This window comes from Rhizobium sp. P1_E1, from assembly GCF_056406015.1.
The window spans coordinates 1-47,500 of the sequence record NZ_JBFUAY010000038.1 but is presented as its reverse complement, the minus strand read 5'-3'; the positions used below and the strand labels follow the sequence as shown (position 1 = coordinate 47,500).

40 protein-coding genes and 2 pseudogenes are annotated in these 47,500 nt (G+C 60.7%); 13 read left to right on the top strand and 29 right to left on the bottom strand.

Annotation, left to right across the window (positions count from 1 at the left end):
- Positions 1-985: 985 nt before the first annotated feature.
- The 3 genes from AC1D1Z_RS15460 (at position 986) to AC1D1Z_RS15450 (ending at position 1,777) form a co-directional block, all read left to right on the top strand.
- Positions 986-1,141, top strand: a complete 156-nt coding sequence (locus AC1D1Z_RS15460) for a DUF3309 family protein (RefSeq protein WP_007632343.1) — start codon at positions 986-988, stop codon at positions 1,139-1,141.
- 27 nt (positions 1,142-1,168) lie between these two features.
- On the top strand, positions 1,169-1,426 hold the full coding sequence (locus AC1D1Z_RS15455; protein WP_018244057.1) for a YMGG-like glycine zipper-containing protein: 258 nt from the start codon (positions 1,169-1,171) through the stop codon (positions 1,424-1,426).
- Between the two features lie 192 nt (positions 1,427-1,618).
- The gene (locus AC1D1Z_RS15450) at positions 1,619-1,777 is read left to right on the top strand and encodes a hypothetical protein (RefSeq protein ID WP_165505467.1); all 159 of its coding nucleotides are present in this window, start codon (positions 1,619-1,621) and stop codon (positions 1,775-1,777) included.
- Between the two features lie 95 nt (positions 1,778-1,872).
- Here the strand turns inward: AC1D1Z_RS15450 and phbB are convergent, their stop codons facing one another.
- Positions 1,873-2,598: a beta-ketoacyl-ACP reductase gene (gene phbB, locus AC1D1Z_RS15445; protein ID WP_026230971.1), complete on the bottom strand. Its 726-nt coding sequence runs from the start codon at positions 2,596-2,598 to the stop codon at positions 1,873-1,875.
- 71 nt (positions 2,599-2,669) lie between these two features.
- Positions 2,670-3,851 (bottom strand): acetyl-CoA C-acetyltransferase, encoded by a 1,182-nt coding sequence (locus AC1D1Z_RS15440; protein ID WP_018244060.1) that lies wholly within the window; start codon positions 3,849-3,851, stop codon positions 2,670-2,672.
- A 239-nt stretch (positions 3,852-4,090) separates the two neighbouring features.
- Between AC1D1Z_RS15440 and phaR the strand changes: the two genes are divergently transcribed.
- Positions 4,091-4,663: a polyhydroxyalkanoate synthesis repressor PhaR gene (phaR, locus tag AC1D1Z_RS15435; RefSeq protein ID WP_003543798.1), complete on the top strand. Its 573-nt coding sequence runs from the start codon at positions 4,091-4,093 to the stop codon at positions 4,661-4,663.
- On the opposite strand, the gene AC1D1Z_RS15430 is transcribed toward phaR, so the two are convergent.
- The 5 genes from AC1D1Z_RS15430 to mtgA all read right to left on the bottom strand — a co-directional run bounded on the left by AC1D1Z_RS15430 (position 4,658) and on the right by mtgA (position 7,924).
- On the bottom strand, positions 4,658-5,065 hold the full coding sequence (locus AC1D1Z_RS15430) for a hypothetical protein (RefSeq protein WP_003543801.1): 408 nt from the start codon (positions 5,063-5,065) through the stop codon (positions 4,658-4,660). The genes phaR and AC1D1Z_RS15430 overlap by 6 nt on opposite strands.
- Positions 5,066-5,315: 250 nt before the next feature.
- The gene (gene rpmF, locus AC1D1Z_RS15425) at positions 5,316-5,501 is read right to left on the bottom strand and encodes a 50S ribosomal protein L32 (RefSeq protein WP_003543812.1); all 186 of its coding nucleotides are present in this window, start codon (positions 5,499-5,501) and stop codon (positions 5,316-5,318) included.
- A 155-nt stretch (positions 5,502-5,656) separates the two neighbouring features.
- A complete protein-coding gene (locus AC1D1Z_RS15420) occupies positions 5,657-6,304 on the bottom strand; it encodes a glutathione S-transferase family protein (RefSeq protein ID WP_018244061.1) in 648 nt (215 codons plus the stop codon).
- 13 nt (positions 6,305-6,317) lie between these two features.
- Entirely contained in the window at positions 6,318-7,040 is a 723-nt protein-coding gene (locus AC1D1Z_RS15415) for a DUF1868 domain-containing protein (protein ID WP_477851076.1), read from the bottom strand.
- Between the two features lie 146 nt (positions 7,041-7,186).
- Positions 7,187-7,924, bottom strand: coding sequence for a monofunctional biosynthetic peptidoglycan transglycosylase (gene mtgA / locus AC1D1Z_RS15410; RefSeq protein WP_018244063.1), 738 nt, complete (start codon positions 7,922-7,924; stop codon positions 7,187-7,189).
- A gap of 136 nt (positions 7,925-8,060) precedes the next feature.
- Between mtgA and AC1D1Z_RS15405 the strand changes: the two genes are divergently transcribed.
- Positions 8,061-8,975, top strand: a complete 915-nt coding sequence (locus AC1D1Z_RS15405) for a polyprenyl synthetase family protein (RefSeq protein ID WP_131605696.1) — start codon at positions 8,061-8,063, stop codon at positions 8,973-8,975.
- A 66-nt stretch (positions 8,976-9,041) separates the two neighbouring features.
- Here AC1D1Z_RS15405 and AC1D1Z_RS15400 read toward each other — a convergent pair whose 3' ends face one another.
- Positions 9,042-9,476: a DoxX family protein gene (locus AC1D1Z_RS15400; protein ID WP_018244065.1), complete on the bottom strand. Its 435-nt coding sequence runs from the start codon at positions 9,474-9,476 to the stop codon at positions 9,042-9,044.
- 68 nt (positions 9,477-9,544) lie between these two features.
- On the bottom strand, positions 9,545-10,033 hold the full coding sequence (locus AC1D1Z_RS15395; RefSeq protein ID WP_112905534.1) for a cupin domain-containing protein: 489 nt from the start codon (positions 10,031-10,033) through the stop codon (positions 9,545-9,547).
- Between the two features lie 71 nt (positions 10,034-10,104).
- Here AC1D1Z_RS15395 and AC1D1Z_RS15390 point away from each other — a divergent pair, with 71 nt between their 5' ends.
- Positions 10,105-10,704, top strand: a complete 600-nt coding sequence (locus AC1D1Z_RS15390) for a TetR/AcrR family transcriptional regulator (protein WP_131605697.1) — start codon at positions 10,105-10,107, stop codon at positions 10,702-10,704.
- Positions 10,705-10,721: 17 nt separating this feature from the next.
- Here the strand turns inward: AC1D1Z_RS15390 and AC1D1Z_RS15385 are convergent.
- From AC1D1Z_RS15385 to AC1D1Z_RS15370, 4 genes and pseudogenes are all read right to left on the bottom strand, one after another.
- Positions 10,722-11,336: pseudogene (locus AC1D1Z_RS15385) on the bottom strand (pyridoxal phosphate-dependent aminotransferase); the annotation flags it as partial.
- 28 nt (positions 11,337-11,364) lie between these two features.
- Positions 11,365-12,615: a flavodoxin-dependent (E)-4-hydroxy-3-methylbut-2-enyl-diphosphate synthase gene (gene ispG, locus AC1D1Z_RS15380; protein ID WP_018244068.1), complete on the bottom strand. Its 1,251-nt coding sequence runs from the start codon at positions 12,613-12,615 to the stop codon at positions 11,365-11,367.
- A gap of 96 nt (positions 12,616-12,711) precedes the next feature.
- Entirely contained in the window at positions 12,712-13,902 is a 1,191-nt protein-coding gene (locus AC1D1Z_RS15375) for an MFS transporter (protein WP_028733595.1), read from the bottom strand.
- 65 nt (positions 13,903-13,967) lie between these two features.
- Complete coding sequence (locus AC1D1Z_RS15370; RefSeq protein WP_028733596.1) at positions 13,968-14,744, bottom strand: DeoR/GlpR family DNA-binding transcription regulator; 777 nt, start codon at positions 14,742-14,744, stop codon at positions 13,968-13,970.
- A 211-nt stretch (positions 14,745-14,955) separates the two neighbouring features.
- Between AC1D1Z_RS15370 and AC1D1Z_RS15365 the strand changes: the two genes are divergently transcribed.
- The 4 genes from AC1D1Z_RS15365 to AC1D1Z_RS15350 all read left to right on the top strand — a co-directional run bounded on the left by AC1D1Z_RS15365 (position 14,956) and on the right by AC1D1Z_RS15350 (position 18,400).
- The gene (locus AC1D1Z_RS15365; RefSeq protein WP_477851071.1) at positions 14,956-15,825 is read left to right on the top strand and encodes a DMT family transporter; all 870 of its coding nucleotides are present in this window, start codon (positions 14,956-14,958) and stop codon (positions 15,823-15,825) included.
- 149 nt (positions 15,826-15,974) lie between these two features.
- The gene (locus AC1D1Z_RS15360; RefSeq protein ID WP_018244072.1) at positions 15,975-16,748 is read left to right on the top strand and encodes an amino acid ABC transporter substrate-binding protein; all 774 of its coding nucleotides are present in this window, start codon (positions 15,975-15,977) and stop codon (positions 16,746-16,748) included.
- A 213-nt stretch (positions 16,749-16,961) separates the two neighbouring features.
- The gene (locus tag AC1D1Z_RS15355; RefSeq protein ID WP_018244073.1) at positions 16,962-17,642 is read left to right on the top strand and encodes an amino acid ABC transporter permease; all 681 of its coding nucleotides are present in this window, start codon (positions 16,962-16,964) and stop codon (positions 17,640-17,642) included.
- Entirely contained in the window at positions 17,639-18,400 is a 762-nt protein-coding gene (locus AC1D1Z_RS15350) for an amino acid ABC transporter ATP-binding protein (RefSeq protein WP_131605698.1), read from the top strand. Before AC1D1Z_RS15355 ends, AC1D1Z_RS15350 begins: the two co-directional genes overlap by 4 nt.
- A 157-nt stretch (positions 18,401-18,557) precedes the next feature.
- Here the strand turns inward: AC1D1Z_RS15350 and AC1D1Z_RS15345 are convergent, their stop codons facing one another.
- The 3 genes from AC1D1Z_RS15345 to AC1D1Z_RS15335 all read right to left on the bottom strand — a co-directional run bounded on the left by AC1D1Z_RS15345 (position 18,558) and on the right by AC1D1Z_RS15335 (position 23,764).
- Complete coding sequence (locus AC1D1Z_RS15345) at positions 18,558-19,130, bottom strand: NADPH-dependent FMN reductase (protein ID WP_130653291.1); 573 nt, start codon at positions 19,128-19,130, stop codon at positions 18,558-18,560.
- Between the two features lie 197 nt (positions 19,131-19,327).
- Entirely contained in the window at positions 19,328-22,792 is a 3,465-nt protein-coding gene (gene pyc, locus AC1D1Z_RS15340; protein WP_113542544.1) for a pyruvate carboxylase, read from the bottom strand.
- Between the two features lie 216 nt (positions 22,793-23,008).
- On the bottom strand, positions 23,009-23,764 hold the full coding sequence (locus tag AC1D1Z_RS15335) for a helix-turn-helix transcriptional regulator (protein WP_131605699.1): 756 nt from the start codon (positions 23,762-23,764) through the stop codon (positions 23,009-23,011).
- 320 nt (positions 23,765-24,084) lie between these two features.
- Here AC1D1Z_RS15335 and AC1D1Z_RS15330 point away from each other — a divergent pair, with 320 nt between their 5' ends.
- The 3 genes from AC1D1Z_RS15330 to AC1D1Z_RS15320 all read left to right on the top strand — a co-directional run bounded on the left by AC1D1Z_RS15330 (position 24,085) and on the right by AC1D1Z_RS15320 (position 26,873).
- On the top strand, positions 24,085-25,848 hold the full coding sequence (locus tag AC1D1Z_RS15330) for a glucan ABC transporter ATP-binding protein/ permease (protein ID WP_113542554.1): 1,764 nt from the start codon (positions 24,085-24,087) through the stop codon (positions 25,846-25,848).
- A 119-nt stretch (positions 25,849-25,967) separates the two neighbouring features.
- The gene (locus tag AC1D1Z_RS15325; RefSeq protein WP_245510121.1) at positions 25,968-26,297 is read left to right on the top strand and encodes a hypothetical protein; all 330 of its coding nucleotides are present in this window, start codon (positions 25,968-25,970) and stop codon (positions 26,295-26,297) included.
- A gap of 222 nt (positions 26,298-26,519) precedes the next feature.
- The gene (locus AC1D1Z_RS15320) at positions 26,520-26,873 is read left to right on the top strand and encodes a VOC family protein (protein WP_026230974.1); all 354 of its coding nucleotides are present in this window, start codon (positions 26,520-26,522) and stop codon (positions 26,871-26,873) included.
- A gap of 37 nt (positions 26,874-26,910) precedes the next feature.
- On the opposite strand, the gene AC1D1Z_RS15315 is transcribed toward AC1D1Z_RS15320, so the two are convergent.
- The 13 genes and pseudogenes from AC1D1Z_RS15315 to AC1D1Z_RS15255 all read right to left on the bottom strand — a co-directional run.
- Entirely contained in the window at positions 26,911-28,149 is a 1,239-nt protein-coding gene (locus AC1D1Z_RS15315; RefSeq protein ID WP_131605700.1) for an OpgC family protein, read from the bottom strand.
- Between the two features lie 100 nt (positions 28,150-28,249).
- Complete coding sequence (locus AC1D1Z_RS15310; protein ID WP_477851066.1) at positions 28,250-36,769, bottom strand: glycoside hydrolase family 94 protein; 8,520 nt, start codon at positions 36,767-36,769, stop codon at positions 28,250-28,252.
- Positions 36,770-37,336: 567 nt separating this feature from the next.
- Positions 37,337-37,501, bottom strand: coding sequence for a hypothetical protein (locus AC1D1Z_RS15305; protein ID WP_018244083.1), 165 nt, complete (start codon positions 37,499-37,501; stop codon positions 37,337-37,339).
- A 127-nt stretch (positions 37,502-37,628) separates the two neighbouring features.
- A complete protein-coding gene (locus AC1D1Z_RS15300) occupies positions 37,629-37,817 on the bottom strand; it encodes a hypothetical protein (RefSeq protein ID WP_018244084.1) in 189 nt (62 codons plus the stop codon).
- A 162-nt stretch (positions 37,818-37,979) separates the two neighbouring features.
- On the bottom strand, positions 37,980-38,729 hold the full coding sequence (locus AC1D1Z_RS15295) for an ABC transporter ATP-binding protein (protein ID WP_028733603.1): 750 nt from the start codon (positions 38,727-38,729) through the stop codon (positions 37,980-37,982).
- Positions 38,726-39,559 carry an ABC transporter ATP-binding protein gene (locus AC1D1Z_RS15290; RefSeq protein WP_018244086.1) on the bottom strand — a complete coding sequence of 278 codons (834 nt, stop codon included), beginning with the start codon at positions 39,557-39,559 and terminating at the stop codon, positions 38,726-38,728. Before AC1D1Z_RS15290 ends, AC1D1Z_RS15295 begins: the two co-directional genes overlap by 4 nt.
- The gene (locus AC1D1Z_RS15285) at positions 39,556-40,491 is read right to left on the bottom strand and encodes an ABC transporter permease (RefSeq protein WP_112905542.1); all 936 of its coding nucleotides are present in this window, start codon (positions 40,489-40,491) and stop codon (positions 39,556-39,558) included. Before AC1D1Z_RS15285 ends, AC1D1Z_RS15290 begins: the two co-directional genes overlap by 4 nt.
- Positions 40,488-41,555 carry an ABC transporter permease gene (locus AC1D1Z_RS15280; RefSeq protein ID WP_131605702.1) on the bottom strand — a complete coding sequence of 356 codons (1,068 nt, stop codon included), beginning with the start codon at positions 41,553-41,555 and terminating at the stop codon, positions 40,488-40,490. Before AC1D1Z_RS15280 ends, AC1D1Z_RS15285 begins: the two co-directional genes overlap by 4 nt.
- A 19-nt stretch (positions 41,556-41,574) precedes the next feature.
- A complete protein-coding gene (locus tag AC1D1Z_RS15275; RefSeq protein ID WP_131605703.1) occupies positions 41,575-43,218 on the bottom strand; it encodes an ABC transporter substrate-binding protein in 1,644 nt (547 codons plus the stop codon).
- A gap of 38 nt (positions 43,219-43,256) precedes the next feature.
- Positions 43,257-44,315 carry a dipeptidase gene (locus AC1D1Z_RS15270; RefSeq protein WP_477851061.1) on the bottom strand — a complete coding sequence of 353 codons (1,059 nt, stop codon included), beginning with the start codon at positions 44,313-44,315 and terminating at the stop codon, positions 43,257-43,259.
- A 267-nt stretch (positions 44,316-44,582) separates the two neighbouring features.
- Positions 44,583-45,608 (bottom strand): ABC transporter permease, encoded by a 1,026-nt coding sequence (locus AC1D1Z_RS15265; protein ID WP_018244091.1) that lies wholly within the window; start codon positions 45,606-45,608, stop codon positions 44,583-44,585.
- Positions 45,609-45,642: 34 nt separating this feature from the next.
- On the bottom strand, positions 45,643-47,184 hold the full coding sequence (locus AC1D1Z_RS15260; RefSeq protein ID WP_028733608.1) for a sugar ABC transporter ATP-binding protein: 1,542 nt from the start codon (positions 47,182-47,184) through the stop codon (positions 45,643-45,645).
- A 69-nt stretch (positions 47,185-47,253) separates the two neighbouring features.
- Positions 47,254-47,500: pseudogene (locus tag AC1D1Z_RS15255) on the bottom strand (rhizopine-binding protein); the annotation flags it as partial.

The following is a 47,500-nucleotide window of genomic DNA, read 5'->3' as shown; positions in this document are numbered from 1 at the left end:
CGCCCGTCCCGTGCGCAACCATGMGCTCGATGGCATAATGGGTCTTGCCGGTATTGGTCGGCCCGAGCACCGCGGTCACACCGCGCCCACTCAGAATCATCGGCTGCGAAGTCAGAGTCATGAGTCCATGCAAATGAGGCGGGTGGCCCCAGGAAAATCTCGGCTCCTCGAGGAAGCCAGTGAACACATGGACAGCTGCCGCCGCAAACGCAAGGGCAGATTTCAAAATGCCTCGGGGATTACGACCTTTGCGAGTCCCGTGGAGCGCCCGAATTGCCGATTCGGAACAGCGTGAGAACGAATCAGCGACGAATCGGTGACTCCAGCTGATTCAGCTTTTGTTCACGGCTAAGTATTGATTTTGAATCACTTTTTCCCACTAGATGCTGAATCATGAGACTCTCTCTTGTTCGTATTTTCGCCATCGTGAGTGACCGATTCCCGCCTGATCTTGAACCGGCGAAAATCCGCCCGATATTAACCTCTCGACCAAAGCCGGAACGAATCGGAGACGAATCGCTGACTCCGCCTTTTTCGCCTTTCGTTCACGGCCACATCTGGTAGCAGCTTCAGGTCCGGGCGCTAGATGCGGATCGGCGGCAGGGGCCTTCGTTCCACCTCATCGCACCGGCATTAATCTTTCGGGAGCCGGATTCAGATCGCGTTAAACTGCGGCAGCCGATACGGGTGCCGAGTGCAGGCGTCGATCAAAGAGGGAACGAATCGCTGACGAATCGGCGACATCACGATTTTCCCGCTTTGTTCACCGCAACATATTGTATTTAAAGGAGTTTTTAACCATACGGGTGATTTCCCGGGATGGTCGAATTCGACCGACGCTGCGGACCGTTTGTGAAAGCTGTCATGCTCCTCAGAAAACCGCAAACAAGGTTTCGTCACATTTCGAGAGCTTAGCCGGGAACAAAAATCGCCAATAAGTGTTTCTTGTCCATTCGAATTGCAGATGAAATGAAGGGAACACACTATGCTCGGCACGATACTTCTTGTTATCCTTATTCTGCTTCTGATCGGAGCCCTGCCGAATTGGGGTTACAGCCGTGGCTGGGGCTATGGACCTTCTGGCGGTTTGGGGCTAGTTCTCGTCATTATCATTATCCTTGTACTCATGGGCCGCGTCTAAAGGCCTACAAACCTGGGGAGTTACGACATGATGAAGAAGATTGTTCTTATTGGTGCGCTCGTCGGCGCTCTGGCATCCTGCACGGCGACCGAGCAAGGTACGGCGATCGGCGCCGGCACCGGTGCGGTCATTGGCGGTGTCGTCACCAACAGCTGGGGCGGCGCAGCCGTCGGCGCCGTTGCAGGCGGTCTGACCGGTGCTCTGATCGGTCATTCGGTCGAACGCCGCGGCTACTGCGTCTATCGCGACCGCTACGGCCGCCGCTACGAGGCTCGTTGCCGCTAATCGGCAAAGGCATATCGGACTCCCGACGGGCGCTTCGGCGCCCGTTTTCTTTGCCGCTCACACCCGTCAACGAGTCGTTGACACTCGGTTGCGAAAGTCAAATCTACCGCCGCCCGACGGGCAGGCCCATATCTCCTTCACGAGCGCAACGGACAGGCAGAGCCGCCCGGCGCACCGGAAAGGAACGTTTCCATGAACCAGATTTTCCTGAATTCCCTCGTCGCCGCTCTCATCGCATCGGCTTTCCTGACGACCGCGATATCAGCCCTCAGCAGCGGCGACCGCTCGCTCGCCAAAGTCCCAGCCAGAGTTCGGAAACAGCGACATCCAAACACCGAYCGCCGGTCTTGATCCAGCAAATGAAATAAGCGATGGCGCGTCTCCCGGCGCGTCATCGCTTTGAATCTGCCGATAATCCGTATTACCGACTCGAGGAATGGAATTGCCTAGGCGAAGTATTGCCCACCATTGGCCGTCAGCGTCGAACCGGTGATGAAGCCGGCATCGTCGGAGACGAGGAAGGTGACGCAGCGCGCGATCTCTTCCGGTTCGCCGAGACGGCCGACGGGGATCTGCGGAATAATGCGTTCATTCAGCACCTTCTCCGGCACGGCAAGCACCATTTCCGTTCCGATGTAACCGGGGCAAATGGCGTTGACGGTGATGTTCTTGTTTGCCCCTTCCTGCGCCAGCGCCTTGGTGAAGCCGAGATCGCCCGCCTTGGCCGCCGAATAATTCACCTGGCCCATCTGGCCCTTCTGCCCGTTGATCGACGATATATTGACGATACGGCCGAAGTTGCGGTCACGCATGCCGGTCCAGACCTGATGCGTCATGTTGAACAGGCCGGTGAGGTTGGTATTGATCACCTCGTGCCACTGCTGCTGCGTCATCTTGTGGAACATCGCGTCGCGGGTGATGCCGGCATTGTTGACGAGGATTTCGACAGGCCCGATCTCGCTTTCGATCCTGGCAATTCCCTCGCCGCAGGCGAGGTAATCCGAAACATCCCATTTGAACACCGGAACGCCGGTGACATCATGGAAGGCTTTGGCCTTCTCGTCGTTGCCCGCATAGCTGGCCGCGACCCTGTATCCGGCGTTTTTCAGTGCCATGGATATTGCCGCGCCGATGCCGCGTGTACCCCCAGTGACCACAGCCACTCTGCTCATGTTCCGCTCCCCTTTTGTTTTTCGCCCCGCCGCGTGGCGGGATCTTCAATCAAACATGGATCGTATGCTATTTAAAGCGCTTCAAAGCACATGGCCACACCCATGCCGCCCCCGATGCAAAGCGTGGCAAGACCTTTCTTCGCACCGCGGCGCTTCATTTCGAACAGCAGCGTGTTGAGAACGCGCGCGCCGGAGGCGCCGATCGGGTGGCCGATCGCGATCGCCCCGCCGTTGACGTTGACGATCGACGGATCCCACCCGAGATCCTTGGTGACGGCGCAGGCTTGCGCCGCGAAGGCCTCGTTGGCTTCAACGAGATCGAGATCGTTCACCGACCAGCCGGCCTTCTCGAGCGCCTTGCGCGAAGCCGGGATCGGTCCGGTGCCCATGATCTGCGGATCAACACCTGCCGTTGCCCAGGAAACGATGCGAGCGAGCGGCTGGATGCCGCGCCGGACTGCCTCCGCTTCACTCATCAGCACCGCCACAGCGGCACCATCGTTGAGGCCGGACGCGTTCGCGGCCGTAACCGTGCCGTCCTTGTCGAAGGCCGGGCGCAATTTCCCCATCGCCTCGAGCGTGGCGCCGTGACGGATATATTCGTCAGCATCGACCGTAACGTCGCCCTTACGTGTCTTGATGACGTAAGGGATGATCTCGTCGACAAAGCGGCCGGCCTTCTGCGCTGCCTCCGCCTTGTTCTGCGAGCTGACGGCGAATTGATCCTGGTCGTCGCGCGAAAGCTGCCACTGGCGCGCAACATTCTCGGCGGTGATGCCCATGTGGTAGCCGTGGAAAGCGTCGGTCAAGCCGTCCTTGATCATCGTGTCGATCATCTTCATGTCGCCCATCTTGACGCCGCCGCGCAGATGCGCGGCATGCGGGGCCATCGACATGGATTCTTGGCCGCCGGCAACGATGATCTTGGCGTCGCCGGTGGCGATCTGCTGCATGCCGAGCGCAACCGCGCGCAGCCCCGAGCCGCAAAGCTGATTGACGCCCCAAGCGGTCGCCTCCTTCGGAATGCCGGCCTTCATCGCCGCCTGGCGGGCCGGGTTCTGGCCCTCGCCGGCGGAGAGCACCTGGCCGAGGATCACCTCGTCCACCTCGCCGGGATCGACGCCGGCGCGCTCGAGCGCGCCCTTGACGACGGCCGCCCCGAGCTCATGCGCGAGAACCGTCGCGAAAGCGCCGTTGAAAGCGCCGACTGCTGTTCGCCCTGCACTGGCGATGACGATGGATGGATTGCTCATGGGGACGCTCCTCGTTTTCGTCTCACTTACATAAGTGGAAACTGGCAAAGCTTGGAGCACAAGTCAAACGCGAAGACCGGCTGCCGTCATTTTTCGGCAGCAGCCCGCGAAAGCCCGATTCATCTGCTCTGTGAAAGGTTTGCCGCATCGCACAAAGAGATTGTCACCGGCCTTCTTTTGCGTTTACAGTCTCAACTGGAGGAATATCCATAAATCAGACGGGGGTTCAGGAGACTGATATGGCGAAGCATGAGGGTCAGATTGTTATCAAGAAATACGCCAATCGCCGCCTATACAACACGGGCACCAGCACTTACGTGACGCTGGAAGACCTGGCGGAGATGGTGAAGAAGGGCGAAGAATTTACCGTACAAGATGCAAAAAGCGGAGATGACATCACCCATTCGGTGCTGACCCAGATCATCTTCGAACAGGAATCAAAGACCGGAAACACACTGCTCCCCATCTCCTTCCTGCGCCAGCTCATCACCTATTACGGCGACCAGATGCAGATGGTCGTGCCGAGCTTTCTCGAACATTCGATGCGCTCCTTCACCGAACAACAAGCCCAGATGCGCGAGCAGGTGACCCGCGCTTTCGGCGAAACGCCGCTCGGCAAGAACCTGCAGTTGCCGATGCAGATGGTCGAGGACCATGTTCGCCGCAACACCGAGCTGTTTCAGCAGGCGATGCAGATGTTCTCGCCCTTCATGACGCCGCCTGCCAAGGAAAGCCGCAAGGCCGAGGCCAAGGATATCGACGAGCTGAAGGAACAGCTCCGCGCCCTTCAGAACAAGCTCGACAACCTATAGTCCGATCGAGACATCCCGCCCGGCGCTTCGGATCGACACGGCAAAACCGCCGATGACATCGATCAGAGCGATCGTCATCAAAATGAAGAATACCTGCGTCGCAGCATCCCGGACGAGCAAAAACTCGACCAGGAAGGCGATGAAGACCAGCATCGACAACATGTGGTTGACGAGATTGCCGGGACCGGTTCTGGTCGCTTTGAGAATTTCGAAGAACAGCACGACAAGTGCGATGACGATGAAAAGATCGCCGAGCGCCATGCTCCAGATCGCGCCCGAGATCATCGACAGCACGATGATATCATGCTGCAGTGCCGGAATGCCACCATCGCCCATCAGGCCCAGCATCGCCAGATTGTAAAGAATAAACGGGATAATCATCAGGGGCATGGCGGCTATCATCGGCAATCTCCCAGCGCATCATGCTTTCCGAAAATCGGATGCGATTTTCGGAAAGCATGATGCGTAGCTTCAAAGTGCTACAGCGTCCTTTGCGCGTCTGAAAAGACGCGCGGCACAGTAGCGCGCAAGAAGAATACTGCCGCAAACCGTTGTCTGACTGCAAGTCATTGCAAATATTATATTGTCGAAATGCAAAAGGCCGGCATGACGCCGGCCTTGAAACTTCGATCGGACAAGCCGGATCGGGAAATTATGCGCTTTCCTTCGGCGTCAGGACCTGGCGGCCGCGATACATGCCGGTCTTCAGGTCGATATGATGCGGGCGGCGCAGTTCGCCGGAATTCTTGTCTTCGACGTAGGTCGGAGCCTTCAGTGCGTCTGCCGAACGGCGCATACCGCGCTTGGACGGGCTTGTTTTTCTCTTCGGTACAGCCATTTCACTTACTCCACTTGCGGGCAAAACATTCCCACGGCCAGACTGGCGGCCGAAACGGACATGTCGCGATTTCGGAATTTGGCGCGCTTATACATGCAAGGTGTGGCCTTGACCAGTCCCCATACGTATTTTTTGCGAAGCCGATGATTCCAGGCTCAGACTTCGTCTTCCGGCACGATCCAAGGCTCGGCGCGGGCCGCCTCTTCCCATTTCCGCCAGGCCGGATGCGCCTTCATGGTCTCCATATAGGCCAGGATATCGTTTCGGCTGACGAGATCGTAGATGTCGAACCGGTTGACGACAGGCGCAAACATCGCATCCGCCCCGCTGAACGCGCCAAACAGAAATGGTCCGCCGGATTGCTGCAGCAGGTCGCGCCAGATCGTCTCGATGCGGCTGATATCGGCGTCGACACCATCCGGCAGCGCGATCTTGCCCTTCGGCCGGCGGATATTCATCGGGCAGGCGCTACGCAGCGCCCGGAAGCTCGAGAGCATTTCCATCGAAACCGAACGGGCGAGCGCCCGCTCGGCACGATCCCTCGGCAGAAGGCCGGCGTCCGGATAAAGCTCGGCGACATACTCGATGATCGCCAGCGATTCCCAGATCTTCAATGCGCCGTGCTGCAGGATCGGCACCCGCCCGGTCGGCGAAATCGCCTTGATATTGGGATTGCCACCAGGATAGTCGAAGGGGATCAGGACTTCCTCGAAATCGACGCCGGCGCCCGTCAGCGCCATCCAGGGCCGGAACGACCAGGAAGAGTAGTTCTTGTTGGCAATGTACAGCGTCGGTTTATCCATGGGCCTCTCCCGTTCAGGCTTCGAAATCGAAAATCAGCAATTCGTGGAAATGGTTCATATCCTCGAACACGCAGAATGCCGGCGGGGTCAGCTCGAGAACAGGGGCCTTGCGGCGGATATCGTCGGCCACCTCATCGAGCATCGCCTGCCAGCGCGGCAAGGCTTCATCCTCCAGCCGTTCGATCGCATAGGCAAAGCTCATGTGGAACTTGTATTCCTCATGGCTCGGCTGGCGATAGCCCAGAAGATCAGCCAGCGCATTGCGCCAGGCGCGCATGACCCTGCGGTCGTTCTCCGTCGCCCCGTCGACGAGCAGGCCCGATGGGCGAGCGTCGACGATGGCGACCTTGAAGGGATCGAACATCGAGAAACCTTCGAGCCTGGCCGCCATCAGCGCGGTCATGTCTTCGATCGGCGTATCGAGTGGGAGGTCGCCCGGCCAGGAATCCTGCCGGCGCCTGGTCTCGATGACACCTTCGAAAAGCGTCATGTGAATGCTTGATATCGGCGTGAAGAGGAACTGCGGGGCCTCGGGCATCGCCAGATATTTCTCACGCGCCTCGATCAGCGCCGTCYGCGTCTGCGAGCCCTTCTCGAGATGGCAGACGATGGTGTTGCCGGCTTCCGGCAGAAAGCCGCCGACCTTGCGATAGCGGCCGCCGAGATGGACGGGCGGGGTCGGATTATGCCTCTTCGAATAAAGGAGGAGTTCGGGCGAAAACGTCGTGGTGGTCATGGGCGACTCGGGGGCTCTGGTTGGACTGCATTCGCCCATATGGCAGAACCAAGAATGTCAGATGACACTTGCCGCTTCTAGAGCATGATGCCGAAAAGTGTGAGCGGTTTTCGGACGACATCCTGCTCTAACGACAAGTTCTGATGTCAATCATAGATGCACCTGATGTAGTCGCCTGAACCTTGTGCGCGTCTCTCGATGACGCCGGCCAGCCGGCGAAGGCCTCGTCCAGGCTTGCCGGCATTGCGGTCGATCGGGTTCGGCAGCGAGACGGCAAGCAGCGATGCCTGGCGCCGCGTCAGCTTCGAGGCCGGCACCTTGAAATGATGCTGGGCCGCGGCCTCGATGCCGTAGATGCCGGGACCCCATTCAGCAATGTTGAGATAGATTTCCATCAACCGCCGTTTCGACAGGACGAAATCCGTGGTCACCGCGAGCGGAAGTTCCAGCGCTTTGCGCACGAAGGAGCGGCTGTTCCAGAGGAAGAGGTTCTTCGCCGTCTGCATCGGAATGGTACTGCCGCCGCGTGTCGCCTGACCTTTCAGCGTATCCTCGACCAGCATGCGCATTTCCGCCCAGTCGACGCCACCGTGAAAGCAATATTGCCCGTCCTCCGACATCATCACCGACTGCACCACAACCGGGGCGATGTCATCAAGCGACACCCATTGCCTGTCGTAACCACGCAGCAGCACGAGATCGCGCAGCATCAGCGTCGAGACGGGGTGAATGAAGGGCAGCAGATAGAAAAAGATCAGTGCATAGGGAAGGATCAGCAAGATCAGCACGGCAAGAACAATGCGTTTCAACACACGCCGGTCTTCGAACCATCGCCGACGAGCCGGCATGTCGACGCTGTCCTCTCTCTCTGGCGCTATATCCAATGTCCCCAAGTCCGATTTCGCTCCTGTCGTTCTCATAACGCCTGTGCAGAGCTTATGCCAGAGTGCGTGGCGAATCTTGCTGCCGCCATCGACAATTCCGTTGCAAGCCCGTGGGCGCTCATGCCAAACAGCGCCCATGGACGCGAACCGGGACACTTTCGAGACGAGGCTGAAGAACAACGCCCACGAGATCGAGGCGCTGCTCGACCTATTGCTCTCGCCGAGCAGCCTTTCCGATGAAATCGCCAGGCCCGAGACGCTGCGCGATGCCATGCATTATGCCGTGCTGAACGGCGGCAAGCGGCTGCGCCCGTTTCTCGTCGTCGAAAGTGCAGCCCTTCTCGGCGGCGACGCAGAGGCGGCACTTCGCGTCGGCGCCGCCCTTGAATGCGTTCACTGCTATTCCCTCGTGCATGACGACCTGCCGGCCATGGACGATGACGACCTGCGCCGCGGCAAACCGACGGTACACATCAAGTTCGACGAAGCGACGGCAATCCTCGCAGGCGACAGCCTGCTGACCTACGCCTTCGACATCATCGCTGCGCCGGAAACGACCCTTCCCGATACCAGCAAGGCATCGCTGGTGCTGGCCCTTGCCCGCGCAGCCGGTCTCGGCGGCATGGCCGGCGGCCAGGCGCTCGATCTCGCGGCGGAAAAGCAGGCCCCCGACGAGGCCGCCATCATCCGCCTGCAGGCGATGAAAACCGGCGCGCTGATCCGCTTCGCCTGTGAAGCCGGCGCCGTCATCTCGGCAAGCCCGCCGGAAGATCGCCGCCGCCTGCGCGCCTTCGGCGAAAAGATCGGTCTTGCCTTCCAGCTTGCAGACGACATTCTCGACCTGACCTCGGACACCGCGACCATGGGCAAGGCAACCGGCAAGGATGCGGCCCGCGGCAAGGGAACACTTGTAGCTCTTCGCGGCATGGAATGGGCCGAAGCCCAGCTCCGTCAGCATGTCCGCGATGCTGAGGCGCTGCTTGCCCCCTACGGCCCCCGCGCCTCGATCCTCACCGCCGCGGCACATTTCATCGCCGACCGGAAGAACTGACATCCCCAGACCCGCCTCCGGCGTTGGGGAGCTTTGACTGTTCCCCGACGCCGATGATCCGATCGTTCAGGCGCCGGCTAAAACAGGCGCCTGAACCGCAGCGGTTCGCCGCCCCAGGATCGCAACGATCATCAGACCGCCGACGACGCTCAGATGCTCGATCGCAAACAGCATCTCGAGAAAGGCGGCTTGGCCGCTCATCGACCAGAAGGCGTGCGCGATCGGGATCGTCAGCACGGTAAAGACGCCGAGAGCGCCCGCCCCGAGCCAGATATGCCGACCGGAGATGACAAGGGCGGAGCCGGCTAGCTGCACGAATATGACGGCAATCGCCGTCGGCGCAGCAGGCGCAAGACCGTAGTGCTCCATCTCTGCGATCGCGGTCGGGAAGTCGAAGAGCTTCGCAAGCCCGCTCGACCAGAAGACCAGCGTCAGCAGAATGCGGGCAAAGATCCGAAAGCTGCTCGATGCCAGCAGGCGATCGACATGATGCATTCTCATTGTTGATTCCTCGATAGTCGAAAGGATTGGGATCGGCGTCCTAGCGCTTGCTCCCCGGGGCCGCGGGCTCACGCCTGCGGCGGCGGCGGAATGTCGATGCCGAAACGGGCGGCCGTCGCGACGATCTTCGGAACGTCGGGCGCGCTCATCGGCGGAAAGGCTGTCGTGCCGGGTGCGACCGGCTCGCCGACCGCCATGAAGAACTCCTCATGCAGATCGCCGGGGAAATTGATCAAAAGCAGCTTCGAGGGCGTCTCGGCAATATTCCGGAAGGAATGCAGCGTGCCCGGAGAGACGTGGACGAAATCGCCGGGGCCGCAATGCTTGATCTCGTCGCCGACGACGATCTCGTAATGGCCTTCGAGGATGAGAAAGGCTTCCTGATCCGTCTGCGTGTGCGGCGGCGGGCCGGCGTTCGGAGCCGTATAGGCTTCGATGACGGTGAAGCTGCCTTTGGTATCCGCGTAGCGGGCACGAAAGGTGAGGATATTGCCAAGAAAATGGACGGTCATCGGCGCAGCGGCGTCGGACCGGCCGGAAAGGGGAGCGGAATTCATCGACTTGTGCCTTGATTTGATTGTGATACACTAAACTCTTAATGAGACATAAATCTCATAACGAGGCATGAATGGACAGTCAAGAAAAAAGATTCGAGAGGGTCAATCAAAAGCGTCGCACGCGTGTCGAGTTGCTGCGTGCCGCGCGCGAGATCATAGAGAAAGGCGGCCACCCCTCGGTCGCCGAAGTGGCCGATCTCTCTGGCATTTCGCGCGCGACGGCCTACCGATATTTCTCGACGCCGGATGAAATCATCCGCGAGGCGGTCCTCGATGGCGTTGCGGATGTGATCAAGATCCCGCCAGCGCGGAACGACATGGGCGATGCGGAGGTCGGCCATCGGCTCGACGACCTGGTCTCGCAGATCTTCAAGATGGTCATCGACAATGAGGGCGTCTTTCGCGCGCTTCTCGGCAGCTCGGCTGTCGGCCAGGCGCAGGTCCGCCGCGGTGGCCGCCGCATCGCGTGGCTGAAAGAGGCGATGTCACCGCTGCAGGCAACCATGCCGCCGAAGAATTTTCAGCGCCTCGTCCACGCACTGTCGCTGGCGGTTGGCATAGAGGCACTGGTGGTGATGCGTGACATCTGCGAGCTGGAGCCCAAGGAAGCGGAGAAGGTTCTGCGCTGGACCGCAAAGACCTTGCTTGCCGGCGCCATGGCCGAAAGCTGAGGAAATCGGTGGGCTGCTCAGGCCGCCAGTATGTCCTTGAGAGCGGAAACCAGGCGCGCGCGCTCCTCGTCCGTGCCGATGCTGATGCGCAGGAAATCCGAAATACGTGGCTTGGCGAAATGCCGGACGAGAATGTTCCGCTCCCGCAAGCCGGCTTGAAGCGCTACACCCGATTGTCTCTCGTGCCTGGCAAAAACGAAATTGGCCTGGGACGGCAGGACCTCGAAGTGCAGCGTTTCGAGTTCGGAGACGAGGCTTTCCCGGCTGGCGATGATTTTCCTCCGGCATGTCTCGAACCACGCCTCATCCTTGATCGCCGTCGCGGCGAGCTGCGCCAGACGATCGAGCGGATAGGAATTGAAACTGTCCTTGACCCGCTCCAGCGCCTCGATCAGCGGCCGCTGCCCCAGCGCGAAACCGATGCGCAGACCTGCAAGCGAACGGGATTTCGACAGGGTCTGAATGACAAGCAGATTGGGATGCGTGGATATCAGCGGGCTGGCGCTTTCACCGCCGAAATCGATATAGGCCTCGTCCATGACGACGACTGCATCCGGATGGGCGGCAAGAAGTGCCTCGATGCCGGCAAACGGCAGGCCGATGCCGGTCGGCGCATTCGGATTGGGGATGATGTACTGGCTCATCCGAACCTATGGGCGCTCATTCCGCCGCCGTCCGCTGGCCGAACCGTTTCTCGATATAGTCGACAACCAGAGCCTCGAAGTCGGCGGCGATATTGGGACCGCGCAGCGTCAGCGCCTTCCGCCCGTCGATGAAGACCGGGGCCGCCGGCGTCTCGCCGGTGCCGGGAAGCGAAATGCCGATATCGGCATGTTTGCTTTCGCCCGGCCCGTTGACGATGCAGCCCATGACGGCGACGTTCAGCGCCTCGACGCCAGGATATTTTTCGCGCCAGACCGGCATGTTCTTGCGGATGTCGTTCTGGATGTTCTGGGCAAGCTCCTGGAACACGGTCGACGTCGTGCGTCCGCACCCCGGACAGGCCGCAACCACGGGTATGAACTGGCGGAAGCCCATGACCTGCAGGATTTCCTGCGCCACCTGGACTTCGCGCGTGCGGTCGCCGTTCGGCTCGGGCGTCAACGATACGCGGATCGTATCGCCGATGCCCTGCTGCAGCACGAAGCCCATCGCCGCCGACGAGGCGACGATGCCCTTGGTGCCCATGCCGGCTTCGGTCAGGCCGAGATGCAGCGCATGATTGGAGCGTTCGGCGAGCATGGAATTGACGGCGATCAGGTCCTGCACCTGGCTGACCTTGGCCGACAGGATGATGCGGTTGCGCGGCAGGCCGATCTCTTCGGCGAGGGCTGCAGAAAGCAGCGCCGATTGCACGATCGCCTCGCGTGTCACCTGCCGGGCCGAAAGCGGCGATCCGGCTTCGGCATTCTGGTCCATCAGCGCCGTCAGCAGATCCTGGTCGAGCGAACCCCAATTCACGCCGATGCGCACCGGCTTGTCATAGCGGATCGCCATCTCGATAATCTCGGCGAACTGCTTGTCCTTCTTGTCCTTGAAGCCGACATTGCCGGGGTTGATGCGGTATTTCGCCAGCGCCGCGGCACAATCAGGATGATCGGCGAGCAGCTTGTGGCCGATATAATGGAAGTCGCCGATCAAGGGCACGTCCATGCCGAGGCGCAGCAGCCGCTCGCGGATCTTCGGCACGGCGGCCGCACTCTCGTCGCGGTCGACGGTGATACGCACCAATTCCGAGCCTGCGCGGAACAGAGCGGCGACCTGCGCGACGGTCGAATCGATATCGGCCGTATCGGTATTCGTCATGGATTGCACGACGACCGGCGCCCCGCCGCCAACGATGACACCGCCGACATCGACGGCAACGGAAGCGCGGCGCGGTTTCGGATCAAAATCGGCGGCTGAAGACATGAAGAGTTCTTGCACCCCTATAGACAGTGCTTTTCAGGTGGATCAAGGCCGGCTGCTTGTCAACCGCCCCTGATATCACTTTTGTTGGGAGGCGGCTCAGTGACCGCCTCCGGAGGTCCCATCGGCATAGTGGGCCAGCTTGGAGAGCAGGAGAACGACGAGCAGCAGCACCGGCAGCGCCATGAAAACGACGGCAAAGCCGATATGCTCGGCGACGAAGCCGATCAACGATGGCGCAACCAGCATGCCGGAATACCCCATGGTCGTGACCACCGAGATGGCGATGCCGGGCTTGAGACCGGGTATGTTGCCCGCCGCCGAGAAGGCGATCGGCACCATGTTGGAAATGCCGATACCGCAAAAAGCAAAGCCCAGGATGGCAAGCTCGGCATTGGGCGCCAGGCCTGCAAGCAGCATGCCGACAATGGCAAACAGCGTGCAGATGCGCAGCGTCTTGACGCCGCCCAGACGGTCGCGCACCAGGTCGCCGGCAAAGCGCATGATTGCCATGGTCGCCGAAAAGGCTGCGAAACCAAGGCCGGAAAGTGCCACGGATGCATCCATTTCCTGCCGAAGATAAAGCGCACCCCAGTCCAGAACCGCACCTTCCGGCACCATGCTGAACAGCGCCATCAATCCGAGCAGCCACGGCAGCGGCACCATCGGCAACTTCGTCTTTTCCTTCTTGGTGTCGGGATGCGGCGGATCCGCAAGGACCATCGGCCAGGCGACGGCAACGAAGATTGCCGCCAGCAACGTCGCCAGTTGCGCATGGCCGAGAATGCCGAGCTTGGAGATCACGATGCCGCCGAGACCGGAACCGATCAGTCCGCCAAGGCTCCAGAAAGCGTGGCAGGACGACATGATGGCGCGGCGCATGGATTTCTCGACCGACACCGCATTGGCATTCATCGCCACGTCCATTGCGCCGATGAAGCCGCCGAACAGGAAGAGCGAGATTGCCCCGGTGAGCACATTTGGCGCGAGCGTCAATGCCAGAAGCAACGGCAACACGCAAAGAGCCAGTATCTGGACGACGACACGCGAGCCGTGTTTGGCGATCTGCGCACCGGCGAGCGGCATCATGACCAGCGAGCCGACGCCGAAGACGAGGATCATCAGCCCAAGCTCGAACTTCGTCAGCGCCAGACGCTCGGCAAAATCGGGGATCTTCGGCGCCCAGCAGCCGACGACAAAACCGTTCATGAGAAAGAGCAGAGAAACCGCCGCCCTGCTTCTGGTAACGAAGCCGCTCCGGGCTCCCGGCTTACTCACATGAGTATCCATTTTCCGATCTTTCCTCATTGCCGGGCTTGCTCGCGCCCGCTTTCCCTAAACTCTGTGATGGGGCCTCAGTTCGTTTTCTCGGCGAGAACAGTCCTGCATCCGCGCTCACGGTAACGGGCGAGAATGGTCGGATCGGCATCGTGCTCAACGACCAGGCATTCGCAATGCGCAACTGGCAGGATGCTATGGGGGGCAGCAGTGCCGAATTTCTCCGAGGTTGCAGCCACCAACACCCTCTTGCTCCTGGACGTCGCAAACCGCTTGAACTCCGCATCCTCGAAGCCGAACACCGTGATGCCGGCCTCGAGATCGACGCCGCAGGCGCCGAGAATGCAGAGATCTGGCGAAATCTGCTCCATATCCCGCAACGCCTTGGCGCCGAGCGCACCGCCCGTCTGTCGATCCACCATTCCGCCGATCAGGATGACGTTGACGGCCGGCTTGTCGATCAGCGCTGCGGCAATCGCCGGCGCATTCGTCGCAGCCGTCAGTGCAAGTTCGGCCGGCAATGCGTTGGCAATCGCCAGATTGGTGCTGCCAGCGTCGAAGAACACGGTCGAGCCGGCGGCAATCTGCTTTGCCGCAGCGCGCGCCAGCGCCTGTTTCCGGTCTGCGGCAAAGCCGATACGCTGCGTCAGGCTTCCATGCGCCGGCGAGACCGGCAATGCACCGCCATAGACCCGCTCGCAGAGCCCTGCCGCTGCCATCTCGCGCAGGTCCCGCCGCACCGTATCCTCGGAGACGCCGAATTCGAGCGCAAGCTCCGTCGCCAGTACGCGGCCATTGAGCCGCAGCCTCTCGGAAATCACGCCTTGGCGCTCTCGCAACAGAAAATCCTGCATGTTCCTACCGAGTTCGTAGCTTACAAATTAAAAACGTGCATAAACGCTTACGATCATGCAGGCAATATGCACGGTTACACGTTTTCTGACGTTTGGAAATAAAGCTCCACTACCGGAAGGAATAAGCCCTATTGACCGGTCCGAGAGGCGGGAATATCGATTGGTCATTCCCGATTCCCGCCGGCATATCCGCCACCTGGTGCGTTCCCCCGTGAAAAACTCCGTCAGCCTGGGCATCCTGCTCACGACCGTCGCCTATATGGCGTTCACCTTCCATGACGCGATCATCAAGATCCTGGCTTCCAGCATTCCCGTCTGGCAGATCCTGTTTTTCCGCAGTCTCACCATCCTCGTCGGTTGTCTTGCCTATGGCCGCGGCAAGCTCGTCCATCAGACGATGACATCGCCGATCATCAAGCCGATGATCGCCCGCAGTATCCTTCTGCTCTGCGCCTGGCTTTCCTATTATTCCGCCGCAAGCCGCCTGCAGCTTGCCGAAGTGACCACGCTTTATTACGCCGCCCCTGTCGTCGGCACCTTACTTGCTTGGCTCATCCTGAAGGAGAAGGTCACGCCGACACGTTGGCTGGCCGTCGGCGTCGGTTTCGTCGGCGTCCTTATCGCCTGCAATCCGATCGGCCTCACCATCTCCTGGCCGGTCTATCTGGCGCTGCAGGCGGCCGTGCTCTGGGYCTCTGCCATGGTGCTGCTGCGCAAGACCTCGCTGCACGAGAAGACCATTATCCAGCTCACCGTTTCCAACGTCTTTTTTCTTGCCATGACCGGCATTGCCGTGATCTGGACATGGCAGACCCCCGATATGACGCAGCTCGCGCTCCTCATTGCCACCGGCGTCGTTGCCGGCTGCGCGCAGTTCGCCCTTTTCGAAGGCATGCGTCAGGCGCCCGTCTCCGTGCTTGCGCCATTCGAATATACATCTCTCGTCTGGGCCTTCCTGTTGGGTTATCTGATCTGGGCCGACATCCCCACGCCCAATGTGGTTGTCGGCGCAGCGATGATCCTCGGCGCCGGATTGATCATCATCGTCAGCGAAAAACTGCGCCGCCGCATCACCGCCTGATGCCTGTTTCTGCAGGATTCTCGGTTCGAGCGGCCGTTTGAGAAAAATATTTGCAGTTGCTGCTTTTATTCGCAGTTTTCTACGCTTCCGGCGCCATGATTTTCTGCCAACTATCCCCATCCGAAACACCTCCCAGGATGGATGAAACAATGAACTGGTTGAAAACCGCCGCTGCCGCCGCCCTCATTCAGGCTGCAGTCCTCCTGCCTGCTCATGCCGGTGAAAACCTCGCCGCCATCAAATCGGCCGGCGTCTTCAAGATCGGTACCGAAGGCACCTATGCGCCCTTCACCTATCATGACGAAAGCGGCAAGCTCGTCGGCTTCGACGTCGAGATCGGCGAAGCGATCGCCGCCAAGCTCGGCGTCAAAGCCGAGTTCGTCGAAGGCAAGTGGGACGGCCTGATCGCCGGCCTCGACGCCAAGCGCTACGACACCGTCATCAACCAGGTCGGCATCACCGAAACCCGCAAGCAGAAGTATGATTTCTCCGAGCCCTATATCGCCTCCAAGGCGGTGCTGATCGCCCGCGACGGCGACGACAGCATCAAATCCTTCGCCGATCTGAAGGGCAAAAAAGCCGCCCAGTCGCTGACCAGCAACTTCGGTAAGCTCGCAACCGAAGCCGGCGCCGAGCTCGTCGGCACCGATGGTTTCGATCAATCGATCCAGCTCGTATTGACCAAGCGCGCCGACGCCACGATCAACGACAGCCTCTCCTTCCTCGATTTCAAGAAGCACAAGCCGGACGCGCCGGTGAAGATCGTCGCCGAGCAGGAAAATGCCGATTACTCCGGCGTCATCATCCGCAAGAACGAACCGGAGCTTCTCGCCGAAATCAACAAGGCGCTTGCCGACATCAAGGCCGACGGCACCTATAAGAAGATCGCCGACAAGTATTTCGGCCAGGACGTTTCCAAGTAATTTGAACTGAAGAAAAGTCCCCTCCCCAACCCCTCCCCACAAGGGGGAGGGGCTTAGCCGGCGGACCGCCTCATCTCCAAATAATCGCGTCGGCCTGCCGCTCGGTCGCTATTTCTTGCGAGGCGACACCTAGATAAGTCCCTCCCCCTTGTGGGGAGGGGTTGGGGAGGGGTATTTCGAGTATCACGACCCAACCGACGAGAGAGAACTCCCTTGGCGCACTGGCTCCAACTGATGGCGGAATCACTGCCCTCGCTCCTGTGGGCGGGGCTGATCTTCACCATTCCTCTGACCCTGCTATCCTTCGTCTTCGGCCTGGCCCTCGGGCTCGCCACCGCAATCGCCCGGCTCTTCGGGCCGATGCCGCTTTCGGCCATCGCGCGCTTCTATGTCTGGGTCATCCGCGGCACGCCGCTGCTCGTGCAGCTCTTCGTCATCTTCTACGGCCTGCCGAGCCTCGGCATCCTGCTCGATGCCTTTCCGGCCGCCCTCATCGGCTTCACGCTGAATATCGGTGCCTATAGCTCCGAGATCATCCGCGCGGTCATTTCCTCAGTACCGAAGGGCCAGTGGGAAGCCGCCTATTCGATCGGCATGAGCTGGCGCCAGGCGATGAGCCGCACCATCCTGCCGCAGGCAGCCCGCGTCGCAGTGCCGCCTTTGTCGAACACCTTCATCTCGCTGGTCAAGGATACCTCGCTTGCCGCCGCCATCACCGTGCCCGAGCTCTTCCAGGCGGCGCAGCGCATCGTCGCCACCACTTATGAGCCCTTGATCCTCTATATTGAGGCGGCGCTGATCTATCTCGTCCTGAGCTCCGTCCTCTCGCAGCTGCAGGTGCGGCTGGAACGCCGCTTCGCGCGTTATGGCGGCATGCTGGAGGCAAACGCATGATCGAGCTTTCCAATATCGAAAAGCGCTTCGGCGATGCGGTCATCCTCAAGGATATCAGTATCCGCATCCCCGAAGGCAGCGTCACCGCGCTGGTCGGGCCTTCGGGCGGCGGCAAGAGCACGCTTCTGCGCTGCATCAACCTGCTCGAAATTCCGACCGCCGGTTCCATCCGCCTCGGAGAGGAAAGGCTGGCCTTCGCACCGGGCAAACGAACAAGCTGGTCGGCGATCCAGAAGATCCGCCGCCAGACCGGCATGGTCTTCCAGAATTTCCAGCTCTTCCCGCATCAGACCGCGATCGAGAATGTCATGGAAGGCCTGGTAACCGTACTGAGATGGCCGAGGGAAAAGGCACGCGAGCGTGCGATGGAATTGCTGACCAAGGTCGGCATGACCCATAAGGCCGATGCCTGGCCTTCGACACTGTCGGGCGGCCAGCAGCAGCGCGTCGCGATCGCCCGCGCACTGGCGCCGTCGCCGCGCGTGCTTCTCTGTGACGAGCCGACATCCGCCCTCGATCCCGAGCTTTCGGCCGAAGTGGTCGATGTGCTGGGCCAACTTGCCAGCGAAGGCACGACGATGGTGATGGCGACCCACGATCTCCGGCTCGCCTCGAAGATCGCCAATGACGTGGTTTTCCTGGAAGCCGGGAGCGTCGTCGAAACGGGCAGCGCCAGAGCGATCTTCAGTGCACCGGAGCGCGAACGCACCAAACGTTTCATTTCGACGATCAACGCCGCCCATACTTACGATATCTGAGCTAGAGCATGATGCCGAAAAGTGTGAGCGGTTTTCGGACGACATCATGCTCTATTTCTTTGATTTAGATCCGGATTCAGATTTTAGGCCAACCTGGCCTAAAATCATCCGGATCTAATGCCGGGATGCGAACATCCCGGCATTGCTGGAACTCCAATCAGGAGGCCGTGACGACCGAGCGCGCCGCCTTCAGCGCATTGCCCCACCAGGTGAGCTGGTCGAGCTGGTTCTTCGCCGCTTCGTTGAGATGCGCGTAGTCGCTGAGGCTCTTGCCTTCCTTCAGGACGCCGAGATATTCGCCGAGCGCGATATGCACGCCCGTTTTCACCGACGCCGCACCCATTTCCACGAAGATCAGGCGAAGATGCTCGACCGCACGTGCGCCGCCGACGCCGCCGTAACCGACGAAACCGACCGGCTTCTGGATGAACTCGCCGAGGTCGATGGCGTTCTTCAGAACCGCCGTCGGAGCGTGATTGTACTCGGCAGCGGTGAAGATGAAGCCGTCGAATTCACGCAGCTTCTTTTTCCAGCGCTCTGCCGTTTCGCTTTCAGCGGTCGTCGCACGCTGCTCACCGAAAAAATGCATGGGGTAGTCGAGCAGGTCGAGAACCTCGACCTCGATGTCCTGGCGCTCGGCGGCGATAGCGGCAATCCACTTGGCCGGATGCTCGGCAAAACGGCCGATACGCGTGCTGCCGACGATGACGGCAATCTTCAATTTGCTCATGGAGATGATTTCCTGATGGGTCTTGGGGGCAGGTGGTAAGAGTGCAAGTCTATGAGAAAGCCTCCGCGCCGGGCAAGGCGCGAAGGCTGCGGACATTCGAAAAATCAACTTTTTGACAGGCCGATCGTACACAATCGAGTGAATGGAGCCGGCTCGCAAAGTCGGCTGATGGGCGTCTTTGCGAGGACGGCAGCCATTCAACCTGCGTAAACGACGAGCAGGTCCTTGGCGTCGATCTGGTCGCCGGCGCGCACCAGCACCTCGGAAATGGTGCCGTCCTTTTCCGCATGCAGCGCCGTTTCCATCTTCATCGCCTCGATCGAGACGAGCACGTCGCCGGCATTGACGGCTTGGCCGGGTGAGACGAAGACACGGCTGATGACACCCGGCATCGGCGCGCCGACATGAACGGCATTGCCCGGCTCCGCCTTGCGGCGGACGGCCGCACCCGTCGCCCCATGCGCCCGGTCCGGCACCTTGATACGGCGCGGCTGGCCGTTGAGCTCGAAGAAGATGGTCACCATGCCCTGGCTGTCGGTGGCGCTCATCGCCTGATTGACGATGACGAGCGTCTTGCCGCGCTCGATATCGGCAAACAGTTCCTCGCCGTCCTTGAGACCGTAGAAATAGGCGGGTGTCGGCAGCACCGAGACCGGGCCGTAGGTATCGGAGGCGAGCGCGAAGTCGGTGAAGACCTTCGGATACATCAGGTAGGAAGCGAATTCGAAGTCGCTGATCTCGCGCTCCAGCTTCGTCTCGATGACTTTACGCTCCGCATCGAGATCGGCCTCCTTGAGCAGCGAGCCGGGACGCACGGTATAGGGCTTGTCGCCCTTCAGCGCCTTCTTCTGCAGCGCCTCGGGCCATCCTGAAGGCGGCTGACCGAGATCGCCCTTCAGCATCGAGACCACCGATTCCGGGAAGGAGACTTCCTTCTCGGGGCTGACGACGTCGGCAACCGTCAGGTCCTGGGACACCATCATCAGCGCCATGTCGCCGACGACCTTGGAAGACGGCGTCACCTTGACGATATCGCCGAACATCTGGTTGGCGTCGGCATAGGCCTGCGCCACCTGATGCCAGCGGGTTTCGAGGCCGAGCGAGCGGGCCTGTTCCTTGAGGTTGGTGAACTGGCCACCCGGCATTTCGTGCAGATAGACTTCGGATGCTGGTCCCTTCAGATCGCTTTCGAAGGCGGCATATTGGTTACGCGCCGCTTCCCAATAGAAGGAAATACGGCGGATCCATTCCGGATCGAGGCCCGGATCACGCTCCGTACCGCGCAACGCCTCGACGATCGAACCGAGACAGGGCTGCGAGGTATTGCCGGAAAGCGCATCCATGGCGGCATCGACGGCATCGACGCCGGCATCGACAGCGGCAAGAACGGTCGCGGCCGCAATACCCGATGTATCATGGGTGTGGAAATGGATCGGCAGGCTGGTCGCCTCGCGCAGCGCCTTGAACAGAACCTTCGCAGCCGCAGGCTTGAGGAGACCTGCCATATCCTTGAGCGCAATGATATGTGCCCCGGCCTTCTCAAGCTCGATCGCAAGGTCGGTATAGTATTTCAGATCGTATTTCGGACGGGCCGAGTTCAGGATATCGCCGGTGTAGCAGATCGCCGCCTCGCAGAGCTTGTTCTCCTCGGCAATGGCATCCATCGAGACACGCATGTTCTCGACCCAGTTCAGACAATCGAACACGCGGAAGAGATCAATACCGCCCCTGGCCGCCTGGCGGACAAAATATTTGACGACATTGTCGGGATAATTGGTGTAGCCGACGCCGTTGGCGCCGCGCAACAGCATCTGCAGCAGAAGGTTCGGCGCGCCCTCGCGGATCAGCGCCAGGCGCTCCCACGGGTCCTCGGTCAGAAAGCGCATGGAGACGTCGAAGGTCGCGCCGCCCCAGCATTCAAGCGACAAAAGGCCCGGCAGCGCATGCGCATAGGTGCCTGCAACACGGGCGATGTCATAGGTGCGCATACGGGTGGCGAGCAGCGACTGGTGGCCGTCGCGCATCGTCGTATCGGTCAAAAGCACGCGCTTTTCGTTGCGCATCCATTCGCCGAATTTCTTCGGGCCGAGCGTGTCGAGGAGCTGCTTCGTACCATCCTTGACCGTATTGCCATTGGCGTAGGGAACCACCGGCTCGGCAGCATTTTGCAACGGCTTCGGCCTGTCCTTGGCCTCGGGATGGCCATTGACGGTGACGTCGGCGAGATAGGTCAGGAGCTTCGTGGCGCGATCCTGGCGCTTCACCTGCTGGAAGAGCTCCGGCGTCGTGTCGATGAAGCGTGTCGTGTAGCTGTTATCCCGGAACTTCGGATGGCCGATGATCGCTTCGAGGAAGGTCAGGTTGGTGGCCACGCCGCGAATACGGAATTCGCGCAACGCACGATCCATGCGGGCGATCGCTTCGGACGGATTGGGCGCCCATGCCGTGACCTTGACGAGAAGGGGATCATAAAAACGGGTGATGATGGCGCCCGAATAGGAGGTGCCACCATCGAGGCGGATGCCGAAACCGGATGCCGAGCGATAGGCGGTGATACGGCCGTAATCCGGAATGAAATTATGCTCCGGATCCTCCGTGGTGATGCGGCACTGCAGCGCATGGCCGTTGAGGCGGATATCCTCCTGGCGCGGCACGCCCGATTCCGCGGTGCCGATCGCAAAGCCGTCGAGGATGTGGATCTGCGCCTTGACGATGTCGATGCCGGTGACGACCTCGGTCACCGTATGCTCGACCTGGATGCGAGGATTGACTTCGATGAAATAGAATTTCCCGGTATCGGCATCCATCAGATACTCGACGGTACCGGCGCCGATATAATTGGTCGCGGCGGCGATCTTCAATGAATAGGCGGCGAGTTCCTGGCGCTGCGCCTCCGAGAGATAGGGTGCCGGCGCGCGCTCGACGACTTTCTGGTTGCGGCGTTGGATCGAGCAGTCACGCTCGAAGAGATGCACGACATTGCCGTGCGTATCGCCGAGAACCTGGCTTTCGACATGGCGGGCGCGCTCGACGAGCTTTTCCAGATAGACCTCGTCCTTGCCGAAGGCGGCCATCGCCTCGCGTTTGGCTTCCGTCACCTCGCGGGCAAGATCCTTTGGATCGCGGATCGCGCGCATGCCGCGCCCGCCGCCACCCCAGGAAGCCTTCAGCATGACGGGGTAGCCGATTTCTTCCGCCATCTTCGCCACTTCAGCCATGTCCTCCGGCAGAGGCCCGGTGGCCGGGACTACAGGGACACCGACCGAAATCGCCAGGTTGCGCGCCGCGACCTTATTGCCGAGCTGGCGCATCGTATCGGCCTTCGGGCCAATGAAGATGATGCCGGCCTTGTTGCAGGCATCGACGAATTCGGGGCTTTCCGACAGCAGGCCGTAGCCAGGATGGATGGCATCGGCGCCGGAGAGTTTCGCGACGCGGATCACCTCCTCGATCGACAGATAACTCTCGATCGGACCCATGTCCTTGGAAAGATGCGGGCCGCGACCGACCTGGTAGCTCTCGTCCGCCTTGAAGCGATGCAGCGCCAGCTTGTCCTCTTCCGCCCAGATCGCCACGGTTTTTATTCCAAGCTCGTTGGCCGCGCGGAACACGCGAATGGCAATTTCGGAGCGATTGGCAACGAGAATCTTGGAAATGGGCAAAACGGTCTCCTCAGACGTTCAGGCGCGGGCAATGCTGCACCCGCGAAGAAAATTCTTAACTTCTTGTTACAGAAAGTTCAATTTCTCTTGCGACTGCGAAATGCAATTTCTCGCCATGCTGAGCAACTCCAGGAAAAGTGCGAAGCGGTTTTCCGTCTGGAGTTGCGTAAAAGTAAAAACCAGAGCGGTTCCGCTTCGATCAGAAGCGGAATTGCTCTAACTTATCAGGCCGTGGCGGAAGGCAAGCGCCACCGCCTGCTGCCTGTTTTTCGCCTTCAGTTTATCCTGCAGACCGTTCATATACCAATCGACCGTGTGGTTTGAGATCTTCAGCATCTTGCTGATCTCCATCGAAGTCATGCCTTCGGCGAGATAATGCAGGATTTCCATCTCGCGCCGCGTCAGCGGCGTGTCGGCCGGCAGGATGGTTTCCAGCGCCGGCGCCTCGCCTTTCAGATCGAGCAACCGCCAGAAGGCCTTGCGCGCCACCGCCTCCAACAATGCGATCTCCACCGGCGACAACTCGATCGGCTTGCCGGCGAGACTGAGGCTGGCGAGAGTACCGTTGCGTCCGTGGATCGGAAAGATGTAGCCGTCCTCCAGCCCGTGGCCAAAGGCATCGACCATCATCTGCTCCATGCGGCGCTGATGCGCATCCTTGTGGAAGGCCGCCATCGCCTCCCGCCAGCGGAAAGGCCGCTGCGCGTGGCCGAGATAGCGCACCATCGGATCGATCAGAGCATATTTTTTCGCGGCATATATCCGCGGCCAATGCTCCGGCCAGCGGCCGGCCAGCGCCGCAGCCCAGGACTCTGGATTCTGCTGCACCGGTTTCTGCGGCAAATGACGCAGCAGGCCGTAATATTCGAAACCGCAACCGTGGAGGATCTGCTCCAGCTCGGTGACGACAGCTTCAGGATTTGAGCATTCTTCCAGAATTACAAGCAATTGAATTAACGAATTAATATTCACAAAAATGCCCCTTGCCCGGACCTGTTGCCCGCATGAGGCCGTCGGCGGCTGGTCAAACTGGTCGCGAAACGGTCTTCTTTAATAAATGCAGTCTGTAATTTAATGCTGTGCTAAACATTTAATAAAATGCAAGCGCAAATTGTTGCGAGATATGGCCAGGCGACAATTTCGGCGTCATGGCCACTCGTCGCATCCTGCGATAATACGATCGCGGCAATCATCACATCGATCGAACCCTGACTACTCCGTTAATCGCCCGTTCAGGTAGGCTTTTGTAGCATCGCATTATCCCGTTTTCGCAGATGCACAAGAGGTTCGACGTGACGCTATTCAAGGTCTATGCAAGAGCTCTGCGCTATCTTGGCGCCTACAAGCTGCGCGTATCCCTGGTCGTTGTCGCAAACATTGTTCTTGCGACGATCACCATCGCGGAGCCGATCCTGTTCGGTCGCATTATCGATGCGATTTCGGGCAAGGGTGAGGTCAAGCCCATCCTCTTCATGTGGGCGACTTTCGCCGTCTTCAACACCATTGCCTTCGTCCTGGTGGCCCGCGAGGCCGACAGACTGGCCCATGGCCGGCGAGCGACACTGTTGACGGAAGCCTTCGGCCGCATCATTTCCATGCCGCTCGGCTGGCACCATCAGCGCGGCACCTCCAACGCGCTGCATACATTGCTGCGCGCCTGCGAGACGCTGTTCGGCCTCTGGCTGGAATTCATGCGCAACCATCTGTCGACGGTCATCGCGCTTGCCCTTCTGATACCGACCGCAATGTCGATGGACCTGCGCCTTTCCGCCGTACTCATGGTGCTCGCCATCGCCTACTGGCTGATCGGCCGCGTCGTCATGAGCCGCACCAAGGACGGCCAGGCTTCGGTCGAGAACCATTATCACACCGTCTTCTCGCATGTCAGCGACTCGATCAGCAACGTTTCTGTCCTGCACAGCTATAACCGCATCGAGGCCGAAACCAGGGCGCTGAAATCCTTCGCCGACCGTCTGCTCGAAGCGCAGTATCCGGTGCTCGACTGGTGGGCGATCGCCAGTGCACTGAACCGTATGGCGTCGACGATCGCGATGATGGTGGTCCTGATCATCGGCACCATGCTCGTCCAGGCCGGCCAGCTGCGCGTCGGCGACGTCATCGCCTTTATCGGCTTCGCCAACCTGTTGATCGGCCGCCTCGACCTGATGCGCCAGTTCGCCACGCAGATTTTCGAGGCCCGTTCCAAGCTCGAGGAATTCTATGCGCTGGAAGACTCGGTGCGTGAACGTGAAGAGCCGGCCGGCAACGGCGAAATCAAGGACGTCAGGGGTTCGATCGAATTCCGCGACGTCTCCTTCGGCTTCGGCAACAGCTCGCAGGGCCTGCATAACGTCTCCTTCTCGGTGAAGGCAGGCCAGACGGTTGCGATCGTCGGCCCGACCGGCGCCGGCAAGACGACGCTCGTCAACCTGCTGCAGCGTGTCTATGATGCCCAGGGCGGCAAGATTCTCGTCGACGGCACCGACATTACCAAGGTGACCCGCAAGTCGCTGCGTCGCCACATCGCCACCGTCTTCCAGGATGCGGGCCTGCTGAACCGTTCGATCAGCGACAATATCCGCCTTGGTCGCGAAGGCGCCAGCGAAGAGGAAATGCGCCGTGCGGCCGAAGCCGCCGCCGCCGCCGACTTCATCGAGACCCGTGAGGAGCGCTACGATACGCATGTCGGTGAACGCGGCAACAAGCTCTCCGGCGGCGAGCGCCAGCGTATCGCGATTGCCCGCGCCATTCTGAAGGACGCGCCAATCCTGGTGCTCGACGAGGCGACCTCGGCGCTCGACGTTGAAACCGAAGCCCGCGTCAAGGCCGCAATCGACAACCTGCGCCAGAACCGCACCACCTTCATCATCGCCCACCGCCTGTCGACGGTCCGCGAAGCCGATATGGTGCTCTTCCTGGATGACGGCCGTGTCGTCGAACAGGGCAGCTTCGACGAACTCAGCCACAGCAACGGCCGCTTCGCCGCCCTGCTGCGCGCCAGCGGCATCCTGACGGACGAAGAAGTCCGCAAGGCCCATACCACCGAAGCCGCCTGATCGGTTCGGGTTTCAAGATAAAGGCCGGAAGGGTAGCTCCTTCCGGCCTTTCTGTTTGCTCTGAGACCTGGCAGGCTTTCCTGGTCAGATTGAAGTATTCTTGGTCCAAAAGGAGCCGGATGATTGAGCGGCCGACGCCCGTCGCCGACGGCGGCAAAGGTCCAGAGATCCTGCGGCCGGCGGGCGATCTTGCGAGCCCCCAGGCCGAATGCTCGTCACAGATATCAAGCAACCGCATGTTCGAGATCGGCTCCCGTGCGCCATGGGCTGGCACGCGGCCGGCGGGAGCAGTCCTCCACCGGCTCGCCCGCCCGCAGGCGCCGCAGCCAGACGTAGCCGGTCTGTCGGCTGATGCAGTGGCGCTGGCAAAGCTCAGATCGTTCTCCCCCTCAAGCTCTGCCAGCCGGCAGAATTCCAAATATTCGTCCGCAATCGACCTCGGCCGCTAGAGCCTTTCCTGGTCAGATTGAAGCATTCTGCCGGAGCAGGTTTTCGTCAGGGCAAAGGCGATTGGCGAAGGGCATACCACTTGGTACGTCCGAGCCGATCGCCTCTGCCCTGGCGGAAAGATGCCCGGCCCTTCGGGTTGGCTCAAACGGAGTCGGAATGCTTCAATCTAACCCGGAAAGGCTCTAACCTCCGCCAGTCGAAGAGCAACGGGGAGCGAAGCCATGAAGGTCCTGCGCATCGTCGCGAATATTCAGGCACCGGATATCACTCTGGCCCGGCGCTTCTATCAGGATATCCTCGGTCTCGACGTCATCATGGATCACGGCTGGATCACGACGTTCGGCGCCCCGCGCTCGATGAACGTTCAGCTCAGCATCGCCAGCGAAGGCGGTTCCGGAACGGAGGTGCCCGCCCTCTCGATCGAGGTCGACGACCTCGATGCTGCTTTCGCGGCGATGTCGGCCTCAGGCTTTCCGATCGAGTACGGCCCGGCCGACGAGCCTTGGGGCGTCAGGCGCTTCTATGTGCGCGATCCCTTCGGCAAGCTGGTGAATATCCTCGTTCATAAAAATTGAGCCGGCGGCCATCGGTCATGTCGGGCAAATCCGAGCTCTATTTCCGATCGTTCTGGCGATAGACATTTGCCGTTCTGCCAATGCGGACAGGAACGGGGATGGTGGCGGTATCGGCGACAAGTTTCCCCTTGAGCCTGCCCTGCTGGCGCTTGCGTTCGAGATAATAGGCATAGGCGAATTGTGTCGCGACCCCAGCGATCACGAAGAGCGGACCGATCAGTTGGTCCTTATTGGTGATGTAGAGCACCACCTGACCGATCATGGCGAGGATCGTGCCGGCGACGAAGATGTTCAGCGAGTGGCGGCCGAGGATCGTCAGCGGATGGTCCGCAGGACGGCGCAGGATACGCGACAGTGCCGGGATGCTGATAACGAGATAGGTCAGCGCCAGCACATGCAGCAGCCGCGGCAGCGACAGGAAGGTCTTGTCGAAACCGGTGATGACAGGCGGCAGGCCAAGTGCTGCCAGCGAGTTGCCGAAAATCCAGAGATGGCCGGTCACCCAGATGAAGGACAGCATGACGTAACCGGCAGCAACCGTCAGCAGCAGCGGATGCTGCGGGACCGTGCCGCCGCGCTTGATATGCAGCATCGAGACGATGCCGATCGTAAACAGGAACTGCCAGGAGAGCGGATTGAGGAACCAATAGCCCTCGATCAGCATGTTGTGCGGCGCCACTTCGTAGATGCCCGCAAGCAGCCAGACCGTGCCCGAGACACCGAGCGCCAGCCAAGGGCTTCGCGCATTCAAGAGCAGGATGACCGGCACCATCAGCATCAGCGCCCCGTACATCGGCAGGATATTATTGTAGCCGATCTGGTGGCCGAGCAGCAGCAGCGCTGGAATGCCTTCCTTCAGGTTCATCAAAACCGCCAGGATATTGATCTCGACCAGCAACCCCGGCCTATGAAACAGCCACGCACCGCAGAGAAAGAGCGCCAGCGTCATGAAGGTGGTGATCATATGGGCGAGATAGAGCGTGAAGGCGCGCTTTGCCGACTTGATCGCCACCGTGAGCCGGTTGCCCGGCTGGAAGCGGCCCCCATAGGCAAGGCCGACGGCAATGCCGGAGATCAGCACGAAGGCCTCGGCGGCATCGGAGAAACCGAAATTCTTCGTCGTCACATATTCGAAAATCTGTCCGGGAACATGATTGATGAAGATCATGATCAGGGCCACGCCACGCAAGACGTCGAGCCTCGTGTCACGCACTGACGCAGCTGCGGATAGGGAACTGCGCCCCGTGACGATGGCTTGGGTCGGCGTGCTTGCCATTGGTCTCTCCTTATTATCCGATTTGCAAACGCGACGACGGCCAAAAGGGTTCCCTTTTGGCCGTCGCGAATCGCCGTCTTTTTCAGCGTGGAGAACGCTGTTATCCGAGCGGATATCCCTCTTCGGGATCGGTGACTTCGCAGCCGTTGATTGACAGAGTGTAGCCGCTGTCATTGGACGCTTTTGAGACCGAAATGCGGTATTTGCCGCCGCCTTGCTCCACCTCTGCCGCAAAACCGTCCCATTCCGAAGGGAGCGACGGGCGCACGTAAATCCGGCCGTCCTTCAGCCGGATACCGAGGATGCCCTCGACGGCGGCGCGATAGAGCCAGCCGGCTGACCCGGTATACCAAGTCCAGCCGCCGCGCGACGTATAAGGCTCGTTTCCGTAGACGTCGGCCGCAACGACATAGGGTTCGACGCGGTATTGCTCCGCTGAAGCCTTGTCGAGCGCATGGGTGATCGGGTTGAGGATCTGGAAGCAGCGGAAGGCATCGTCGCCCCGCTTCAGCTCCGCCAGCGCCATCACGACCCAGGTCGCGGCATGGGTATATTGCCCGCCGTTTTCGCGCACGCCCGGCGGATAGGCCTTGATATAGCCGGGATCCCTGGCGGAATTGACGAAAGGCGGCGTGAACAGCCGGATGATGCGGGCATCCTCGTCGACCAGCTGATCGAGCACCGCATCCATCGCCGTGACGGCGCGGGCTGGATCGCCCTCGCCCGACAGCACGCTCCAGGACTGCGCGATCGAATCGATCCGGCATTCGGGGCTTTCCCTGGAGCCGAGCAGCGCACCGTCGTCGAACGTGCCGCGGCGATAGTAGCCGCCATCCCAGGCCGCAGTTTCCAGCGCCTTCTTCAGCTCGGTGAGATGCGCCGACCAGCGCCCTGCACGGGCCGTGTCGCCGCGCTCTTCGGCATAGGGAATGAAGGAGCGCAATGCCCCCGCCAGGAACCAGCCGAGCCAGACGCTGGTGCCGCGCCCGCCGACGCCGACGCGGTTCATGCCGTCGTTCCAGTCGCCGCCAAGGAACAGCGGCAGGCCGTTGGCCCCCTTGCGAGCGATGGCGAGATCGAGCGCCAGCGCCGCGTGTTCGTAGACGCTCGCCTTGTTCTCGGAGATCTCCGGCTTGTAGAACGAGTCGTGCTGGCCTTCGAGCAGTGCCGGCCCTTCCAGGAAGGCGATCTCCTCGTCGAGCACGTTTTTGTCGCCGGTGACGCTGCAATAGTGGTGGATCGCGTAAGCGAGCCAGACGACGTCGTCGGAGATCAGCGTACGCACGCCCGCACCCGTTCCCGGCAGCCACCAATGCTGTACATCGCCTTCGCGGAATTGCCGCGAAGCGGCATTCAGGATCTGGCGGCGGGCAAGCGAGGGCTCGTGCAGCACGAAGGCCAGCGTGTCCTGCAGCTGGTCGCGGAAGCCGAAGGCGCCGCTTGCCTGGTAGAAGGCGGTGCGGGCCATGATGCGGCAGCCGAGGCTCTGATAGGGCAGCCAGGTGTTGACGAGATTGTTCATCCCGCGATCTGGAGTCGATATCTGCAGCCTGCCGGTGAAATCCCGCCAGAAGGCGCGGTTTGCCTCGACGGTCTCGTCGAACGAAACCTTGCGGATATCGGCGATGACAGTGCGCGCTTCTTCTTCCGTCGACGTATCGCCGAGGAAGAATGTGAAGTCGCGCTCTTCGCCGGCGCCGAGCTCGATGTCGATTGCAAGCGCCGCGGCCGGATCACCATCGAGTTCCGTCGCGCCGGAAAGAGCGGCGGCGGAAGTGACGGCCTGCGGTGCCTGGATCGTCCCCGCCTTACCGATGAATTCGCGCCGGCTTGCCGAGAAACTCGAAAGTGTCTCGCTCGCAGCGAAGAATGYAGTGCGGTTCGAAAAATCGATGCTGTAGGGATTGGTGGCAAACAGCGCCCCCGTCTCCTCATCATGGCTCGACAGGATGAAAGGCACCGTGCGTCCCGGATTGCTGCCGAGAATCCATTCGACATAACCGTAGAGACGCAGCTTGCGGCCAGTCGAACCGGTGTTGCGCAGGCGCAGGCGTTGCAGTTTCACCGGCTTTTCGCGGTCGATCGTCTGCGTCAGCTCAAGCGCGATATCGTGCTGAACGCTGGAGAAGACGGAATAACCGAGCCCGTGGCGGGCTTCGAAACGGATGTCCGGCCGGCGGGAAAGTGCTGCGAACGGCGTCATGACGGCACCGCTGTCCAGATCGGTGAGATAGAACGCCTCTCCCGAACGGTTGACCACCGCATCGTTCGACCAGGAGGTCAGCTGATAGTCGCGCGAATTGACGCTCCAGGTGAAACCCGAGCCCTCGGCCGAAACGTGGAATCCGAAGCTGTCGTTGGAAATGACATTGATCCAGGGCTGCGGCGTCGCATGACCTCCAGGCAGCCGAACGACATATTCGCGTCCGTCGCGGGCAAAGCCGCCGATGCCGTTCCAGAAGTCGAGATCGCCTTCCTCCTCGATGATGACGGCGGGCACGACAGGTGGCGGCACCGGCGCAACACGCTTGACGGGGGCCTTGTTGCGCTCGACCCGTTCCATCTCCTGCAGTTCCTCCTTGGAGGGTGCAAACAGCGCGACGGCGCGATTGATCTGGTCGACCACCTTGCCGTTCTTGGTGTGCAGCGTGACGCGGGAAGCCGCGATCAGCGCATGATAAGTGGCTTCTTCCATCAGATCCCTGCGAACCGCAAAGATATGCTGGCGCAACCCGTCGGCCTGGCCCATGCGGCGGACGTTTTCGCACATGGCGTCGAGCGCATGCTGCATGTCCTGCGCATAGGACGAAGCGCGTTCGTTCATGATGACGAGATCGGCGGTGACGCCGCGCGAGCGCAGATATTCCTGCGCCAGCAGCGCCTCGCGGGCGATGTCGAGATCCATGTCGTCGTTGATGCGCAGCGTGAAGATCGGGAAGTCGCCGGAGATCGCCAGCGGCCAGAGCGCCGATTGCGACTGTAGGCCGGCCTCGACGGTCGCCTCGTCCTTGCGCAGTTGCATGTCGGGATAGACGAGATAGCGCCCGAGATGCTGGAAGGCGGCCGCCTGCTGGGAGGTGACGCCGACATGGCGCATCTTCACCTGCGTGCGTGTCCAGGCCTGGACGAGCTCGTGGGTGAAGGCATCGGGATGACGGTAGCGATTGACCGCCTTGTCGACTTCCTCGCGGCTTGGCGCCGCAATCGTCCAGAAGATCACGCTGACTTTCTTGCCGGCCGGTACGCGGACGGTGCGACGCAGCGACATGACGGCATCGAGCATGAAGCCGTCGCTGCCGGAAAGCGTGGCACCCGGATCGAAGGCCGCCGCATCGGCGAGGCTGCGGCCGCGGCCGATGAACTTGCGCCGGTCGGTCTCGAATTCGGTATGGCGGGTGTCGCCGGCATTGTCGACGATCAGATGTGCGATGCTGATATTCGGCTCGTTCGGGTCGCGCTTGTTGCGTTCGGCGCGGATGACGTCGCCGCGCTTGCCGATCTCTGTCTTGACGAACATGCGGGCGAATGCCGGATGCGCATTGTCGGTATCGTCGGAGGTAATCACCGGTTCGAGATAGGAGGTGACCTCGATGAAACGGTCTTCCGTGCCCATGTTGAGCAGCGTGACGCGACGGGCCTCGGCATCATGCTCGGTCGCGACGATGCATTCCACCTCGCTTGTGAGGTCGCCGACCATCTTGGTGAACTGCGCCTTCTCGTCGGCGAATTCGACCTTGATCTTTTCGCCTTCGACACCCTTCGGCTCTGATGTCGCCGACCACCATTCGTTGGTGGCAGTATCGCGCAGGAAGATGAAGCTGCCCCAGCGGTCTTCAGTCGGATCAGGCTTCCAGCGGGAAACGGAAAGATTGTTCCAGCGGGAATAACCGGCGCCCGTCGCCGTCAGCATCACCGAATAATGACCGTTCGACAGGAAGACGAGTTCGCGGTCACGGGAAGCCGGATCGCTGATCTTCCTGAGCTCGGGCCGCAGGAGATCGTCCTGGATGCTGGCCGGTGTGTCGGATTCATGCTTGCCGCTCATGACGGGAATGTCGCGCGGCGCCTTTTCCTGCAGCAGCAACTCCGCCGCCTCGATGACGGGATCGGCGTGGAAGAGCTCGCGCAGATGACCGTTGAAGGCGACGTTGGCGACCGCCGCGATCGACATGCCGTGGTGATGGGCATAATAATTGTAGACCACCGCGCATTTCTTGCCTTCCGGCACGCGCGTCGGCGTGAAATCGACGGCGTCGTGGAAGCCGAATTTGCCGAGTGCGCCGAGCTTGCGCAGCTTCTGCAGGTTTTCCAGCGCGGCTGGCGGATCGTACTGGCTGGCGAGCAGCGAGGCATAGGGCGCGATGACGGCATTATGGCCGAGGCCGCGCTTCAGGCCGAGCGTGGGCACGCCGAAATTCGTGTACTGATAATTGAGGTTATGGTCGCGGGCATTGAAGGCCGCTTCCGAAATACCCCAGGGAATACCGAGCTTGCGGGCGTAATTCATCTGCTCGACGACGACCAGATTGTTGGTCTGGTTGAGAATACCCCCGCCGCGCTCCTGCATGACGAGCGGCGGCATCAGATATTCGAACATCGAGCCGGACCAGGAAACCAACGCACCGCGCGACCCCACAGGCACGACCTGGCGGCCGAGGCGGTACCAGTGTTCCGTCGGCAGGTCACCCTTGGCGATGCCGAAGAGGCTGGTCAGGCGGCATTCCGAGGCGAGAAGGTCATAACAAGCCTGATCGAGTTCACCACTTTCGACGCGATAGCCGATCGACAGCAGACGCCGTTCCGGCCGGAACAGGAAGCCGAAATCCATCGAGAAGGCGAGATCGCGCGCCTTGTCGCGCAGCGCCACCAGGCGCGGCCGCAGCGCATCGACTTTGGAAAGGTCGAAGGTGCTGTCGGAAATATGCGCCTCGCAGACCTTCACCAGGGATGCCGCCCATTGGGTGACCTCTTCGCTCTGCTTCGACTTGACCTCATGGTCGAGATTGGCGGCGAGCTTCTCGATGTCGCGCGCGAGAACCGCAAGGTTGATGATGCGGATCGAGGCGAATTCGTGCTCGCGTTTGACGGCGGCAAGCGCGTTCTGGAAGCCGACGATGCGCTCCTCCAGGCGCCGGCGCAGCGGGCGCACGGTCTTGCGGTCATCGGGCAGATCCGCCAACACTTCTCGGAGAATGCCGGCCGTGTCGCCGACGCCGTCAAGATTGCCCTGCATATGGGCGGACGGCGCCTCGGCCCAGTTGCGGCAGGCCGACGAAATGGCGATCAGATGGCCGGCGAGATTGCCGCTGTCGACGGCCGAGACGTAACGGGGGCCCAGCGTCTGCAGCGTATCGGTGTGATACCAGTTGAACAGATGGCCGCGGAATTTCTCCATTCTGTCGATCGTCGCGATCGTCTGCTCCAGCCGTTCGAGCGTCTCCTCGAAGGAGAACCAGCCGAAATGCCGGCCGGAAACGACGGAAAGCAGATAGACGCCGATATTGGTCGGCGAGGTGCGCGCCGCGACAATCACATGCGGCGTTTCCTGGATATTGTCCGGCGGCAGATAGTTCTGCTCGGCCGTCGTGAAGGTCTCGAAATAACGCCAGGTGCGCCGGGCGATCTTGCGCAGTTCGCTCGACACGGAATCGGCGACCTCGAGCCGGTCCTCGGTCTCCGCCGACTGGCTGACATACCAGGCGACGACAGGCGAGAGGATCCACAGCAGCGCGAAGGGAATGCCGACGAGAAAGGYGTTGTCACCGGGAAGGGCTGCGAAACCGAGCGCCAGCAGCGCCAGCGCCGGCGCATGCCACATCGCCTTGTAATAGGAGATCAGCGTGCCCTGGCCACCGGCCTGAACGCTGGCGGCGGTCCGCCACTGCAGCATCAGCTTGCGGCTGACGAACAGGCGATAGAGCGAACGGCCGATCGCATCCGCCATCATGCAAGCCGAATCGGCGATGAAGACGATGCGCAGCGCAACCTGCGCATTGGCGGCCGTGATATCGGACCAGACCGTATAGAGATGGGCGCGGGCGATGATATCGCTGGTGCGCGGGATGATGCCGTTGATGAGCGACAGCGTCGGCGCGACGAAGAGGCAGAAGATCAGCAGAATCTGCCAGATCAGCGCCCCGAGCGGACCCATGAAATACCAGCCGAGCACGGAGGCGAAGAACCAGGCGATCGGCGTCAGCGAGCGGCGCAGATTGTCGAACATCTTCCAACGGCCGAGTGCCGTGACGCCGTATTTCGGATTGAACATGTAGGGGAGAAGCTGCCAGTCGCCGCGTGCCCAGCGATGCTGGCGCGAGGTTTCCACCTCGTAGCGGATCGGGAAATCCTCCACCAGTTCGAGATCGGTGACGAGCGCGCAACGCGCCATCGAGCCTTCGAGAAGATCGTGGCTGAGCACGGAGTTCTCGTCGATCCGGCCCTTCAACGACGCTTCGAAGGCATCGACATGGTAAAGGCCCTTGCCGGTGAAGGTGCCTTCGCCGGCGAGATCCTGATAGACGTCGGAAACGGTGAAGACGTAAGGATCGAGGCCACGGTTGATTGAAAAGACGCGCTGGAAGACCGACGCGTCCTTGCCCGTCGTCAGCGACGGGGTGACACGCGGCTGCAAGACGCCATAGCCGCTTTCGACGCGGCCGGTTTTCGGATTGATGACCGGGCGGTTGATCGGATGATAGAGCTTGCCGACGAGCTTGGTGACGGCATCGCGCATCAGGCGCGTATCGGCATCGAGCGTCATGACATATTGCACATTGGCCGGCACGGTATTGGCGCCCGGCAGATAGGTCGTGTCGCGGTCGCCGCGCAGAAGCATGTTCAGCTCGTGCAGCTTGCCGCGCTTGCGCTCCCAGCCCATCCAGACGCCTTCCGCGGGATTGTAGAGGCGGCGGCGATGCAACAGATAGAAACGCGTCTTGCCGTCATAGGCATAGCGGGCGGAGAGATTGGCGATCTCGCGCCTGGCATAATCGAGAACCTCGAGATCGGCAGGCGTTTCCTCGACCTCGCTGTCCGGCCAGTCGCTGAGCATCGCGAAATAGATCTCACCGCGCGGATTGGCGAGATAATGAACCTCGAGATTGCGAACGTGATCGTCGACGCTGTCGCGGTTCGAGATCAGGCAGGGCACGACGAGCAGCGTGCGCGCATCTTCCGGAATGCCTTCCTTGAACTCGTAGCCGACGAGGCGCGCCGGCGTCACGAAGAAGGATAGCAAGGTGTTGAAGAGACCTGTCGCCCCCTCCGACGCCGGCACCGAGAACATGATCAGCAGCAAGGCGATTTCAAACGCACCCATGCCGGCATTCGCCATGAATTTGCCGACGATCGCCATGGCGATGATGGTCAGCAGCATGACGGGCACGGCAATCGCCAGCCAGTTGAACCGGCGCACGGCGCGCACAAAATGCTGGATGATCGTCGGGCGATAGTTCGCCCGCGCCTCGAGCTTCGGCCGCTGCGCGCCCGACAGGAAGCCGCCGACATTCGGTTCGTGCGGCTGCGGCTCGTCGGAGGCCTTGGCGGCGTCAGTCATGTCGAGCGCCAGCTGGGCGATTTCCATTTCCGTCAGCGGCGAGCGCTTGGCCAGCTTCTCGATCTGTTTGCGATATTTGTTGCGCGAGCCGGAATCGAGGATGCCGTAATCCGAATGCTCCCAGAGCAGCTTGTCGACATGGCTGACCTGCTCGACCCAGACCGACCATTCGGCGTCATCGATCTCGCGAAGGCTGCGGATGATGTTGCCCATCGTCACGTTGCCGGAAGAGAGTCGGCTGTGTTCGGCCGTCGTCGTCTCTTCGGTGTTGCGGCCGAGCTCTTCCAGCCGCGCATCGAGCCAGGTGATCGCCAGGCTCGACGTCTGCGAGCCGTCGCGCAGGCGATAGAGGAACTGCGTCGAGAAGGTATTGTCCTCGGCAAGCGATTCCAGCGTCTTCAGATACGCGGTCGCCCCGGCTGGATCCGTTAGGCGCACCAATTCATCGGCCGCCTCGTTGGCGCGGCGGCGCAGGCGGCGGCTTGCTTCGACACGGCTCGAAATGCGGCGAAGGTTTTCGACGAGCACATAGCGCACGAGGGAGGGCAACGCCCAGAGTTCGCCGATCCTGAGCGTCTCGCTGGCCTGGAAGCCATCGACCAGCGCCGTCAGGCTTTCCTGCGAGATCGTGCTATGGGTATGAGCGACATAGAGCCAGGCAAGCACGAGGGTGCGCGGCACCTCGACGCCGCCGACGACCATGGTCGGCAATTCGCGATAGAAGCGGCGAGGGAAGTCGCGCCGCACCTCCTGGATCGCCTCTTCGACGATATAATGATTGTCCAGCAGCCATTCTGCCGCCGGCGTGATCGTCTCGCCGGCTTCGACGTCGGTCGCCGTGGTCCGGTAGACACGCAGAATTTCCTTCTCGTTTTCCTTATGGCGGGCGAAGAAATCGAAGGGAGCGAAAGCCGGCAGCTTGTCGACGCCGTTGCGGGCGACCGCATCGCCCATCGCCTTGATGTCCTCGATGGAAAGATAGGTCGAGCGGATCGAATCGTTATGATCGATCTGCTTCGTCTCGGGTTCGCGCGAAAGGCTCGGAGAAAGATTGGAAATAGACATGGGTTCGGTTCTGGATCCAAACGAAGTTATGGCTGTTTTGCTCAGCCTTTTGCACTGCTTATCATGACTGCTACATGAACGGAGCCCTATTCTTCAAAGATCGATGAAGTGGGGGTGAACGACACTTGGCAAGCGATGCAGACGGGCTAAGCCCTGGTTCAGGACGCGGCCCGACAGGATCGAGACCATCGATACCTCTCCGCGAAAGCCATGTCGAAAATTTGGACACTATCGGGATAATTCAAGTCAAGAGGCGTTCACCGCTTGCCCGCCGAGCTTGTCTGGGCGGTGGGAATGACGAAAATGCCGGCCCCTGGTCCCGGCGATCAACAGCTTCGATTTCAGAAAAAGAAAAGAAGACGATCGCCAGATCCTACGCCTGACAGCGATTTGGGCGAGCCTGCACCCCGCGCATGAGCAAGTTCGCCGTGGCGCGCTTTGGATGGCGTGAAAAGAATAGAAGAATGACGATGAGTGAGAAAGCCGAGACAAATTAATGTTCGGAATTCAATAAGGGCGGAAACCGCCGCAGCGCCGGCATCTGCCGACGCTCAATCTTCCACCGGATTACCCGACGACGCCGCAAACCATGGCCACGACGAACAGGAACGCCGCGGTGAAGATCGCTCCATGAAGCACCGTCTGAAGCCTGTGGCGTGTGGTGAGCGGCTTCTTGGTCGGTACGGAACCATACTGGTTCACGTGAGCATGCGAAATACCCAGATCTGCCATATGTCGCCTCCGTTGTTCTCGTGCGGCCGGTTGTGCGGCTCGCGCTTATATTCTTATTTTCTCTATCAAGTAGGTAGAGATAAAATTCCGTCTAGAGCGAACGGAAGAGAAAATTCAACCAGCCCTTTTAGCAGAGCGTGCGCCATGCCCAGATCAACGAGCGCTCGACGGCACTCTCCTTCTCAGGCGGGTTGGAGGAAGCCTCGATCAGCCGGCGGTCCTTTTCCGCGGGAAGGGATACCGAAATCTGTTCCCGGCGATCGGTTTTAACCGGAGGATCGAGGTAGCCCATGGTCATCCCACCGAGAAAGAACATGCTTCAACCTCCATCGATCACGAAAGCTAACAAACGTTAACGGGATCATGACAGAAGCAAGGCAGCTGTCAATAGTCTAGTCGAATGGTCGTCTTTTAGGAAAACATTATCCTTAACAGCGCCGCCGATCTTTTCTTTTCAAAGGTTTGAAAAGATTGGCTTTCAGGCTTTGACGAAACCCTTGCTCGCGATCATCAAATTTCTCGTATAGTCCTCATGAACCGCACCCGTCGCCAGCTCTTGCGAGCTCAACCGCTCGACGACGGCGCCGTTGCGCATCACGGCGAGCCGCTCACACATATGGGTGACGACACCGAGATCGTGGCTCACCATCACGAAGGTGAGCTTGCGGTCGCGTCGGATCTGCTCCAGCAGGTTCAGCACCTCGGCCTGCACCGAGGCGTCGAGTGCCGATGTCGGCTCATCGAGCAGCAGGATTGACGGTTCCACGATCAGCGCCCGGGCGATCGCCACGCGCTGGCGCTGGCCGCCGGAGAGCTGGTGCGGGTAGCGGAAACGGAAACCATTGCCGAGGCCGACCTCGTCGAGCGCCCGGGCGATGCGCTTGTCGCTGTCGGCGATGCCGTGGATTGCAAGCGGTTCGAGCAGAAGCCGGTCGATGGTCTGGCGCGGATGCAGCGAACCATAAGGATCCTGGAAGACCATTTGCACGCGCCGGTAGAAGACTTTGCTGCGCTTCGAACCTTTCAACACTTCGTCGTCGATGTGGATCGCGCCGCCGCTGATCGGCGCAAGCCCTGCAACGGCCCGCAGCAAGGTCGATTTTCCCGAGCCGGACTCACCGACGAGGCCAAAGGATTCGCCGTGTTGGACGGCGATGCTGACATCCTTCAGCGCATGAAAATGGTCGTAGACGACGCTGAGATTGTCGACTTGGAGAGCTGCACTCATGCCGCCCACTCCGGCTTGCGGTCGAGCACCGGCAGCGGATGGCGGTTTGCACCGATCTCGGGCATGCAATTCAGCAGTCCTTGCGTATAGGGATGCTGCGCATGTTTGAGATCGGCCGCCGCCAGTTCCTCGACGATCTTTCCGGCATACATGACGATGACGCGGTCGCAGAAGGAAGAGACCAGCCTCAGATCGTGGGAGACGAAGATCAGCCCCATGCCGCGCTCGGACACCAGCTTGTCCATGATCCTCAGCACGTCGAGTTGCACCGTCACGTCGAGCGCCGAGGTCGGCTCGTCGGCAATCAGCAGCTCAGGCCCGGCAATGAGCATCATGGCGATCATCGCCCGCTGCCCCATGCCGCCCGAAACTTCGTGCGGATGCAGGTCGAAGACACGCTTCGGGTCGCGGATCTGCACCGCTTCCAGCATGGCGAGCGCGCGCTCGCGCGCCTCCGCCTTGCCGACCTTCTCATGTGTGCGCAGTGTCTCGCAGATCTGCCGTCCGATCGACATGACGGGATCGAGCGAATATTTCGGATCCTGCAGGATCATGGCGATGCGCTTGCCCCGCAGCCTGCGCCTTTCGCCGGCAGACGCATTGATCAGATCGATGCCGTTGAAATTAAGCCTGTCGGCCGTGACGATGCCGTGTTTCGGCGTCAGGCCCATGATCGCCCGTCCGGTCTGCGACTTGCCGGAACCGGATTCGCCGACGATGCCGAGCCTTTCCTTGCCGAGCGTGAAGGAGACGCCGCGCACGGCCTCGATCACGCCCGTGCGCGTGGGGTAGCTGACCTTGAGCTTGTCCACCGTCAGAAGTGTCGTCATTGGCCGCTCTCCTTCGGATCGAGCGCGTCGCGCAGGCCGTCGCCGAGGAGATTGAAGCCGAGGCTGACGATGAGGATGGCGATGCCGGGCATCGCCGCGACCCACCATTGATCGAGGATGAAGCGCCGGCCCGAGGCGATCATCGCACCCCACTCCGGCAATGGTGGCTGCGCGCCCAAGCCGAGGAAACCGAGACCGGCCGCCGTCAGGATGATGCCCGCCATGTCGAGCGTCACGCGCACGATCAGCGAGGAAATGCAGAGCGGCATGACATGGCGCACGACAATGCGAAGCGGCGAGGCACCCATCAGCTTCACCGCCGAAATATAGTCGGAACGCCGGACCGCCAGCGTCTCGGCACGAGCGATGCGCGCATAGGGCGGCCAGGAGGTGATGGCGATGGCGATGATCGCGTTCTGGATGCCGGGACCGAGAGCGGCGACGAAGGCAAGCGCCAGCACCAGCTTCGGAAAGGCAAGGAAGATATCGGTGATGCGCATCAGCGTCGCATCCACCCAGCCTCCGGCATAACCGGAGACGGTGCCGACGATCAACCCGATCGGTGCCGAGATGACGGCAACGAGCGCGACGACAAGGAGCGTCAATCGCGATCCGTAGATCAGCCGGGAATAAATATCACGGCCCTGGTCATCCGAACCGAGCCAGAATTCCCCCGTGCCGGGCGGCAGCAGGCGGGCGTTGCGCAGATCGCCGACAACGGGATTATGCGTGGCGATCACATCGGCAAAGGCGGCGATAAAAAGCAGCGCCACGATGATCAGCAGGCCGACGACAGCGAGCCTGTTTGCCGTGAACTGCCGCCAGGTGACATAGGTGCGGCCGAGGCGGGCCTGCATGCGCGATTGCGGCCGGTCGGAGAGCAGCCATTCGCGGCGGCTCATCGCAGGAGATGGGCTGGCATTGGCCGTCATCGATTTCGCGTCCTCGGGTCGAGCGTCCGGTAGAGAAGATCGGACAGAAGATTGATGCCGATGAAGACCGTACCGATGACGATCGTGCCGCCGAGCACGGCGTTCATGTCGGCGTTCTGCAGCGAATTGGTGATGTAGAGCCCGATGCCTGGCCAGGAAAAGACGGTCTCGGTCAGCACCGATCCCTCGAGCAGGCCGGCATAGGAAAGCGCAATGACGGTAACGAGCGGCACGGCGGCATTGCGCAGTGCATGGCCCCAGATCACCCGCGTTTCCGAAAGCCCCTTGGCACGTACGGCGACGATATATTCCTGGGAAAGCTCGTTCAGCATGAAGCTGCGCGTCATCCGGCTGATATAGGCGAGCGAGAAATATCCGAGCAAGGAGGCAGGCAGGATGATGTGGCGGAAGACATCATAGAAGACATCCCACTGCCCCTGCCAGGCACTGTCCAGCAGGTAGAAGCCGGTGATCGGCGTGAACGTGTATTCGAAGACGATGTCGATGCGGCCGGGAAAGGCCACCCAGCGCAGTTGCGCATAGAAGATCACAAGCGAGATCAGCGCCAGCCAGAAGATCGGCACCGAATAACCGATCAAGCCAATGACCCGCACCACCTGGTCGACGATGCTGCCGCGGCGCACCGCGGCGAGAACCCCGAGCGGCACGCCGACGAAAGCGCCGATCAGCGTTCCGAGCGTCGCGAGCTCCACTGTCGCCGGAAATGCACGGCGAATATCGACCATCACCGGATTGGTCGTCAGGACCGAATTGCCGAAATCGCCGGACAGGATGCCTTTGATATAGATGAAGAACTGCTGGTAGAGCGGCAGGTTGAAGCCCATCTCCTGGCGCACGCGCTCGACGACATGGTTGGGTGCGCGATCGCCAAGGATGGCGAGCACGGGATCGATCGGCACGACGCGGCCGATGAAGAAGGTGACGGCCAGCAGGCCGAGATAGGTGGTGACGGCGGCAAACAAAAACCGCCCTAACGCCTTTGCAAAGGCGCCGGCACGGCCCTTTCGGGGCCGCGCCTCCTGTGTTGTTTCGATGGTGCTCAAGCCACTCAATCCCGCCGGATTATTCCTTGGCGATCGGACCGACGAAATTGGTGTCGAAGCTCGGACCCAGCTTGAAGTCCTTCACGCTTTTGCGGTAGCCAGCCACCTCGGTCTGCTGGAAGATGAAGACGAAGGGGCTGTTTGCCAGGTACTTCTTCTGGATGTCCTGATATATGGCGGCGCGCTTGGCTGCGTCGCGTTCGAGAAGTGCGGCCTTGGCTTGCTTGTCGAGTTCCGGCGCTTCCCAGGTGTTGCGCCATGCGAGCGTCTTCACCGTGCCGGCATCGGAATTGTCGGGGTTGCCGGTGAAGGTGTCGGCATTGGAATTCGGGTCGAAATAATCAGAACCCCACTGGCCGATATACATGTCGTGGGTGCGGGCACGATATTTGGTCAGCGTTTGCTTGCCGTCGCCGGGGATGATTTCCATCTTGACGCCGGCCTGTGCCAGCGTCTGCTGCATGGATTCGGCAATGCCCGTCACCGGCTGCGTGTTACGCACGTCCATGGTGATCGAGAAACCATCAGGCACGCCGGCCTTGGCGAGCAGTTCCTTGGCCTTGGCGACATCGAGCTTGTAGGGATTCTCGTCGAGCTCACCGAGCTGTCCCTTCGGCAGGAAAGTCTGGTGGATTTCGCCGATCCCTTTGATCAAAGTCGCACCGATCGCGTCGTAGTCGACCAGATACTTAAAAGCTTCCTGGACTTCCGGCTTCTTCAGGTTCTCGTTCTTGTTGTTCAGGCTGACATAATAGATCGTGCTTTTCGGCGCACTCGTCGTCGCCAGATCGGCATTCTTCGCAACGGCATCGAGGTCGCCCGGCTCGAGATTGCGGGCGATATCGATGTCGCCAGCTTCGAGCGCCAGCCGCTGCGCCGAACTTTCCTTCATGTAGCGGTAGATGACGCGGTTGAGCTTTGGCTTGTCGCCGTAATAATTGTCATTGCGCTCCAGCACGACGACTTCGTTGGCGCGCCATTCGCGCATCTTGTAGGCGCCGGAACCGGCATAGCCGGTCTTCAGCCACTCATTGCCGAAATCATTGTCGTATTTGTGCTCGGCATCCGGCGTCACCGCCTTCGTATGCTCCAGCACCAGCTTCTTGTCGACGACGGAAGCGACGGTTGCCGTCAGGCAGTTGAGCACGAAGCTCGGCGCATAGGCCTTGTCGACCGTGAAGACGAAAGTGCCGGCATCGGCAGCCTTGGCTTTTTCCGTGACGTTGTCGCCGGTCAGGCCGAACTGGGTGAGGATGAAGGCCGGGCTCTTGTCGAGCTTGACGGCGCGTTCGAAGGACCAGGCGACATCTTCGGCGGTGACCGGGTTGCCGGAGGCAAATTTCAGGCCTGACTTGAGCTTGAACGTATAGGTGAGGCCATCATCGGAAACGCTCCAGCTCTCGGCGAGATCGCCCTTCACCTTCGACGTATCGTCCATGTCGAGACGAACAAGCAGGCTGTAGCTGTTGGTGGTGATTTCAGCCGTCGAAAGCTCGAAAGCCTCGCCCGGATCCATCGTGATGATATCGTCGATGGCAACTCCTTCGACCAGCGTATCCTTCGGCGTCTCGGCGAAGGCGGCGGGTGCCGCCATCATCAGGAGCGAAAGCGCGGCTCCGGCGGAAAGCATGCGAAAATTGCGGCTGAGTTTGGTCATCATCATGGTCTGTTCCCCTGTTTTTTGATTGGATTAGGAAAGGCTTAGGCGCGGTCCTCCCGCCAAGCTTGGGCCAGAATGCGAAGCCAGTTTTCACGGGCAAGTTTTGCGAGGTCGGCATCAGCATAGCCAACCTCTCTGAGAGCGGCAATCAGCTTCTGATTGCCGGCTGCATCACCGATTTCCTCAGGAATGGTGGCCCCGTCGAAGTCCGATCCGAGCGCCACGCAATCGATGCCGATGCGGTTCACGAGATAGTCGATATGGCGGATCATGTCGGCAAGCGGCGTATCGCTGTCCGAGCGGCCGTCGGCACGCAGCATGGCGGTGGCATAATTGATGCCGACGAGCCCGCGGCTTTCGCGGATCGCATCGAGCTGCCTGTCTGTCAGGTTGCGCGCGACCGGCGTCAGGGCGTGGGCATTGGAATGAGTGGCGACCAACGRCTGATCCGTCGTCTTCGCCACGTCCCAGAAACCCTTCTCGGTGATATGAGCAAGGTCGATCAGGACGCCGAGGCGATTGCATTCCCTGACCAGCGCGAAGCCGGCATCGGTCAGGCCGGGCGCCGTGTCCGGCGACATTGGGAAGGCGAAGGGCACGCCGTGACCGAAGACATTGTGCCGGCTCCAGACCGGCCCGAGCGACCGCAGCCCCGCCGCGTAGAATACCTCGAGCGCCGAGAGATCGGCGCCGATCGCCTCGCAACCTTCCATATGCAAGACGGCGGCAAAAATGTTATCCGCCATGGCGCCGCGGATATCTTTCACCGTCCGGCAGAGCCGCCAGGCGCCAGCTTGGTCGAGCCGCAGCGCGATCGCCGCCATTTCATTGGCGATGGCAAGGGAAGGCAGCGGATCAAGAGGTGCCGCCATCGGCGTGATATAGCGACCGTTAGCATCCGGATCGGCAAAGACGAGATCGCCCGAGGGAATGTAGATGGCGCAGAGACCGCCCGAAAGACCGCCCTCTCTGGCGCGACGCGCATCGATATGGCCGACCGTCGTGCCGTCTGCGAATTCCGCGATCGGGTCGCTGCCGTCTTTTGAATGTGTCCAGAGTCGAAGGAGAACGTCGTTGTGACCGTCAAATACGAATTGCATCTGTCTTCCTGCGCTGCCCGAGCGGGCGAATGAAGCGGCAGAATAGAAAAGCTGACGGAATTCGCCACCTCTTTTTTTAAAAATCCGTCATCGACGCTGGAACAGGATGATTTTCGGCCAGTTCGGCTTAAAATCTGAATGCTCTTCTAAGTTAAATAGTTAGAGCGTGATGTCGTCCGAAAACCGCTCACATTCTTCGGCATCATGCTCTCAAAACGGAACGGGGGCCGAGGCCCCCGCAAAACTATCGGATCACGCTGCCGGAAATTAGTGCTTGCGGCGTTTCTTCTGTCTGTAGACGTCGATGACAACAGCCGCGACGATGATGAGGCCCTTGACGATCTCCTGGTAGTAGGCGTCGATCCTGAGGAAGGTGAAGCCGGAGGTCATGACGCCGAGAATGATGGTGCCGATGACTGTGCCGGTGATGCGCCCGACACCGCCGGTGAGCGAGGTGCCGCCGATGACGGTCGCGGCGATCGCGTCAAGTTCATATCCGACACCCATGCTGGCCTGTGCGGTTTCCGCACGTGCCGCAGTGACGATACCGGCAAGGCCGGCAAGCAATCCCGCAATCACATAGACCTTGACGAGATGAGCCTCGATGTTGATGCCGGAAACACGCGCGGCCTGCGGATTCGCGCCGATGGCATAGGTGAACTTGCCGTAGCGGGTGTAGCGCAGCGCGATATGAAAGATCAGTGCAACGACCAGGAAGACGACAACCGGCCAGGCTTTCGTTCCGATGAAATGAAACTGCTCGGTGATTCCGGAAACCGGCTGTCCCTTCGTATACCACTTCGCCACGCCTCTGGCCGAAACGAACATGCCAAGTGTGGCAATGAACGGCGGGATCTTGGTGTAGGCGATGAGCGCGCCGTTCGCGAGGCCGGCCGCCGCCCCGATCAGCAGACCGACGACGATGGGCACGAAAGCCGGCAGGTCGGTCAGCGAGGGAAAGACGGCCCGTCCCCAGGTCGAGGACTGGGCAAAGCTCGTTGCGATCATCGCCGTCATGCCGACGACCGAACCCGACGAAAGGTCGATGCCGCCGGTGATGATGACCTGCGTGACGCCGACGGCGATGATGCCGATGACGGAGACCTGCAGGATCATGATCGTCAGACGCTGCGAATTCATCAGGAAGCTTTGGCCGATGAACATCCAGCCGAGCACTTCGTAGATGAGTGCGATGCCGACGAGCACGAGGAAAATGCTGAGTTCCGTCGGTATGCGCCGCCGCCTTTGCCGGGTTGCGAGCGGAGCCGCGCTCTCTGCTGCCTTGGTAGTCATGTCAAACCTCCCTTGGACGATCGCCGTCGACGCATCACTGCGCAGCCAGCTCCATCACCTTTATCTGCGTTGCTTCGTCGCGATTGAGGAAACCGGTCACGCGTCCCTCGTGCATGACCATGATGCGGTCGCTCATGCCGAGAACCTCGGGCATCTCGGACGAGATCATCACCACCGCCACGCCGTTTCGCGCCATCTCCACGACCAACCGGTGGATTTCCGCCTTGGCGCCGACATCGATGCCGCGCGTCGGCTCGTCAAGGATGAGGATGCGCGGATTGGTGAGCAGCCAGCGGCCGATCAGCACCTTCTGTTGATTGCCGCCCGAAAGATTTTCCACCCGCTCGTAAAGATTGGGCGTTTTCACGCGCAGCTTTTTTGCCATGTCTTCGCAGGTTGCCTCGACTGCGCCCTGCTGCACGAAGCCGCCCTTGACGTATCTGTCCTGCAGAACGGCGATCTGCATGTTCTCGAGAATATCGAGGATCAACAGGCAGCCGGTATCTTTCCGGTCTTCGGTCAGGAACGCCATGCGATTGCGGATGGCCTCGGTCGGCGAAGAAATGGTCACCGGCTTGCCGTAGAGCTCGATCGAGCCGGAACTTGCCGGCGTCACGCCAAACAGCGTTTCAGCGACGTTCGACCGGCCGGAGCCGACCAGGCCGGCCACACCGAGGATTTCGCCGGCCCTGACCTCGAAGGAGACGTTCTTGAAAACGCCGTTGAGACACAGATCCTTGACGGAGAGCACGACCTCGCCGATCGGCACCTCTTCCTTGGGAAACATCTGGGTGATCTCGCGCCCGACCATCATCCGGATGATGTCGTCGCGGGTGACGTCGGTTGAGGCATGCGTGCCGATATATCGGCCGTCGCGGAAGACGGAAAACTCGTCGGCAATCTCGAAGAGCTCGTTCATCTTGTGGGTGATGTAGACGATACCGATGCCTTGGGCCCTGAGGTCGCGGATGATACGGAAAAGATGCTCGACCTCGCGCTCCGTCAGCGCCGAAGTCGGCTCGTCCATGATCAACACGTCGGAATTATAGGAAACCGCCTTGGCGATCTCGACCATCTGCCGGTTGGCGACAGACAGGAACCGGACCTCGATATCAGGATCAATTGCGATATTGAGCCGGGTAAACAACTCCTCGGTCATGCGGTGCATCACGCCGTGATCGATGAAACCGAGGCGGTTCTTCGGTTCGCGGCGAATCCAGATATTTTCGGCAACCGTCATGAACGGCATCAGGTTCAGTTCCTGATGGATCATGGCAATGCCGTTCTCCAGCGCGTCGAGCGGAGATTTCAGCTGGATTTCGATCCCCTTCAGGCGAATATCGCCCTTGTCGGGCGTGTAGATACCGGCGAGGATCTTCATCAACGTCGATTTGCCGGCGCCGTTTTCGCCCATCAGCGCATGCACGGAGGCGCGCTTCAGTCGGAACTGCACGTCGTCGAGGGCGACGACACCGGGAAATTCCTTGCGGACACCCTCGGCGCTCAAGAGATATTCCGCATTCGGAACTGCGCCGCTCGCGCGCACGGCGGCCATGGTTGTCGGGCTGACGGCCATATCATCTCCTCCGGATACGGGTAGGCGAAAAGGATGCGGGCTTTGCCCGCATCCTGCTTGGCCTTCCCCTCAGTTCTTGGTGACGAAGTCCTTGACGTTGGCAGGCGTCACGAGCTGGAAGGGAATGTAGACCTTCTTGTCGATCTTTTCGCCCTTGGCGAGCTTGAGCGCTGCATCGAGCGAGCCCTTGCCCTGGCCGGCGGCATCCTGGAACACCGTGACGTCGAGATCACCCGCCTGCATGGCGGCAAGCGCGTCCTGCGTGGCGTCGACACCGCCGACGACAACCTTGGTCATATCCTTGCCGGCCGCCTTC

Excerpts from the sequence above, each read along its gene's own strand:
- AC1D1Z_RS15460 (WP_007632343.1), top strand. The coding sequence starts at position 986 with ATGCTCGGCACGATACTTCTTGTTATCCTTATTCTGCTTCTGATCGGA.
- AC1D1Z_RS15370 (WP_028733596.1), bottom strand. The coding sequence starts at position 14,744 with ATGCAGGATTTTCTGTTGCGAGAGCGCCAAGGCGTGATTTCCGAGAGG.
- AC1D1Z_RS15420 (WP_018244061.1), bottom strand. The coding sequence starts at position 6,304 with ATGGATAAACCGACGCTGTACATTGCCAACAAGAACTACTCTTCCTGG.
- AC1D1Z_RS15325 (WP_245510121.1), top strand. The coding sequence starts at position 25,968 with ATGATTGAGCGGCCGACGCCCGTCGCCGACGGCGGCAAAGGTCCAGAG.
- AC1D1Z_RS15295 (WP_028733603.1), bottom strand. The coding sequence starts at position 38,729 with ATGAGTGCAGCTCTCCAAGTCGACAATCTCAGCGTCGTCTACGACCAT.
- AC1D1Z_RS15350 (WP_131605698.1), top strand. The coding sequence starts at position 17,639 with ATGATCGAGCTTTCCAATATCGAAAAGCGCTTCGGCGATGCGGTCATC.
- AC1D1Z_RS15265 (WP_018244091.1), bottom strand. The coding sequence starts at position 45,608 with ATGACTACCAAGGCAGCAGAGAGCGCGGCTCCGCTCGCAACCCGGCAA.
- AC1D1Z_RS15260 (WP_028733608.1), bottom strand. The coding sequence starts at position 47,184 with ATGGCCGTCAGCCCGACAACCATGGCCGCCGTGCGCGCGAGCGGCGCA.
- AC1D1Z_RS15400 (WP_018244065.1), bottom strand. The coding sequence starts at position 9,476 with ATGAGAATGCATCATGTCGATCGCCTGCTGGCATCGAGCAGCTTTCGG.
- AC1D1Z_RS15285 (WP_112905542.1), bottom strand. The coding sequence starts at position 40,491 with ATGACGGCCAATGCCAGCCCATCTCCTGCGATGAGCCGCCGCGAATGG.
- rpmF (WP_003543812.1), bottom strand. The coding sequence starts at position 5,501 with ATGGCTGTACCGAAGAGAAAAACAAGCCCGTCCAAGCGCGGTATGCGC.
- AC1D1Z_RS15320 (WP_026230974.1), top strand. The coding sequence starts at position 26,520 with ATGAAGGTCCTGCGCATCGTCGCGAATATTCAGGCACCGGATATCACT.
- AC1D1Z_RS15290 (WP_018244086.1), bottom strand. The coding sequence starts at position 39,559 with ATGACGACACTTCTGACGGTGGACAAGCTCAAGGTCAGCTACCCCACG.
- AC1D1Z_RS15440 (WP_018244060.1), bottom strand. The coding sequence starts at position 3,851 with ATGAGCAATCCATCCATCGTCATCGCCAGTGCAGGGCGAACAGCAGTC.
- AC1D1Z_RS15315 (WP_131605700.1), bottom strand. The coding sequence starts at position 28,149 with ATGGCAAGCACGCCGACCCAAGCCATCGTCACGGGGCGCAGTTCCCTA.
- AC1D1Z_RS15390 (WP_131605697.1), top strand. The coding sequence starts at position 10,105 with ATGGACAGTCAAGAAAAAAGATTCGAGAGGGTCAATCAAAAGCGTCGC.
- AC1D1Z_RS15405 (WP_131605696.1), top strand. The coding sequence starts at position 8,061 with ATGGACGCGAACCGGGACACTTTCGAGACGAGGCTGAAGAACAACGCC.
- AC1D1Z_RS15395 (WP_112905534.1), bottom strand. The coding sequence starts at position 10,033 with ATGAATTCCGCTCCCCTTTCCGGCCGGTCCGACGCCGCTGCGCCGATG.
- AC1D1Z_RS15430 (WP_003543801.1), bottom strand. The coding sequence starts at position 5,065 with ATGATAGCCGCCATGCCCCTGATGATTATCCCGTTTATTCTTTACAAT.
- AC1D1Z_RS15345 (WP_130653291.1), bottom strand. The coding sequence starts at position 19,130 with ATGAGCAAATTGAAGATTGCCGTCATCGTCGGCAGCACGCGTATCGGC.
- phbB (WP_026230971.1), bottom strand. The coding sequence starts at position 2,598 with ATGAGCAGAGTGGCTGTGGTCACTGGGGGTACACGCGGCATCGGCGCG.
- AC1D1Z_RS15275 (WP_131605703.1), bottom strand. The coding sequence starts at position 43,218 with ATGATGATGACCAAACTCAGCCGCAATTTTCGCATGCTTTCCGCCGGA.
- AC1D1Z_RS15375 (WP_028733595.1), bottom strand. The coding sequence starts at position 13,902 with ATGGATACTCATGTGAGTAAGCCGGGAGCCCGGAGCGGCTTCGTTACC.
- AC1D1Z_RS15455 (WP_018244057.1), top strand. The coding sequence starts at position 1,169 with ATGATGAAGAAGATTGTTCTTATTGGTGCGCTCGTCGGCGCTCTGGCA.
- AC1D1Z_RS15300 (WP_018244084.1), bottom strand. The coding sequence starts at position 37,817 with ATGTTCTTTCTCGGTGGGATGACCATGGGCTACCTCGATCCTCCGGTT.
- ispG (WP_018244068.1), bottom strand. The coding sequence starts at position 12,615 with ATGTCTTCAGCCGCCGATTTTGATCCGAAACCGCGCCGCGCTTCCGTT.
- AC1D1Z_RS15305 (WP_018244083.1), bottom strand. The coding sequence starts at position 37,501 with ATGGCAGATCTGGGTATTTCGCATGCTCACGTGAACCAGTATGGTTCC.
- phaR (WP_003543798.1), top strand. The coding sequence starts at position 4,091 with ATGGCGAAGCATGAGGGTCAGATTGTTATCAAGAAATACGCCAATCGC.
- AC1D1Z_RS15360 (WP_018244072.1), top strand. The coding sequence starts at position 15,975 with ATGAACTGGTTGAAAACCGCCGCTGCCGCCGCCCTCATTCAGGCTGCA.